The organism is Streptomyces sp. NPDC026515 (assembly GCF_055567595.1).
Genome location: NZ_JBVHQD010000015.1, coordinates 37,084 through 94,754, shown reverse-complemented (window position 1 = coordinate 94,754; position 57,671 = coordinate 37,084). Strand labels below are relative to the sequence as shown.

46 protein-coding genes and 2 tRNA genes (1 of these 48 running past the window's edge) are annotated in these 57,671 nt (G+C 70.6%); 37 read left to right on the top strand and 11 right to left on the bottom strand.

What is annotated here, in order from left to right:
* The 4 genes from ACZ4O3_RS29005 to obgE all read left to right on the top strand — a co-directional run.
* Window positions 1-3,799: the 3' portion of an Rne/Rng family ribonuclease gene (locus tag ACZ4O3_RS29005; RefSeq protein WP_467725010.1), read on the top strand. The gene continues 386 nt to the left of window position 1, outside the view; 3,799 of the gene's 4,185 nt are visible here — the last part of the coding sequence; its start codon lies beyond the left edge, outside the window; its stop codon occupies window positions 3,797-3,799.
* Between the two features lie 268 nt (window positions 3,800-4,067).
* Window positions 4,068-4,388, top strand: coding sequence for a 50S ribosomal protein L21 (rplU, locus tag ACZ4O3_RS29000; protein ID WP_007381993.1), 321 nt, complete (start codon window positions 4,068-4,070; stop codon window positions 4,386-4,388).
* A gap of 14 nt (window positions 4,389-4,402) precedes the next feature.
* Window positions 4,403-4,657, top strand: a complete 255-nt coding sequence (gene rpmA, locus ACZ4O3_RS28995) for a 50S ribosomal protein L27 (RefSeq protein WP_020940020.1) — start codon at window positions 4,403-4,405, stop codon at window positions 4,655-4,657.
* 157 nt (window positions 4,658-4,814) lie between these two features.
* Window positions 4,815-6,257, top strand: a complete 1,443-nt coding sequence (obgE, locus tag ACZ4O3_RS28990) for a GTPase ObgE (RefSeq protein ID WP_362728491.1) — start codon at window positions 4,815-4,817, stop codon at window positions 6,255-6,257.
* 39 nt (window positions 6,258-6,296) lie between these two features.
* Here the strand turns inward: obgE and ACZ4O3_RS28985 are convergent, their stop codons facing one another.
* Together ACZ4O3_RS28985 and ACZ4O3_RS28980 are read right to left on the bottom strand one after the other, a co-directional pair.
* Window positions 6,297-6,518, bottom strand: coding sequence for a hypothetical protein (locus ACZ4O3_RS28985; RefSeq protein WP_362728499.1), 222 nt, complete (start codon window positions 6,516-6,518; stop codon window positions 6,297-6,299).
* 17 nt (window positions 6,519-6,535) lie between these two features.
* A complete protein-coding gene (locus ACZ4O3_RS28980) occupies window positions 6,536-7,099 on the bottom strand; it encodes an NAD(P)H-binding protein (RefSeq protein WP_467725008.1) in 564 nt (187 codons plus the stop codon).
* Between the two features lie 245 nt (window positions 7,100-7,344).
* On the opposite strand from ACZ4O3_RS28980, the gene ACZ4O3_RS28975 reads away from it, so the two are divergent.
* The 6 genes from ACZ4O3_RS28975 (at window position 7,345) to ACZ4O3_RS28950 (ending at window position 17,084) form a co-directional block, all read left to right on the top strand.
* Complete coding sequence (locus ACZ4O3_RS28975; RefSeq protein WP_467725007.1) at window positions 7,345-8,265, top strand: LysR family transcriptional regulator; 921 nt, start codon at window positions 7,345-7,347, stop codon at window positions 8,263-8,265.
* 244 nt (window positions 8,266-8,509) lie between these two features.
* Complete coding sequence (locus ACZ4O3_RS28970; protein WP_467725005.1) at window positions 8,510-10,060, top strand: alkaline phosphatase D family protein; 1,551 nt, start codon at window positions 8,510-8,512, stop codon at window positions 10,058-10,060.
* 217 nt (window positions 10,061-10,277) lie between these two features.
* A complete protein-coding gene (locus tag ACZ4O3_RS28965; protein ID WP_467725003.1) occupies window positions 10,278-11,453 on the top strand; it encodes a hypothetical protein in 1,176 nt (391 codons plus the stop codon).
* A 323-nt stretch (window positions 11,454-11,776) separates the two neighbouring features.
* Entirely contained in the window at window positions 11,777-13,276 is a 1,500-nt protein-coding gene (locus ACZ4O3_RS28960; protein ID WP_362729219.1) for a bifunctional cytidylyltransferase/SDR family oxidoreductase, read from the top strand.
* A 182-nt stretch (window positions 13,277-13,458) separates the two neighbouring features.
* Window positions 13,459-15,543, top strand: coding sequence for a hypothetical protein (locus ACZ4O3_RS28955; protein WP_467725129.1), 2,085 nt, complete (start codon window positions 13,459-13,461; stop codon window positions 15,541-15,543).
* Between the two features lie 380 nt (window positions 15,544-15,923).
* Complete coding sequence (locus ACZ4O3_RS28950; protein ID WP_362732299.1) at window positions 15,924-17,084, top strand: glycosyltransferase family 2 protein; 1,161 nt, start codon at window positions 15,924-15,926, stop codon at window positions 17,082-17,084.
* Window positions 17,085-17,111: 27 nt separating this feature from the next.
* Here ACZ4O3_RS28950 and ACZ4O3_RS28945 read toward each other — a convergent pair whose 3' ends face one another.
* Window positions 17,112-18,509: a polysaccharide pyruvyl transferase family protein gene (locus tag ACZ4O3_RS28945; protein ID WP_467725001.1), complete on the bottom strand. Its 1,398-nt coding sequence runs from the start codon at window positions 18,507-18,509 to the stop codon at window positions 17,112-17,114.
* Between the two features lie 257 nt (window positions 18,510-18,766).
* Between ACZ4O3_RS28945 and proB the strand changes: the two genes are divergently transcribed.
* From proB to ACZ4O3_RS28920, 5 genes are all read left to right on the top strand, one after another.
* The gene (proB, locus tag ACZ4O3_RS28940) at window positions 18,767-19,870 is read left to right on the top strand and encodes a glutamate 5-kinase (RefSeq protein WP_467725128.1); all 1,104 of its coding nucleotides are present in this window, start codon (window positions 18,767-18,769) and stop codon (window positions 19,868-19,870) included.
* 124 nt (window positions 19,871-19,994) lie between these two features.
* On the top strand, window positions 19,995-20,423 hold the full coding sequence (locus ACZ4O3_RS28935; protein ID WP_189261483.1) for a hypothetical protein: 429 nt from the start codon (window positions 19,995-19,997) through the stop codon (window positions 20,421-20,423).
* Window positions 20,424-20,510: 87 nt separating this feature from the next.
* Window positions 20,511-21,797 (top strand): glutamate-5-semialdehyde dehydrogenase, encoded by a 1,287-nt coding sequence (locus ACZ4O3_RS28930; RefSeq protein WP_467725000.1) that lies wholly within the window; start codon window positions 20,511-20,513, stop codon window positions 21,795-21,797.
* 151 nt (window positions 21,798-21,948) lie between these two features.
* The gene (locus ACZ4O3_RS28925) at window positions 21,949-22,524 is read left to right on the top strand and encodes an SCO2584 family spore wall biosynthesis protein (protein ID WP_467724998.1); all 576 of its coding nucleotides are present in this window, start codon (window positions 21,949-21,951) and stop codon (window positions 22,522-22,524) included.
* Between the two features lie 89 nt (window positions 22,525-22,613).
* Window positions 22,614-23,684, top strand: a complete 1,071-nt coding sequence (locus ACZ4O3_RS28920) for an SCO2583 family membrane protein (RefSeq protein WP_362714695.1) — start codon at window positions 22,614-22,616, stop codon at window positions 23,682-23,684.
* Window positions 23,685-23,771: 87 nt separating this feature from the next.
* Here the strand turns inward: ACZ4O3_RS28920 and ACZ4O3_RS28915 are convergent, their stop codons facing one another.
* Window positions 23,772-24,920: a M48 family metallopeptidase gene (locus ACZ4O3_RS28915; protein WP_362714722.1), complete on the bottom strand. Its 1,149-nt coding sequence runs from the start codon at window positions 24,918-24,920 to the stop codon at window positions 23,772-23,774.
* A gap of 101 nt (window positions 24,921-25,021) precedes the next feature.
* On the opposite strand from ACZ4O3_RS28915, the gene ACZ4O3_RS28910 reads away from it, so the two are divergent.
* From ACZ4O3_RS28910 to ACZ4O3_RS28880, 7 genes are all read left to right on the top strand, one after another.
* Window positions 25,022-25,183, top strand: a complete 162-nt coding sequence (locus tag ACZ4O3_RS28910; protein ID WP_362714693.1) for a hypothetical protein — start codon at window positions 25,022-25,024, stop codon at window positions 25,181-25,183.
* 176 nt (window positions 25,184-25,359) lie between these two features.
* The gene (locus ACZ4O3_RS28905; protein ID WP_362714724.1) at window positions 25,360-25,527 is read left to right on the top strand and encodes a hypothetical protein; all 168 of its coding nucleotides are present in this window, start codon (window positions 25,360-25,362) and stop codon (window positions 25,525-25,527) included.
* A 70-nt stretch (window positions 25,528-25,597) separates the two neighbouring features.
* Entirely contained in the window at window positions 25,598-26,290 is a 693-nt protein-coding gene (gene nadD, locus ACZ4O3_RS28900) for a nicotinate-nucleotide adenylyltransferase (RefSeq protein WP_362714691.1), read from the top strand.
* Between the two features lie 16 nt (window positions 26,291-26,306).
* Window positions 26,307-28,031: an LCP family protein gene (locus ACZ4O3_RS28895; protein WP_467724996.1), complete on the top strand. Its 1,725-nt coding sequence runs from the start codon at window positions 26,307-26,309 to the stop codon at window positions 28,029-28,031.
* A gap of 101 nt (window positions 28,032-28,132) precedes the next feature.
* Entirely contained in the window at window positions 28,133-28,576 is a 444-nt protein-coding gene (gene rsfS, locus ACZ4O3_RS28890; RefSeq protein ID WP_362714685.1) for a ribosome silencing factor, read from the top strand.
* On the top strand, window positions 28,576-29,244 hold the full coding sequence (locus ACZ4O3_RS28885) for a histidine phosphatase family protein (protein WP_362714682.1): 669 nt from the start codon (window positions 28,576-28,578) through the stop codon (window positions 29,242-29,244). Before rsfS ends, ACZ4O3_RS28885 begins: the two co-directional genes overlap by 1 nt.
* A 137-nt stretch (window positions 29,245-29,381) precedes the next feature.
* Window positions 29,382-29,454: transfer RNA gene (locus tag ACZ4O3_RS28880), tRNA-Ala, on the top strand.
* Window positions 29,455-29,514: 60 nt separating this feature from the next.
* On the opposite strand, the gene ACZ4O3_RS28875 is transcribed toward ACZ4O3_RS28880, so the two are convergent.
* Window positions 29,515-30,456, bottom strand: a complete 942-nt coding sequence (locus ACZ4O3_RS28875; protein ID WP_362714719.1) for a helix-turn-helix transcriptional regulator — start codon at window positions 30,454-30,456, stop codon at window positions 29,515-29,517.
* A gap of 94 nt (window positions 30,457-30,550) precedes the next feature.
* Between ACZ4O3_RS28875 and ACZ4O3_RS28870 the strand changes: the two genes are divergently transcribed.
* From ACZ4O3_RS28870 to ACZ4O3_RS28860, 3 genes are all read left to right on the top strand, one after another.
* Complete coding sequence (locus ACZ4O3_RS28870; RefSeq protein ID WP_467724994.1) at window positions 30,551-32,020, top strand: MFS transporter; 1,470 nt, start codon at window positions 30,551-30,553, stop codon at window positions 32,018-32,020.
* 68 nt (window positions 32,021-32,088) lie between these two features.
* Window positions 32,089-32,262 (top strand): hypothetical protein, encoded by a 174-nt coding sequence (locus ACZ4O3_RS28865; RefSeq protein ID WP_351319477.1) that lies wholly within the window; start codon window positions 32,089-32,091, stop codon window positions 32,260-32,262.
* 3 nt (window positions 32,263-32,265) lie between these two features.
* Window positions 32,266-32,499 carry a hypothetical protein gene (locus ACZ4O3_RS28860; protein ID WP_362714679.1) on the top strand — a complete coding sequence of 78 codons (234 nt, stop codon included), beginning with the start codon at window positions 32,266-32,268 and terminating at the stop codon, window positions 32,497-32,499.
* On the opposite strand, the gene ACZ4O3_RS28855 is transcribed toward ACZ4O3_RS28860, so the two are convergent.
* Window positions 32,478-33,689, bottom strand: a complete 1,212-nt coding sequence (locus ACZ4O3_RS28855) for a glycosyltransferase 87 family protein (RefSeq protein WP_467724993.1) — start codon at window positions 33,687-33,689, stop codon at window positions 32,478-32,480. The genes ACZ4O3_RS28860 and ACZ4O3_RS28855 overlap by 22 nt on opposite strands.
* A 113-nt stretch (window positions 33,690-33,802) precedes the next feature.
* On the opposite strand from ACZ4O3_RS28855, the gene ACZ4O3_RS28850 reads away from it, so the two are divergent.
* Window positions 33,803-33,875: transfer RNA gene (locus ACZ4O3_RS28850), tRNA-Ala, on the top strand.
* Window positions 33,876-34,034: 159 nt separating this feature from the next.
* Here the strand turns inward: ACZ4O3_RS28850 and ACZ4O3_RS28845 are convergent.
* Both ACZ4O3_RS28845 and ACZ4O3_RS28840 read right to left on the bottom strand, forming a co-directional pair.
* Window positions 34,035-35,645 (bottom strand): NADH-ubiquinone oxidoreductase-F iron-sulfur binding region domain-containing protein, encoded by a 1,611-nt coding sequence (locus ACZ4O3_RS28845; RefSeq protein ID WP_362720836.1) that lies wholly within the window; start codon window positions 35,643-35,645, stop codon window positions 34,035-34,037.
* Complete coding sequence (locus ACZ4O3_RS28840; RefSeq protein ID WP_467724991.1) at window positions 35,642-36,940, bottom strand: cytochrome b/b6 domain-containing protein; 1,299 nt, start codon at window positions 36,938-36,940, stop codon at window positions 35,642-35,644. Before ACZ4O3_RS28840 ends, ACZ4O3_RS28845 begins: the two co-directional genes overlap by 4 nt.
* A 426-nt stretch (window positions 36,941-37,366) precedes the next feature.
* On the opposite strand from ACZ4O3_RS28840, the gene leuS reads away from it, so the two are divergent.
* The 9 genes from leuS (at window position 37,367) to holA (ending at window position 49,256) form a co-directional block, all read left to right on the top strand.
* Window positions 37,367-40,246: a leucine--tRNA ligase gene (gene leuS / locus ACZ4O3_RS28835; RefSeq protein WP_467724990.1), complete on the top strand. Its 2,880-nt coding sequence runs from the start codon at window positions 37,367-37,369 to the stop codon at window positions 40,244-40,246.
* 152 nt (window positions 40,247-40,398) lie between these two features.
* Window positions 40,399-41,127 (top strand): hypothetical protein, encoded by a 729-nt coding sequence (locus ACZ4O3_RS28830; protein ID WP_467724988.1) that lies wholly within the window; start codon window positions 40,399-40,401, stop codon window positions 41,125-41,127.
* 72 nt (window positions 41,128-41,199) lie between these two features.
* Window positions 41,200-42,045 carry a DegV family protein gene (locus ACZ4O3_RS28825; RefSeq protein WP_467724986.1) on the top strand — a complete coding sequence of 282 codons (846 nt, stop codon included), beginning with the start codon at window positions 41,200-41,202 and terminating at the stop codon, window positions 42,043-42,045.
* A gap of 131 nt (window positions 42,046-42,176) precedes the next feature.
* Window positions 42,177-43,277 carry a ComEA family DNA-binding protein gene (locus ACZ4O3_RS28820; RefSeq protein WP_362720822.1) on the top strand — a complete coding sequence of 367 codons (1,101 nt, stop codon included), beginning with the start codon at window positions 42,177-42,179 and terminating at the stop codon, window positions 43,275-43,277.
* Window positions 43,274-45,997, top strand: a complete 2,724-nt coding sequence (locus ACZ4O3_RS28815) for a ComEC/Rec2 family competence protein (protein WP_467724985.1) — start codon at window positions 43,274-43,276, stop codon at window positions 45,995-45,997. Before ACZ4O3_RS28820 ends, ACZ4O3_RS28815 begins: the two co-directional genes overlap by 4 nt.
* A gap of 4 nt (window positions 45,998-46,001) precedes the next feature.
* Window positions 46,002-46,856, top strand: coding sequence for an arylamine N-acetyltransferase family protein (locus ACZ4O3_RS28810; RefSeq protein ID WP_467724983.1), 855 nt, complete (start codon window positions 46,002-46,004; stop codon window positions 46,854-46,856).
* A gap of 174 nt (window positions 46,857-47,030) precedes the next feature.
* On the top strand, window positions 47,031-47,912 hold the full coding sequence (locus ACZ4O3_RS28805) for a YceI family protein (protein ID WP_362716370.1): 882 nt from the start codon (window positions 47,031-47,033) through the stop codon (window positions 47,910-47,912).
* A 61-nt stretch (window positions 47,913-47,973) separates the two neighbouring features.
* Window positions 47,974-48,219, top strand: a complete 246-nt coding sequence (locus ACZ4O3_RS28800) for a hypothetical protein (protein WP_362716367.1) — start codon at window positions 47,974-47,976, stop codon at window positions 48,217-48,219.
* 47 nt (window positions 48,220-48,266) lie between these two features.
* Window positions 48,267-49,256 (top strand): DNA polymerase III subunit delta, encoded by a 990-nt coding sequence (gene holA / locus ACZ4O3_RS28795; RefSeq protein WP_385002921.1) that lies wholly within the window; start codon window positions 48,267-48,269, stop codon window positions 49,254-49,256.
* 202 nt (window positions 49,257-49,458) lie between these two features.
* Here holA and rpsT read toward each other — a convergent pair whose 3' ends face one another.
* Window positions 49,459-49,725: a 30S ribosomal protein S20 gene (gene rpsT / locus ACZ4O3_RS28790; RefSeq protein WP_133041041.1), complete on the bottom strand. Its 267-nt coding sequence runs from the start codon at window positions 49,723-49,725 to the stop codon at window positions 49,459-49,461.
* Between the two features lie 221 nt (window positions 49,726-49,946).
* Here rpsT and lepA point away from each other — a divergent pair, with 221 nt between their 5' ends.
* Both lepA and ACZ4O3_RS28780 read left to right on the top strand, forming a co-directional pair.
* Window positions 49,947-51,821 (top strand): translation elongation factor 4, encoded by a 1,875-nt coding sequence (gene lepA, locus ACZ4O3_RS28785; protein ID WP_385002917.1) that lies wholly within the window; start codon window positions 49,947-49,949, stop codon window positions 51,819-51,821.
* Between the two features lie 274 nt (window positions 51,822-52,095).
* Window positions 52,096-53,970, top strand: a complete 1,875-nt coding sequence (locus ACZ4O3_RS28780; RefSeq protein ID WP_362716357.1) for an AMP-dependent synthetase/ligase — start codon at window positions 52,096-52,098, stop codon at window positions 53,968-53,970.
* A gap of 11 nt (window positions 53,971-53,981) precedes the next feature.
* On the opposite strand, the gene ACZ4O3_RS28775 is transcribed toward ACZ4O3_RS28780, so the two are convergent.
* The gene (locus tag ACZ4O3_RS28775) at window positions 53,982-54,578 is read right to left on the bottom strand and encodes a response regulator (RefSeq protein ID WP_467724981.1); all 597 of its coding nucleotides are present in this window, start codon (window positions 54,576-54,578) and stop codon (window positions 53,982-53,984) included.
* The coding region (locus tag ACZ4O3_RS28770) for a HAMP domain-containing protein (RefSeq protein ID WP_467724979.1) at window positions 54,575-57,671 on the bottom strand (3,097 nt) is incomplete at its 5' end. The genes ACZ4O3_RS28775 and ACZ4O3_RS28770, both read right to left, overlap by 4 nt.

The following is a 57,671-nucleotide window of genomic DNA, read 5'->3' as shown; positions in this document are numbered from 1 at the left end:
CGCCGCGCCCGCGGCCGACGCCGTCGAGACCGCCGTGCAGAGCGACGAGGAGGCCGCGCCGCGCCGGACGCGCCGGCGTGCCACGCGTCGCGTCTCCACGCCCACCGAGGCGGCCGAGAAGGAAACGGCCGCCGAAGCCGTGGAGACAGTCGAGGCTTCCGCGGTTTCCGCGGCGCCTGAGGCCGCGGAGGCCCCCGCGGCCGCCGAGTCCGCCGAGTCCGCCGAGGAGACGGTGCCCGCTCCGCGTGGCCGCCGTCGGGCCTCCCGCCGGGCGTCCGCGCCCGCCGGTGCCCCGGTGACGGACGAGACCGCCACCGAGACCACCGGTACCACCGAGGCCGTCGCGGCCGCCGAGGCTGTCGAGGAGCCCGCGGCCGCCGCCGAGACCACCGGGACCGGCGGGGGCACCCCCGCCCCCGAGGCCGAGCCCACCACGCCGGCGCCCCGCACCCGGCGCCGCGCCACCCGCCGGGTCGCCGCGCCCGCCGGTGCGCCCGAGACCGCCGCCGAGACCCCCGCCGCGGCGCAGCCGCAGGCCGTCGAGGCCCCGGCCGTCACCTCCACCACCGAGACCCCCGCCGTCGAGGAGCCGGAGACCGAGTCCCCGCGGCGCCGGCGCCGGGTCGTACGCCAGGCCGCCATCGGGTTCTCCGAGCCCGCCGCCGCCACGGCCGCCGAGGACGACGCGCAGCGCCGTCCGGCCCGGCCCGCCGTGGCCGTGTTCCAGGCGCCCGTGTTCACCGAGCCGAAGTTCCAGACCCCGGAGCGGGCCGCCGCCGAAGCGGCCGCCGTGGCCGCGGTCGCGGAGGAGCCCGAGGAATCCGAGGAATCCGAGGAGAGCGCCCCGTACCGGCCGGAGCCGGCCGAGCAGGCCGAGCAGGCCGAGCAGGCCGAGACCGGTTCGCGCCGCCGGCGCCGGCGCCGGGGTGCCGCAGAGGAGACCCCGGCCGCCCGGCCCGCCGCCGAGGACGAGACCGAGGAGCCGGAGGAGTCCGCCGAGGAGGCCGAGGACGCCGCCGACGGCGAGGACGAGGCCGAGGAGGCCGGATCCCGCCGCCGTCGCCGCCGCGGAGGCCGCCGCCGCCGTCGTGGCGACGCCGGTGACGGTGAGGGCGGCGACGCCGACGGCGACGAACTCGCCGCCGAGCAGGCCGACGAGGACGCCACGGACACCGCCGACCAGGAGGAAGAGGACGACGAGGAGGCCCACGACGAGGCCGGCGGCTCCTCCTCCAGCAGCCGTCGCCGCCGTCGCCGCCGGCGTCGCGCCGGGGACAGCTCCGGCGACGCCGAGCCCGGCGAGAACGACCCGGAGCGCACGGTCGTCAAGGTCCGCGAGCCCCGCAAGCCGTCCGAGCCGTCCGACGAGGTGCAGTCCATCAAGGGCTCCACGCGTCTGGAGGCCAAGAAGCAGCGCCGCCGCGAAGGCCGCGAGCAGGGCCGCCGACGCGTCCCGATCATCACCGAGGCCGAGTTCCTGGCCCGCCGCGAGGCCGTCGAGCGCGTGATGGTCGTACGCCAGCACGGCGACCGCACCCAGATCGGCGTCCTGGAGGACGGCGTGCTCGTCGAGCACTACGTCAACAAGGAGCAGGCCACCTCGTACGTCGGCAACGTCTACCTGGGCAAGGTCCAGAACGTGCTGCCCTCGATGGAGGCCGCCTTCATCGACATCGGCAAGGGCCGCAACGCCGTCCTGTACGCCGGCGAGGTCAACTTCGAGGCCCTGGGCATGGCCAACGGGCCGCGCCGCATCGAGGCCGCCCTCAAGTCCGGCCAGTCGGTCCTCGTCCAGGTGACGAAGGACCCGATCGGTCACAAGGGCGCCCGCCTGACCAGCCAGGTCTCCCTGCCGGGCCGCTACCTCGTGTACGTGCCCGAGGGCTCGATGACCGGCATCAGCCGCAAGCTGCCCGACACCGAGCGGGCCCGGCTGAAGACCATCCTCAAGAAGATCGTCCCCGAGGACGCGGGCGTCATCGTGCGCACCGCCGCCGAGGGCGCGAGCGAGGACGAGCTGCGCCGTGACGTCGAACGGCTCCAGTCGCAGTGGGAGGAGATCCAGAAGAAGTCGAAGAACGGCAACGCCCCGGCGCTGCTGTACGGCGAGCCCGACATGACCGTCCGGGTCGTCCGCGACATCTTCAACGAGGACTTCTCGAAGGTCGTCGTCAGCGGCGACGACGCCTGGGAGACCGTCCACGGCTACGTCGCGCACGTCGCCCCCGACCTCGCCGGCCGGCTGTCCAGGTGGACCTCCGAGGTCGACGTCTTCGCCACCTACCGGATCGACGAGCAGCTCGCCAAGGCCCTGGACCGCAAGGTCTGGCTGCCCAGCGGCGGTTCGCTCGTCATCGACCGGACCGAGGCGATGGTCGTCGTCGACGTCAACACCGGCAAGTTCACCGGCCAGGGCGGCAACCTCGAGGAGACGGTCACCAGGAACAACCTGGAGGCGGCCGAGGAGATCGTCCGCCAGCTGCGGCTGCGCGACCTCGGCGGCATCATCGTCATCGACTTCATCGACATGGTCCTGGAGTCCAACCGGGACCTGGTGCTGCGCCGCCTGCTCGAATGCCTCGGGCGCGACCGTACGAAGCACCAGGTGGCCGAGGTGACCTCGCTGGGGCTCGTCCAGATGACCCGCAAGCGCGTCGGACAGGGCCTGCTGGAGTCCTTCTCCGAGACCTGCGTGCACTGCAACGGCCGTGGCGTCATCGTCCACATGGAGCAGCCGAGCTCCGGTGGCGGTGGCGGCGGCAAGCGCAAGAAGCGCGGCCGTGGCGGCGACGGGCACGAGCACGACCTGCACGAGACCCACACGGCCGTGGCCGACGGGGCCGTCGAGCACGCCGAGGCCGTCCAGGCGGTCGAGACGGCGGCGGAGGTCGCGGCCGAGGCCGCCGTCCCCGTCGCGCTGCCCGCCCCCGACTTCGCACCGGACGAGGAGCTCTACAGCAGCGTCGCCGAGGCGGAGGCCGCGGCCGGCCGCGGCCGTAGCCGCCGCCGGGCGAGCCGCCGGGCCTCCGCTCCGGCCGGGGCGCCCAGGGAACGCGCGGGCCGCAACCGGGGCACGGAGTCCGAGACGCCGGCCGCCCAGGCCGAGCCCGAGGTGCTGCCGGAGCCCGCCGCCGAGGCGCACGCCGAACCGGTCGCCGTGGAGGATCCGGTAGTCCAGGCCCCCGAGGCGCCGGAGCCCCCGGCCGCCGAGGAGACCGCCCCCCAGGGCCGTACCCGTCGCCGGGCCACCCGGAAGGTGTCGGCGCCCGCCGGCTCCCCGGCAGGGTCCGAGCAGGCCGTGGTGACCGTCGTCGCCGAGACCGCTGCGGCGGCCGAAGCGGTGGCCGAACCGGCGGTGGAGACGGCCGCGGAGCCCGAGGCGGCCGCGCCCGCCGAGAGCGCCGCACCGGCCCGCCCGCGCCGCCGCGCGGTGCGCAAGGCCACCGCGCCGACCGCGTCGGAGGAGACGGCCGTCGTGGTCGTACCGTCGGCGGAGGCCCCCGAGCAGTCGGAGGCACCGGTCGCCCCGGAGGCCGCCGAGGCCGCCGAGGTCGCGGCCGAGGGCGTCGAGGAGGCCGCTCCGGCCAAGAAGACGGCCCGTAAGACGGCTGCCAAGAAGACCGCCGCGAAGAAGACGGCGGCGAAGAAGACGGCCGCCAAGAAGACCGCGGCCAAGAAGACGACGGCCAAGACGACGGCCAAGACGACGGCGAAGAAGGCGGCCAAGACCGCCAAGACCGCCGCCGCCAAGTCGACGGCGAAGAAGACCACCACGGTCGCCGCCTCCGACGAGGCCTGACACCCGGGTACGGGACCGGTCCTGGTGACCGGTCCCGTCCTTCGTGGGGCCGGCTCCGAGTGACCGGCCCCACACCTCTCGGGGCCCGGTTTGACCCCCTCGGCCACCGCCCCGTACTCTTGACCGTCGGCGTGTCCATGGATATGAGGACGTGCCACATCCCCGTAAACCTCTTCCTCCGGAGCACACGGTGTTCCGGAGAGGCCGCCCGCGTGCCGGACGGCTGGACTGCGGGGGTGCCGTTCCCGAGCGAGAGAGTGAGATCCGCGTGTACGCCATCGTGCGCAGCGGTGGTCGCCAGCACAAGGTTGCTGTCGGCGACATCGTTGAGGTTGACAAGATTTCCACCGCCAAGGTTGGCGACACGGTCGAGCTCTCGACCCTGCTCGTTGTCGACGGCGACGCTGTGACCAGCGACCCGTGGGTCCTGGCCGGCATCAAGGTCCAGGCCGAGGTCGTGGACCACCACAAGGGCGTCAAGATCGACATCCTTCGCTACAAGAACAAGACCGGTTACCGCCGTCGTCAGGGCCACCGCCAGCAGTACACGGCGATCAAGGTCACTGAGATCCCCGCGGCTGCGAAGTAAGGGACTGAGGAGAGATGGCACACAAGAAGGGCGCATCGTCCACCCGTAACGGTCGTGACTCCAACGCTCAGCGCCTCGGCGTGAAGCGCTTCGGCGGTCAGGTCGTCAACGCGGGCGAGATCCTGGTCCGTCAGCGCGGCACCCACTTCCACCCCGGCGCGGGCGTCGGCCGTGGCGGCGACGACACGCTGTTCGCGCTGCAGCCCGGCGCGGTGGAGTTCGGTACCCACCGCGGCCGCAAGGTCGTGAACATCGTTCCGGTCGCCTGAGTCCCGGTCTTCTGACCTGACGGCTCCCAGTCCTGCGACTGGACGGCTCAGACCCAACGTATCGCGAGGCGGACCTCACTTCCCGATCGGGAAGGCGGGTCCGCCTTTCGCGTGTTGACATAGGTATCACCCCGTAAGTAACTGGAGGCACACCACCATGACCACCTTCGTGGACCGCGTCGAGCTGCACGTCGCCGCGGGTAACGGAGGCCACGGCTGTGCCTCCGTACACCGGGAGAAGTTCAAGCCGCTCGGCGGCCCCGACGGCGGCAACGGCGGCCGCGGCGGCGACGTCATCCTGACGGTCGACCAGTCCGTGACGACCCTCCTGGACTACCACCACTCCCCGCACCGCAAGGCCACCAACGGCAAGCCCGGCGAGGGCGGCAACCGGGCCGGCAAGGACGGACAGGACCTCGTCCTGCCGGTGCCCGACGGCACCGTGGTGCTGGACCGGGCCGGCAACGTCGTCGCCGACCTCGTCGGCCACGGCACCTCGTACGTCGCCGCCCAGGGCGGCCGCGGCGGCCTCGGCAACGCGGCCCTCGCCAGCGCCCGCCGAAAGGCCCCCGGCTTCGCCCTGCTCGGCGAGCCCGGTGACCTCCAGGACGTCGTCCTGGAGCTGAAGACCGTCGCCGACGTGGCCCTGGTCGGCTACCCCAGCGCCGGCAAGTCCTCGCTGATCTCGGTGCTGTCGGCCGCCAAGCCGAAGATCGCCGACTACCCGTTCACCACACTGGTCCCCAACCTCGGTGTGGTGACGGCCGGTTCGACCGTCTACACCATCGCCGACGTCCCCGGACTCATCCCCGGCGCCAGCCAGGGCAGGGGCCTCGGCCTGGAGTTCCTGCGTCACGTCGAGCGATGCAGCGTCCTCGTCCACGTCCTGGACACCGCCACCCTGGAGTCCGAACGTGACCCCGTCTCCGACCTCGACGTCATCGAGGAGGAGCTCAAGCAGTACGGCGGCCTCGACAACCGGCCCCGGATCGTCGTCCTCAACAAGACCGACGTCCCCGACGGCAAGGACCTCGCCGACATGGTCCGCCCCGACCTGGAGGCCCGCGGCTACCGCGTCTTCGAAGTCTCCGCGGTCGCCCATCTCGGCCTGCGCGAGCTGTCCTTCGCGCTCGGTGACCTGGTCGCCCAGGCCCGTGCCGCCAAGCCCAAGGAGGAGGCGACCCGGATCGTCATCCGGCCCAAGGCCGTGGACGACGCCGGCTTCACCGTCACCCAGGAGGAGGACGGTCTCTTCCGGGTACGCGGCGAGAAGCCCGAACGCTGGGTGAGGCAGACCGACTTCAACAACGACGAGGCCGTCGGCTACCTCGCCGACCGCCTCAACCGCCTCGGTGTGGAGCAGGAGCTGATGAAGGCGGGCGCCCGCAGCGGCGACGGCGTCGCCATCGGTCCCGAGGACAACGCCGTCGTCTTCGACTGGGAGCCGACCATGATGTCCGGCGCCGAGATGCTCGGCCGCCGCGGCGAGGACCACCGCTTCGAGGAGCAGCGCCCCGCCGTGCAGCGCCGCCGCGACCGCCAGGCGGAGCGCGACGAGTCGCTGCGCGAGTACGACGACTTCGACCCGTTCGAGGAGTGACGGGAAGCGGGCGGGGAGGCGCCGGGCGGCCGCGGGTGTTCAGCCCGTCACGGCCGGCTTGAGCACTTCCTCGCACCACTGCCGGAACGTCGTCGGCGTCGTCGACCCGGGGGTGCGCGGCTCGGCGTTGTCCAGGCCCCTGTTCTTCGCCTCGAACATGTCGACCAGTGCCTGTGCCATCCCCTCGCTCCCGAAGCCGGTCATGCGCTCCCTGAACGCCGCGCCGGTGATCTGCCGGTAGCCGACCTCGGTGCCGGGCACCGCGGAGACGGTCCGGGCTATGTCGTCCGGCGACAGGTCCTCGGGACCGAGGCAGGCGACCTCGCCGGACCTCGTCCAGGTGGTGTCGAGCAGCAGCCGTACGGCGGTCGCGGCGATGTCCGGGCGGCCACGGCCGGATCCTTCAGATCCGGGTCGGCCATCATGAAGAACAGGCCCTGCTCCCTGATCGCCCCGACCTGGTCGAGCAGGTTGTGCATGAACGACGGGCAGGCCACCGCCCGGAAGTTCACCCCTGACGCGGCGATCAGGTCGCCCATCGCCCGCGAGGAGGTCGCCGCACCTGCGTGCTCCGCGAGCGGTGTGCCACGGCCCAGCGCCGTGACGGCGACGACCCGCCGGACGCCGTGCCGGGCGAACGCCCGCGCCGCGGGACGGGTGAAGTCGGCATAGGGCGCGTCGGCGGTCGGTGCGTCCGCGTCGTCCGGCGCCGGCCAGAAGACCGCCTCCGCGTCCGCGCAGGCCCGGTCGATCACGGCCTCGTCCCCGTGCGAGCCCTCGACGATCTCGGCCCGCTCCCGACCCCGGGGGCGAGCCGCGAGGCGTCCCGGGTGACCAGACACGGCTTCTCCCCGCGGCCGAGCAGGTCGTCGACGATCAGACGGCCGATGGTGCCGGTGGGTGCGGTGATGACGTACACGTACATGCCTCTCGTCGTGATGGTGCGCGGCGAGCTCGCCCGGGGCCGGTCCGCCGCCCCCGCTCCCGTCGGCGAGCACCACCGTCCGCGGCACACCGCCCCGAGCCATGCAAGGACGAGCAGCAAATCATTGCCGCATGCGCAAAGACGCAGCTCAGGAGGGCGACCTTGATCGATCTCAATCTGCTGCGGGTCCCGGGCGCCCTGCTTGAGGAGAACAGCGTGACGCGGGCCGCCGAGCGCCTCGGCACCTCGCCCGCGGCGGTCAGCCGCACCCTCGCCCGGCTGCGCCGGGCCGTCGGCGACCCGCTGCTGGTGCGTGCAGGGCAGGGCCTGGTCCCCACCCCGCGCGCCCTCCAACCCTGCGCCCAGGCCGCCGAGTTGCCGCGCGGCTGCGACGACGTCCTGCGGCCGGGCGCCGGCTTCGGCCCCGTCCGTCTCCGGCGCACCTTCACCGTGCAGACCACCGAACCGCTCCTCGTGGGCCTGGCCGGCACCCTCGCCGACCACGTCCACGCCGAGGCCCCGCACGTGGACGTCGTCTTCGTGCCGGAGGCGCTGGAGGGCGGTGCCGCGCTGCGCCGGGGCCTGGTCGACGTCGAACTGGGCGTCCTCGGCCACCTGGACCCCGAGATCCGCACTCGCCGGCTCACCCGCAAGACCCTGGTCGGCGTCGCCCGCGCCGGACACCCGCTTCTCCAGGGGCGGATCACCGTCCGCCGGTTCGCCGCCGCCGGTCACATCGGCATCTCCCGGCACGGAGGACGCCTCGGCCCCATCGACCGCGCCCTCGACGGACTCGGCCTCCCACGCCGTATCGCCGTCGTCGTCCCCAGTCACATCAGCGCGATGATGCCAGCCCGCACCGCCGACCTCGTCGCGCTCACCGTCGCCGGCTGGCTCGACGACACCATCGAGGCGCTGGGCCTGCGCACCTTCCCGATCCCGCTCGACCTGGATCCCCTCGACTTCGGCATGGCCTGGCACCCGCGCAACTCGACCGACCCGGGCCACCGCTGGTTCCGCGACCGGCTGGCGTCGGCGGTCACGGCCACCGTCCCCACGGAGGCCGTCCCCCGCCACGGCTGACGTGGGGTGGCGGGGCGCCAGGGTCTCGGCCGCGCGGAGCGACGGGGACCGACGTGGGGTGACGCGGCCGAGATGGCGTCAGCTTCGGGGTTCCAGAGGTCTGTTCCTCTGGCAGCGGGGTCGCCCGCTGTCCCCCTAGTTGTCATGCGCACGAATGCTTTCGTTCAGCGCGCGGGACGTCCGCCCGTGGGAGCTTCCGAAGGCCAGACCGTTCACGAGACCACTGTGGCAAGGGAGTCCGCGCATGACCGGAGCACCATCGCCCGACCGTCGCCGCTTTCTGACCGCCGGTGCCGCCGTCCTCACGGCCGCCGCATCCGCCCAGCTCTGGCTGCCCGCCTCGGCACAGGCGGCCGAAACCCCCCTGCCCGACGGCGTGTTCAGCCTGGGTGTCGCCTCCGGCGACCCGCTCCCCGACGGCATCGTGCTCTGGACCCGGCTGGCCCCCGACCCCCTCGACGGCGGCGGCATGCCCGACACCGTCGTCCCCGTCGCCTGGGAGGTCGCCGAGGACGAGCGGTTCCGCCGGGCCGTCCGCCGGGGCACCGCCCACGCCCGGCCCGAGTACGGGCACAGCGTGCACGTGGACGTACGAGGACTGCGCCCCGGCCGCACCTACTGGTACCGCTTCCGCGCCGGCGGCCGGATCTCCCCGGCCGGCCGCACCCGTACCGCACCCCACCCCCACGCCGCCGGGGGCTCCCTGCGCATGGCCCTCGCCTCCTGCCAGAACTGGCAGCACGGCTACTTCACCCCGTACGCCGACATGCTCGCCCAGGACCCCGACGTCGTCATCTTCGTCGGCGACTACATCTACGAGTCCACACCGTCCTCGGCCGGCCCGCGCCGCCACGAGGGGACCGGAGAGCCCTACACCCTGGCGCAGTACCGCAACCGCTACGCCCAGTACCGCAGCGATCCCGACCTCGCCGCGATGCACGCGAACGCGCCCTGGGTGGTCACCTTCGACGACCACGAGGTCGACAACGACTGGGCCGGCCAGGTCCCGCAGGACCCCGACAAGCAGTCCCACGACGCGTTCGTCGCCCGGCTGACCGCCGCCTTCCGGGCCTACTACGAACACATGCCGGTCCGCGCCACCGCGATCCCCGACGGACCGCACATCCAGATGTACCGCCGCCTGGAGTTCGGCCGCCTCGCCCGGCTCAACGTCCTCGACACCCGGCAGTTCCGCAGCGACCAGGTCACCGGCCAGGCGGCCGCCGAGGACCCCTCCCTCACCATGCTCGGCGCCGCGCAGAAGCGGTGGCTCCTGGACGGTCTGCACCGTTCACCGGCCCGCTGGAACCTGATCGCCTCGCAGATCATGATGGCCGAGACCGACATCCTGCCCGGTGACGGAAAACTCTGGTACTACGACGCCTGGGACGGCTACCAGGCCGAGCGCAACGCCCTGCTGGGCGAGTTCGCCTCGATCCGCAATCCCGTCGTGCTCAGCGGCGACCGGCACCTCACGATGATCAGCGACCTGAAGAAGGACTTCGCCGACCCGTCGTCGGACGTGGTCGGCGCCGAGTTCGTCGGCACCTCCGTCTCCAGCAACGGTGACCAGGACCAGGCCGCCTTCCACGCCCAGTTCGACCCGCTGAAGCCCGACAACCCGCACTGGAAGGTCATCGACGCCCACCGCGGCTACCACCTCTTCGACATCCGCCGCGACGGCATCGACGCGCGCGTGCGGGTCGTCGACACCGTCGTCAGGCCGCAGGCCACCGCGAGCACCTTCGCGTCCCTGCGTGTCGAGTCGGACGAGCCGGGCGTACAGGCCGTCTGACGGGCGCGTCCGGCATGCGGTCCCCGTGACGGGCGAACCGGGCGCGCCGACAGTGAAGTCCGTGGAACGGGAGCCTGGGACTCATCTGTGTCCCAGGCTTCTCTCAGGTGAACCCAAGGTGAACCTCTTACCTTTCGTTGACCATGGAGACGGACTGCACGAGAGGCGAAGCCCGGTGAACAACGCCCCCCTAGGCCCCCTAGACCCCCTAGGCTCCGTGAGCCCCACCGGTCCCCTGGTCGCCGTGCCCGCAGGCACCCGCCTGCTGCACATCGGCCCGCACAAGACCGGCACCACGGCCGTCCAGGGCGCCCTGTTCGCCGCGAAAGGCAAGCTGCCCGAGCACGGCGTGGAGTTCCCGGCGACCAGCCGGCACCCCATGGAGGCCGCCCTGGCCGCCTGCGCCCGGCCCGCGATGATGGGCGACATCGCGCCCACCGAGAAGCACTGGACACGACTGATCGGGCAGGTCGAGGCCACCGGCTCCCGGACCTCCGTGATCAGCAGCGAGTTCTTCGCCGACGCCTGCGACGACGAGACCGCCGCCCGCGTCGTCGAGCAGCTCGGCGGCGACCGCGTCCACGTCCTCGTCACCCTGCGCCCGATCGCCCGGATCATGCCCTCGCAGTGGCAGCAGTACGTGCAGAACGGGCTGCGCATGGGGTACGAGGACTGGCTGGACCACATGCTGCGCAAGGCCCCCTGCGAGAAGCCCACCCCCAGCTTCTGGCGCCGGCACCGGCACGACCGGCTCGTCGAACGCTGGATCCGGGCGGTCGGCGCCGACCGGCTCACCGTCGTCGTGGTCGACGACCGCGACCGTGACGGCCTGATGCGCACCTTCGAGGCGCTGCTCGGCCTGCCCGAAAACCTCCTCCGGCCCGTCCCGGACACGGCGAACCGCTCCCTGACCCTCGCCGAGACGGAAATGCTGCGAAAGCTCAACGTGGAATTCCGTGGCAATGGGCTGCCGGACGAGCTCTATTCCAAGCTCGTCCGCAACGGTGCCGTCATGCATATGAAGAACACGTGCAGTCCCACCGCCGAGGACGTGAAGATCTCCACCCCCGACTGGGCCGCCGAGGCCGCCGGCCGCATCGGCGCGGAGATGGTGGAACGCATCAGCGCCACGGGCGTCCGCGTCGTCGGCGACCCGTCCCTGCTCTCCGCCGATCCCCGGCAGCGCACAGGGGTCGCCGGCCCGGCCGTCGCGGAGGCCCGCATCGCGCCGGAGGTCGCCGCCCAGGCCCTGTACGGCGCACTCGCCGCGGCGGCCGCGGCCCCGGTGCGCCACACCGCAGAGGCGAAATCCCGCACGGTGCACCAGACGTCGTCGAAGGAACTCATACGGGTGCTGGGGCACCGATGTCTGAAGAAGCTGCGACGGGGCTGAGCCGGTCCCGTGTGCGGACAGCCTGGTTGCGGCAAAGGGTCCCGAGCGGGTCGAGTCAGCTGTGCTAAGGCGTGCACACTGCACGTCTTAGCACAGCTGTGACGTGCCACGCATCACTCACAGCAATCGGAATGACTTGTGCAGTTACTCACAGCAAATTCACGGAACTTTCTTGTATGCCTGAGGGGCGACGCCCATCACCAGCGCCGCAAGGTGAATGAAAGGTTGCGGGCACATATGCACCGGACGGCGCTCACCTTGCACACCGGTAACCGGAAGTGGGACCATTTCCAGGTTCCCTGATGCCCCAAGGTAGGTCACCTGTGTCACAGCACATAGCCAAGCCCCGAACCACCGCAGTGATCCTGGCCGGTGGCACCGGCCAGCGGGTGGGTCTGTCGATCCCCAAGCAGTTGCTGAAGATCGCCGGCAAGGCAGTCATCGAGCACACCCTGACCACCTTCGAGAAGGCCGACTCGATCGACGACATCATCGTGCTGATGGCGCCGGGCTACGTCCCCGACGTCGAGAAGATCGTCGCCAAGGCCGGGTTCACGAAGATCAAGAAGATCATCGAGGGCGGCAACACGCGGAACGAGACCACCGAGCGCGCCATCGCGGCCCTCGGCGAGGGCCTGGCCGAGGGTGACGACCTCAACGTCCTCTTCCACGACGCCGTACGCCCCCTGCTGTCGCAGCGCGTCATCGACGACTGCGTGGCCGCACTGGAGCGCTACCAGGCCGTGGACGTCGCCATCCCGTCCGCCGACACCATCATCGTCACGCGGACGCACGGCCAGGACGGCGAGTTCATCACCGAGATCCCGGACCGCTCCCGGCTGCGCCGCGGCCAGACTCCGCAGGCGTTCAAGCTGTCCACGATCAAGCGGGCCTACCAGGTCGCCGACGGCGACCCGAACTTCCAGGCCACCGACGACTGCTCCGTCGTCCTCAAGTACCTGCCGGACGTGCCGATCCACGTCGTCGCGGGCGACGAGTACAACATGAAGGTCACTCAGCCCGTCGACGTCTTCATCGCCGACAAGCTCTTCCAGCTCGCCTCCACGGCCGCGCCCGAGCAGAACGGCGAGGACGACTACCGCGCGCTGCTCACCAACAAGACCATGGTGATCTTCGGCGGTTCGTACGGCATCGGCAAGGACATCGGTGAACTCGCCGAGTCCTACGGCGCGAACGTCTACGCCCTGGGCCGCTCCACCACCGGCACCCACGTGGAGAACCCGGAGGAGGTCGACGACGCGCTCTCCAAGGCGTACGCCGAGACCGGCCGGATCGACTACGTCGTCAACACGGCGGGCGTGCTGCGCATCGGCAAGCTCGCCGAGACCGACAACGCCACCATCGAGGAGGCGCTGAAGGTCAACTACCTGGCCCCGGTGCAGATCGCCCGCTCCAGCTACAAGTACCTCGCCGAGACCAAGGGCCAGCTGCTGCTCTACACCTCCAGCAGCTACACCCGCGGCCGCGCCGAGTACAGCCTCTACTCCTCGACCAAGGCCGCCATGGTGAACCTCACCCAGGCGCTGTCCGACGAGTGGGCCGGCGACGCCATCCGCGTCAACTGCATCAACCCCGAGCGCACCGCCACCCCGATGCGCACCAAGGCGTTCGGCCAGGAGCCGTCGGGCTCGCTGCTCTCCTCCGAGGCCGTCGCCCGCACCTCCCTCGACGTGCTGCTGTCCGAACTCACCGGCCATGTCATCGACGTCCGCCAGCAGGATCCGACGGCCGCCGCCGGTCAGGCCTCCGGGTTCGAGCAGGCGCTGGCCAGTGTCCTGGACCGACAGGACGGCGTGGCATAATCGACGTCCCTTAGTCATCTGTAATTCAGGCCTCTGTGGCTGCGCGTTCGCGGAGCAATCACAGGGGCCTGAACCGTAAGAATCCCCGATCGACAACCATCCAGATTGCCCGCAAGGTCAATTCCGGCCTTTTTGTCAGCAAAAGGTTCTCCGTGATATCCACCGCTATTCGCGTCGCCCGGGTGGGCAGCGCGGCCGAGCTGGCCGCGGCGGCACTCATGATGCTGGGCTTCCCCGTCCTCATGGTCGCCGCGCTCGTCCCGAGCGTCTACGCCTTCGCGGCCGCGGCCGCCGTCACGTACCTGGCGGACCACTACCTGCACCGCAAGGGCAGCTACCTCATCAACCGCCTGAGCAAGGTCCGGGCCGGTCTGTCGATCCGGTTCCTGATCCGGCAGCTGCTGCTGATCCTGCTGCTGGCCCGGATGGCCCTGTCGAACGACCTGATCTTCTACGGCGCGATCGCCTGCTTCATCGCCTTCTACGGCCTGCAGGCCCCGCACGGCGCGCTCGTCCAGCTGATCCGCAACCGCCGCCGGATGCCGGTCGCCACCCGCAACGTCGACCTGAAGTCCCGCATCCGGATCCCGGACGCCCCGCCGCAGGGACTGCTGGACCGCTCCGCGGAGAAGATGCTCCACCTCGACCTCGCGGCCGTCGTCGGCCTGCTCGTGTCGGCGATCACGGACAACGCGATCGCCGGTTTCGTCGGCATCGGCCTCACCCTCGCCCTGGGCTGCCTGTACGTCCTGGTACTGATGCCTTACGTGCGCGGCCGCAAGACCCCGCCGGACGCGGACGCGGTGCTCGCGGCCGTCGACGACTGGATGAGCCAGTACAAGCCCGAGACCGTGCTGTACTTCTCCGGCTCCAAGGACGCCGCCTACCAGGTCAACATGTGGCTGGAGACCATGGAACAGCTGGACTCCCGCCCACTGGTCCTGCTGCGCGAGCGGGTCATCCTGCAGAACCTCGCCCCGACCACGGTCCCCGTCATCTGCGTGCCCGGCGGTGTACACCTGATGAACCTGGACCTCGCCACGGTCCGTGTCGCCCTCTACGCGGCCAACGTCGGCAAGAACATCCACCTGCTGCGCGTGCCCACCATGAAGCACGTCTTCATCGGCCACGGCGACAGCGACAAGCTGGCCAGCGTCAACCCGTTCAGCAAGGTCTACGACGAGGTGTGGACCGCGGGCCGCGCGGGCCGCGACCGCTACGCCATCGCCGACGTCGGTGTCCGCGACGACGACATCGTCGAGGTCGGCCGCCCGCAGCTGGCCCCCATCCAGAGCCGTCCGGCCGCCGCCGCCGAGGACCGCTGCCCCACCATCCTCTACGCGCCCACCTGGGAGGGCTGGGACGGCAACCCCGGCAACACCTCCCTGGTTCTCGCCGGCGAGAACATCGTGAAGAAGCTGGTCAAGGCGGACCCGCCGGTCCGCGTCCTCTACAAGCCGCACCCCTTCACCGGCACCGTCAGCGCCAAGGCCGGCGCCGCCCACCGGCGCGTCACCGCCCTCCTGGAGAAGGCCGCCGCCAAGCGCGCCACCGACCCCCGCTTCACCGCCGACACGGCCGCCCAGACGGCGGCACAGGCCGACCTGACGCGGATCGAGGCCCGCCTGGCCGAGCTGGCCGGCGTCGGCGGCGAGAAGCGCGACGAGGCCGAGGCCAGCCGGGACGACGTCGTCGACCTGCAGAAGCACGAGGAGATCGCGCGGCTTCGGGCCGAGTGGAACGACGCCCACTGGCGTTCCTTCCCCGACCACCAGCACCGGGTCGTCACCGGCGCCGAACCGCGCCTGTACGACTGCTTCAACGTCTCCGACGCGATGGTCTCCGACATCTCCAGCGTCGTCTCCGACTTCATCGCCAGCGGCAAGCCGTACGCCGTCACCGACTCCGCCGAAGTCGGCGAGGAGGAGTTCAAGCGGGCGAACACCGCCGTGCGCGCCGCCGTGATCCTCTCCAACAGCGCCAGGGAACTGGACGCCCTGCTGGACGCCGTACGCGACCCGTCGGCCGATCCCCTGGCACTGGAACGGGACGAACTCAAGCAGTACCTGCTGGGACCGGACGAGCCGACCTCCATCGAACAGTTCAACGCCGCGGTCGCCGCGCTCGCCCGCAAGGCCGAGACCCGCAACCTGGGCCAGGAAGCCCGGATCGCGGCCGGTGACCCCGAGGCGGCCGAACTCGCCGAGGTGCTGCCCGGCGACCCGGTGAAGGCCGCCGGAGAGGCCGAGGGCACGCCGACCGGCTGACCGCTCGCACCACGCCGCCGACGGGCTCGGTCCCGGGAGGAATCCCGGGACCGAGCCCGTCGGCATTTCTCCGGGCGTCACGTCTTACCTCTGCTTGGTCATGGGCGCCGTTCTTCTTACCCATGCTTCGCAGTCTTCGGTGAGCAGCTCTTACCGGGCGTCCGTACTGTCCGACGTAACCCGCTGTACACCGCACGGCTTGCTGCTCGTCATGTGACGTGTATCACTGGAGGGGCGCCCCAAGGCAACCGGTTGCGCCGGTCGGTCATCTGACACGTTGCGATCGAGATGACGCAGGGGGAACGCATCATTGACTAGGGGGAAATGTGACCGTCGCTACGCAGCCTGATGTGACTGTGATCATCGGGGCGTACGAAGCGATGCCGTATCTCGTCGAATGCCTGGCCTCCGTCGAGCGCCAGACCCTCGACCCGGCACGCATGGAGGTCATCGCGGTCGACGACGGCTCGACCGACGGCACGGGGGAGTACCTGGAGGAGTTCGCGGCCCGCGCGGCCATGCCGGTGACCGTGATCCGACAGGAGAACTCCGGCGGCCCCAGCGGTCCCCGCAACGTCGGCCTCGGCAAGGCGGCCGGCCGGTACGTGTTCTTCCTGGACGCCGACGACCGGCTCGGCCCCGAGGCCCTCGCGCGCATGGTCGCCATGGCCGACAAGAACAGCACGGACGTCGTCCTCGGCAAGGTCGAGGGGATCAACCGCAAACCCCCGCGGTCCATGTGGGGCAAGACGCTCGACCGTACCGACGTCTTCTCCTCCAACGTCAAGTTCACGCTCAGTGCGCAGAAGCTGTTCCGCCGCGCGCTTCTCGAACAGCACGGCATGCGTTTCGACGAGTCCCTGTGGACCGGCGAGGACGCGCTGTTCACCATGGAGGCCTACCTGCGCGCCGACGGCGTCTCCGTGGTCGCCGACTACCCCTGCTACTACCTGGTCGGCCGCGAGGACGGCAAACACGTCACCAAGAGCGGCAGCTACACCCTCCGCTTCGACTCGGCACGCGCCTTGATGAACCTGATCGCCGACATGGTCCCCGCCGGACCGCGTCGTGACGCACTCATGGTCCGGCCCTTCCTGGTCACCCTGCTCCCGCAGTTCGGCCCCAGGTTCCTCAAGGACAGCGACGAAGTGCGCGGCAGGAAAATGGAGCTGGCCAAGCCGCTGATGGACGCCCACTGGAATCCGGAGATCGCCCGCCGGCTCAGGGTCCACGAACGGCTGCGGCTCCACCTGGTCGCCGTACAGCGCCCCGACCTCCTCCTGGACGTCGTCGAGTTCGTACGCGCCAAGAAGCAGGCCGGGGCCCTCGTGGAGAAGCGCGGCACCCGCGTCTACTTCGCCTACCCGCACTTCCGCGCCAGGGCGGCGGGCGTTCCCGACTGGATCTACCTCGCCGAGCCCCGCGAGGCCCGCACCGTCGCGGGCTACCGCGAGGACGCGGCCAACACCTTCCTGCGGCGCGCCCTGCGCAGGCTCCGCAGATCGCTGCCGACCCGGGAGGTCAAAGCGGCGGCGGCCTGACCGAGCGCCGGGCGTCCGGCCCGGCGCCTACTGGCCCGACCCCAGCGCCCGCCGTATCGGCCTGCCCACGGCCCGCCGGGCCCGCCGGTAGACCGAGGCCTGCGGCGGCACGGCGGCCGCCTTGGCACGGGCTCCCGAGCGCGCCAGTTCCTTCTGCAGCCGGGCGTTGTCCAGCGACAGTTCGTCGATACGGCTGTGCAGCCAGCCGAACCGCCCGCTCAGCGAGGCGATGTCCGCCTCGTTCCAGGGGCGGATGCCCGCCGGGAACGCCAGCGCGCGCATCCGCTCGTCGAAGGCGGCGCCGCCGTCGCCGTGCGTGAAGGTGTTCTGCAGACCGTTGCGGTCGAGGAACCCGGTGAACCGCTCGAAGCGCTCCCGGTGGCCGCCGACCAGCCCGCCGAAGTCCGCCTCCGCGTACAGCTTCGCCGGGTCCGCCGAATCGAGGTCCTTGACCGCCTGGTCCAGCCGTCGGTGCGGAATCTCGAAGTAACGGCACAGCTCCAGCGTCCGCGAGTCACCGCACAGCACGGTGGCCGGCGTGCCGGCGAGCAGCGCCGCGATGTTGCCGTGGATGCGCGAACCGAAGGAGAAGTCGAAGGAACGCAGGTCGTCGATCCAGGTGAGGGGATCGACGTAGACCCGCACCTTGTCCTCGCGGAACATCGGGTGGTCCGGATGCGTCGGCATCGCGGTCACCGCGGCGTTCGGGTCCGACAGGTCCCGCCAGTGCAACTGCCGCGCGTCACTGAGGTTCTGGCCCACGAACCGCAGGTGCGGGTAGCGCTCGTGGGTGCGTGTGATGATCCGGTCCAGGCCCTGCGCGCGTACCGCGCTGTGCGAGCCGTTGATCGCGATCCGCGACTCCGGCGTCAACTCCAGCGCCTTCTTGTGCACCTGAAGCTGGTCGCCGTACAGGAACAGGGAAGGACAGCCGATGGTCTCGACGTCCTTGAATCCCATGTCCTTCAGGTACTGCTCGGTGAACTCGCCCCGCACACCGATCGACGCGCTGCGCTCCAGTACCGCCGCGCAGAAGTCCCGCACGGTCGGCTCGATGCGCTTGAGCCGGTCCGGGTTGTAGCCGACTCCGGTCTGCGCGCCCACGCCGAGCACGACCACCGGGATCTTCAGCTTCGAGATCAGCCGGGTCATCCGCTTCAACGCGCTCTCGAAGGACGGGCGGAAGGCGTTGGCCAGCGGGATGACGAAGGCGTCGTACTCCTCGTTGATCCGTCCGGCGGCGGAGACATCGGAGGGCATGCCGTTGGAGACGACCTCGGTGCCCGGAGTCTCGAGAATCTTGTGCGCGGCATCGCTGAAGATCAGGTTGCCCGAGTTGGTGGCTATGACGTCCCGGTGCAGGGCTTCCTCGACGCTGATGGCGTCGTAGGGACTTTTGCCCGACCTGAGCAGAATGCGCTTCACGCTGCGATCTTTAGATGACACAAACTTCAAGTTAACTTTAAGTTCGTTTCAATTTCCATGGACAGTCAACACAACTTTTTTGCCGTGTTCGGTACGTGATCATAGGACTACGCACCGCCGTGGCCGTCGTGGCATCCGGACGGCGTCCGTGCCGTGTCCGGAGGCTGGACGGGGCGGCCGGACGACGGTCCCGTTCGCGTAGATTGCTGCCACGCGCAAGGAAGTGGGTACAGGACGTGGCAACCGCAAGGCAGGCCGTGAGCGAGGCCCGCAGGATCGTCGTCAAAGTGGGCTCCTCCTCGCTGACCACAGCCTCCGGCGGCCTCGACGCCGACCGGGTCGACGCACTCGTCGACGTCCTCGCCAAGAGCCGCGGCGGGGAGAAGGAAGTCGTCCTCGTCTCCTCGGGAGCGATCGCCGCCGGCCTCGCCCCGCTCGGCCTGCGCCGCAGGCCCAGGGACCTGGCCCGTCAGCAGGCCGCCGCCAGCGTCGGCCAGGGACTGCTCGTCGCCCGCTACACCGCCTCCTTCGCCCGCTACGGAGTCCGGGTCGGCCAGGTCCTGCTCACCTCCGACGACATGAGCCGCCGCGCCCACCACCGCAACGCCTCCCGCACCCTCGACAAACTCCTGGCGATGGGCGCCCTCCCGGTCGTCAACGAGAACGACACCGTCGCCACCGACGAGATCCGCTTCGGCGACAACGACCGTCTCGCCGCCCTCGTCGCCCACCTCGTCCACGCCGACCTCCTGGTGCTGCTCTCCGACGTCGACGGCGTCTACGACGGTGACCCGAGCAGGCCCGGCACCTCGCGGATAGCGGAGGTCAGGCGCCCGGAGGACCTCGCGGGCGTCGAGATCGGCAGCGCCGGGAAGGCGGGCGTCGGCACCGGCGGCATGGTCACCAAAGTGGAAGCCGCCCGGATCGCCGCCGCCGCGGGCGTCCCCGTCGTCCTCACCAGCACCGTGCGCGCCGCCGACGCGCTCTGCGGCGGCGACACCGGCACCTACTTCCATCCCACCGGCAAACGGTCCGCAGACCGTCTCCTGTGGCTTCAGCACGCCTCCACCCCGCAGGGCTCCCTCACCCTCGACGACGGCGCCGTCCGTGCCGTCGTCGAAGGCCGGAAGTCACTGCTGCCCGCCGGGATCGCCGCCGTGGAGGGCGAGTTCGCCGCGGGTGACCCGGTCGAACTGCGCGACGCCCGGGGCCGCGCGGTCGCCCGGGGCCTGGTCAGCTTCGACGCCAAGGAGATCCCCCAGCTGATCGGGCGTTCGACCAGGGAGCTGGCGCGCGAACTGGGCCCGGCGTACGAGCGGGAGGTCGTACACAGGGACGACCTGGTGATCCTCCACCCGTAAAAACGGGGCATAACGACGGACCCCGGTGGGGGACGTTCCGTAAAACCGCCACGCGAACTCTTGCGGCCTGCTCAACTTTGTCTCAGGACCACGTTTCGCACGAGCACAGCTGAAGGAGGCCGTCGTGAGACGAGTGCGCCCTGGGGCTGCGGCGTCCCGCGGTGCTCTGACGAGCGTCGCGGCCGGGGACACCTACGAGGAGCCGAAGGACCTGCCCCGTCTGTGGCACGTCACCCTCAGCGTCTGCGGTGCCGAGGTCCCCCTGCCGGAACTGCGCCGCGGCCTCGAGCAACTGGCCCACGACCACCCGTTCCTCCTCACCAGCCGGTACGCGTGCGACCACGCCGAGATCCGCTACTGGGAAGAGGCCCGCGACCTCCACGACGCCGCCGCCGTGGCCCTGCGCCTGTGGGGCGAGCACCGCCAGACCGCCGGACTGCCGGCCTGGGAGATCGTCGGCCTCGAAGTCATCGACCGCACCACCTACCACCAGCGGATCGCCGAGGGCTACGGTCCGCCACCGGCGACACCGGTCGGTATCCACCCGTTCTGACGATGACCGTGAATGCCCCCTTTTGACTCCGTCTCGCGGTGTGGAACAACCCATGAACGGGCCGCCCGCGCGCACTACCCTTCCCCCATGACCACGCTCTCGCCGTACGACGCCATGTCCCCGGTCACCCAGGCCGCCTACCGTGCCAAGGCCGCCGCCGCCGACCTCGCGCCGCTGCCGCGTGCCGGGAAGGACGACGCGCTGCTCGCCATCGCGGACGCGCTGGAGGTCCGTACGAGCGAGATCGTCGAGGCCAATGCCAAGGACATCGCCAAGGCCCGCGAGAACGGCACCAGCGAGTCCGTCGTCGACCGCCTCACCCTCACCCCGGAGCGGGTCCGTGCCATCGCCTCCGACGTCCGTGACGTCGCGAAGCTGCCCGACCCGGTCGGCGAGGTGGTCCGCGGCTCCACCCTCCCCAACGGCATCGACCTGCGCCAGGTCCGCGTCCCGCTCGGCGTCGTCGGCATCATCTACGAGGCCCGCCCGAACGTCACCGTCGACGCGGCGGCACTGTGCCTCAAGTCCGGCAACGCCGTCCTGCTGCGCGGCTCCGCCTCCGCCCACGAGTCGAACGCCGCCCTCGTCCGCGTCCTGCGCGACGCCGTCGGCGGCGCCGGGCTGCCCGCCGACGCCGTCCAGCTGGTGCCCGGAGAGGGACGTGAGTCCGTCCACGAGCTGATGCGCGCCCGCGGCCTGGTCGACGTGCTCATCCCGCGCGGCGGCGCCTCCCTCATCCAGACCGTCGTCATGGAGTCCAAGGTCCCCGTCATCGAGACCGGCACCGGCAACTGCCACGTCTACGTCGACGCGCACGCCGACATCGACATGGCGATCGACATCCTGATCAACTCAAAGGCACAGCGGGTCAGCGTCTGCAACTCCGCCGAGACCCTCCTCGTGCACCAGGACATCGCCGCCGAATTCCTGCCGCGCGCGCTGGAGGCCCTCGCCGCGGCCGGCGTCACCGTGCACGGCGACGAACGCGTCCTCGCCCACGCCAAGGACTCCAAGGCGACCGTGGTCGAGGCCGTCCCGGAGGACTGGGAGACCGAGTACCTGTCGTACGACATCGCCGCCGCCGTCGTCGACTCCCTCGACCGGGCCGTCGAGCACATCCGGCTGTGGACCTCCGGGCACACCGAGGCGATCATCACCACCTCCCAGCAGGCGGCCCGCCGCTTCACACAGCTGGTCGACTCCACCACCGTCGCCGTGAACGCCTCCACCCGTTTCACCGACGGCGGCCAGTTCGGCTTCGGCGCCGAGATCGGCATCTCCACGCAGAAGCTGCACGCCCGCGGCCCCATGGGCCTGCCGGAGCTGACCAGTACCAAGTACATCGTCACCGGCGACGGTCACATCCGCCGCTGACACCCGTACGGCCCAACCGCGCTCGCTCTACGGCGTGCGGGCGCGCGGAGGGGGCGTACGCGGCCCCCCGCGGGCGTGAGGGGTGTCTCACGAGGCCTACGAATTTCCATACCGTCTGCCCAAATTGACCCCCCAGGTCTACTCTGGACCCGTGCCGGAGGACGTGGGGGGCACGCCGTTCCCTGACGGCTGGGAGCCCGACGACGACCATGACCGCGGGATGTCGGACGAAGAGTTCGACGCCGTGGTCTTCGACGAGGCCTTCGTCAAGGCGGCCGTGATCCACGAGCCGACCGCCGTGGAGCGTCTCCTGGCCGCAGCACAGGCCAGAGCCGAGGCCTCCGAGGCCGAGGCCCGCCGTGCCCGGGCCACAGGCGAGCGCTACGGCCCCGACGGCCACGACGTCGGCCACAGCGCCGATCTCGACGACCTGGACGACGGCGACGTACTCGAACACCGCTACGGCGCCCCAGGGGCGTACGGCAAGCACGTCCGCTGGCACCGCCCCGTGGCCTGGGTGCTCGCCGTCGTCATGGGCATCGGCATGGTCGCGCTGGCCTTCGCGGCGGTCTACCGCGGCGCCTCCTCAGGCGGCAGCCGCGACCAGGTGCCCCGGCCCCCCACCACGGGCCTGGAACAGCAAGGCACCGCGGCGGCACCCTCCGCGTCCGCCGAGTACTCCCGTCCGGCCCAGTCGGCGGTCTCCGCGGTCCCGCACACCCCCTGAGCGGCCATTGCCCGTTCTGGTGAGAACCTGTCAGAAGTTGTCGTGTAGCAGGGCGTTTACCTGAGGCTCCCGAGACCTACTCTGAGAGTATGGGCGGGCCTGCGGACCCACCTGAGGGGACACCCGAGGGCGGCCCCGTGGGTGGAGAGGACGAGTACCGATCCGTCGTCTTCGACGAATCGTTCGTCCGCGCTGCCCGCCTCCAGGAGTCCTCCGCGCGCGAACGCATGTCCGACCACGCGCCCGCCGTACGCCGCCGCCCGCCCCTGCGCCGGGGCCTCACACGGCAGGCCCTGATCCTCGTCCTGCTGATCCTCGTCGCCTTCGGTACCGCGGTCTACATGGGTGTCCGCCACCCCTACGGCACCCAGGAGGCCCAGCAGCCCGTCGAGCCGCTGCGGATGACCGTCGTCCCGCTCGCTCCCCAGGGCAAAGTGCCCGGCGCCACCGACGCCGAGACCCTGTTCGCGCACAGCCCCGCCGCGAAGTACGAGGTCGGCGCCGAGGGGATACCGCTGCCGGCCGTCCGCAGCACCTCGCACTTCTCCGACAGCCAGGTCGTCACCGCCCTGACCACGGCCAAGGACTACATCGTCCGCTCCGCGCTCTACCCCGAGGTCCTCGACAGCAGCGAGGTACGGCCCGCCCGTGTCCTGCTCGACCCCGGACAGCTCGACCAGTTCGACCAGAGCCTCGACCACCCCGCGTCCGACGGCCGGCACGCGCCCACCGGATGGCTGGTCCGTTTCGACCCCACCCGTGCCGAACTTGCCGATCCGCGGATCCGCGTGCAGGGAAGCATGCAGGCCGCCGAGACGGACTCGGCCACCCTGGAGGTCACCGCCGACCACACCCTCGTCTACGCGCTGCGGGCCACCGGCGCACCGGCCGGCTCCCAGGTCTCCCTGTTCACCGTCCGCCGCGAGCTGACCTTCCGCTTCGACCGGGACGACCTGCGGCTGCGTCAGGCCCAGCTGGTCGCCTCCTACGTCCAGGCCGGGCCGCTGTCCTGCGCCGAGGACTCCGCCGATCACCTGCGGCCGCTGCTGGCCGGCGAGACGGCCAGGGCGGGCGGCCCGGCGGGCACCGACCCGTACGCCACGGACAGTGCCGCCGCCCTGTGCGGGACGCTGGCGGCCGAAGCCGAACCGACGGTCTGACGAGCCCGCCCTGCTCGTCGTCGGTCGCCGCACCCCGTCCCGCGCCGCACCTCGTCCTGCGCCACTTCCCGTCCCGCGGCGGAGCGTCTACTCCCCGTCCCGCGGCGGAGCGTCCTGCGCGGGACCGTCCTCGTCCCGCGCCGGGGTGTCCCGCGGGGGAGCGTCCTTCGCGGAAGCATCCTTGCGGGGCGCCGGGCTCGTGAACCCGTCGAAGCCGCGCTTTACCCGGCCGCCCAGGCCGCCGGCGCCGCCCGCTATGTCCGAGACCAGCTTCATCAGCGGATCCTTGGAACTCTTCACGTCGCTCGCGTAGCTCGCCGCCGACTCCTTGAAGGAGTCGCCGACCGAGGTGTCCTTGTCCGCGTCCCGCCGCGGATAGTGACCGTCCATGATGCGCTGGTAGTCGCGGGACTCGGCCCACTTCTTCAGCTCGGCCGCGCGGACCGTGGTGAAGGGGTGCGAGCGCGGCAGCACGTTGAGGATCTTCAGCACCGAGTCGCGCAGATCGCCCCCGGCCTCGTACTCCTCGGCCTGCTGCAGGAACGCGTCCACGTTCATCTCGTGCAGATGGTTGCCGCCCGCGATCTTCATCAGCCCGCGCATGGAGGCCTGCAGGTCCTGTCCGGCCAGCAGCCCCGCCCGGTCCGCGGACAGCTCCGACTTGCGGAACCACTCCCGCAGCGCCGTCACGATCGCCATGACCGCGAGATTGCCCAGCGGGATCCAGGCGACGCGCAGCGCCAGGTTCGTCAGGAACAGCAGGACCGTCCGGTACACCGAATGCCCGGACAGGGCGTGTCCCACCTCGTGCCCGACGACCGCCCGCATCTCCTCCTCGTCGAGGAGCTCGACGAGCCCGGTGGTGACGACGATGATCGGCTCGTCCAGGCCGATGCACATGGCGTTGGGCTGCGGATCCTGGTTGACGTACATCGGGGGGACCTTCTCCAGGTCCAGGATGTAACAGGCGTCCCGCAGCATGTCGTTCAGGTGTGCGAACTGCTGGTCCGAGACGCGGACCGAGTCGGACAGGAACAGCAGCCTCAGGCTGCGCTCCGGAAGCAGCCCGCTGAGCGCCTTGAAGACCGTGTCGAATCCGCTCAGCTTGCGCAGCGCCACCAGGGCCGAACGGTCGGCCGGATGCTCGTACGCGCGCGAGGAGATCCCCGGGAACCGCCTGCGCTGCCTGCCCGGCACCCGCTCGTGCCCGTGTCGCTCGTGGCCGTCGTCGGACATGTCATCCCCCATGTGCGTGAGTGTGCCCACCATGCCCCCGAAGCAGGGCCCAGCCTAGGCGGAGATACCGTGGTCGGGCAGTACAGCCGAAGGAGTGCCTCATGGAGCACAACCCCCCAGCCGCCTGGCTCACCCAGGCCGCGAGCGCCGCTCAGCAACAAGGCTCGGGCGACCTGCTGCGGGTCGTCCTGATCGTCATGTTCCTGGGCTGCGTGCTGACCGCCTGGTTCCTGCTGCGCGGGTACAGACAGAAGGACGACTGAGCCGCGGGGATCGTTCCCCGCCCCGTGTGACCGACGGAGCCGCCGCGACCGAAGAGCCGGCACGACGGAGCCGGCGAGTCGGCCCGACGGAGGAGTCGGCGTGATCGTCGCCGGGCTGCCCGCATACGATGGGGCGACGTCTTTATCCCGTCCACACGCGATAGGTCCTGCCGCAGATGATGAATCTTCACAGCGCCGCTGCCCAGTTCGTCACCCTCGCCGCCGAAGGCGAGGAGCACGGCGGCAACCACAACAGCCTCAACCCGCTCGTCACCGGTGGTGGCGCGTTCATCGTCCTGATGCTCCTGCTGTGGATCACCACCCGTTTCAACCGCGACCGCTGAGCCGGCGGCCGAGCCCGGCACCCGTCCTCGGGGGCAGGGCCCACGGACCGGGCCGGTAGGGTCTGCACGCATGGGAGAGCAGGACATGCCTACCGGTCCGGCGAACGACGCGGCCGACGCCGCCGACGACACGGTGACGACCCCGCGGTACACACCGGCGGGCCCCGCGCCGACCGGCAAACGCCGCCTCGGTGTCATGGGCGGGACGTTCGACCCGATCCACCACGGACACCTCGTGGCGGCCAGCGAGGTCGCGGCCCAGTTCCACCTCGACGAGGTGGTGTTCGTGCCCACCGGGCAGCCGTGGCAGAAGACCCACCGCAAGGTCTCACCGGCCGAGGACCGCTATCTGATGACGGTGATCGCGACCGCGGAGAACCCGCAGTTCTCCGTCAGCCGTATCGACATCGACCGCGGCGGCCCCACCTACACCGCCGACACGCTGCGCGACCTGCGCGCCCTCAACCTCGACGCCGACCTTTTCTTCATCACCGGCGCCGACGCCCTCGGTCAGATCCTCACCTGGCGCGACTCGGAGGAACTCTTCTCCCTTGCCCACTTCATCGGCTGCACCCGGCCCGGGCACCAACTGACCGACCGCGGTCTCCCGGAGGGCGGCGTCTCGCTGGTGGAGGTTCCCGCGCTCGCCATCTCCTCCACAGACTGCCGTGCGAGAGTCGCCAAGAGCGACCCCATCTGGTACATGGTGCCGGACGGAGTCGTGCGCTACATCGACAAGCGCGAGCTGTACCGCGGCGAGTGAGCCGAGAGGGGCACCGGTGAACGACCGATACGACGCGGGCTACGGCAGCGACCAGTACGAACTCGTCGGGTACGACGAGTACGGGCAGCCGGTGTACCGCCAGATCCCCGCACAACAACAGCAGACGTACGACCCGTACGCCGGACAGGGCTACGGGTACGACCCGTACGCCGACGGCGGCCGGCAGGGCGCGCCCCCGTACGACCCTGCACGGCAGGGCCCACCGGCGTACGACACCGGGCAGCAGGCCCCCGTGCCCCCCGTCCACGACACCGGGCAGCAACCGGTCACGCCCGCCTACGACCCGTACGGCACCGGCGGCCGGCCCGGCTACGACCCCTACGGGCAGGCCGCCACCAGCGGACGGCAGCCCCGGGTCGCCGAGCAGACCGCGCACATCCCGCAGCAGGCCGGACCCGTCCACGAACCCGCCGACCCCCGGCAAGTACCCGGCGACGAACGGGACTACCACACCGGGCAGTTCGCGTTCGTCGAGGCCCCGGACGGTGACTCCGAGGACGTCATCGACTGGCTGAACTTCACCGAGAACCGCACCGAACGCCGAGAAGAGGCCAAGCGCCGCGCCCGAAGCCGCATGATCGCCCTGGTCGTCGTCCTCGCCCTGGTCGCCGGGGGCGGCGCCGGCTACCTCTGGTACGCCGGAATGCTGCCCGGACTGTCCTCCTCCGCCGCCAAGGGCGGTACGACGACGTCCGCGGCCGCGCAGAAACGCGACGTGGTCGTCGTCCACCTGCACAACACCAGCGGCGGCGGCACCTCGACCGCGCTGCTCGTCGACAACACCACCACCAAGCAGGGCACCACCGTGCTGCTGCCCAACTCGCTCGGGATGACCGACGACGACGGCACCACGACGACCCTCGCCAAGTCCGTCGCCGACGACGGCTCCTCCGGGACCCGCGACCAGCTCGACACCGTCCTCGGGACCAACATCGAGGGCACCTGGCGCCTGGACACCCCCTACCTGCAGAACCTGGTCGAACTCGTCGGCAACATCGACATCGACACCAACGCCGACGTGCCCGACCCGGACGCCGAGAAGAAGGGCCAGGCCCCCCTGGTCCACAAGGGCAAGGACCAGACCCTCAGCGGCAAGGCCGCCGTCGCCTACGCCACCTACCGTGCGTCCGGCGAGGCACAGAACGCCCAGCTGGAACGGTTCGGACAGGTCATGCAGGGCGTGCTGCGCAAGATGTCCTCCGACTCCTCGGCCGCCACGGTCACCGTCCAGACCCTCGCGCAGATCCTCGACCCCTCGCTCACCGACAAGGACCTCGGCACCTTCCTCGCCAAGCTCGCCGACCTCGCCAAGGGCGGCGACTACAAGACCGCACTGCTGCCCGTGCAGAGCGACGGCACCCTCAGCGCCCAGACCAGTGCCAGCGTGGTCAAGGACATCCTCGGCGGCACCGCCAAGAGCCCCTCGGCGGACTCCGCGGTCCGGGTCTCCGTCCAGAACGCCACCGGCGTCAAGGGCAACACCGACAAGGCCCGCGTGGTCCTCGTCAACGGCGGCTACACCTTCCTGGAAGGCGGCACGGCCTCCGGCACCCAGGCGGCCTCCAAGGTGCTGTACTCCGACGCCGCCGACAAGGAGAACGCCACCGAGGTCGCGAAGACCCTCGGCCTCGGCACCGGAGCCGTGACCAAGGGCACGGTCGGCTCGGGCGCCGACGTATCGGTCGTCCTCGGCCAGGACTACAAACCGTCCTCCTCCTGAGCCGGCCCGCCGCACCCCACGTGACGCGGTAATCACGTGGGGTGCGCCCGGCGGTCCGTGAGACCCTTGAGGTCAATCGACCGCCGACGGAAAGCCAAGTAGTGACCGCCACCGACCGTTCCCTCGAGCTCATCACCGCCGCCGCCCAGGCGGCCGCCGACAAGCTCGCCCACGACGTCATCGCCTACGACGTCAGCGACGTCCTGTCGATCACGGACGCCTTCCTGCTGGCCTCCGCGCCCAACGACCGCCAGGTCAAGTCGATCGTCGACGAGATCGAGGAACGCCTCCAGAAGGACCTCGGCGTCAAGCCGGTGCGCCGTGAGGGCGACCGGGAGGCCCGCTGGATCCTGCTCGACTACGTCGACATCGTCGTCCACGTCCAGCACAGCGAGGAGCGGGTCTTCTACGCCCTGGAACGGCTGTGGAAGGACTGCCCCGAGATCGAGCTGCCCGCCGACGCCAAGGCCACCCGAGGCAAGGCCGCCGAGCACGCCGAGCTGCAGGCCGCCGAAACCGACAGCGAGCCGGGCAGGGAGTGGTGATGAGCGCCACGGGCGAGGTGACCGACCGCACGGGACGCGGCCGCCGCATCATCCTGTGGCGGCACGGCCAGACCTCCTGGAACGTGGAGCGCCGCTTCCAGGGATCCACCGACGTCGAGCTCACCGGGACCGGGATCGGCCAGGCCCGCCGCGCGGCCCGGCTGCTCGCCTCCCTGGGACCGGACGCGATCGTCTCCTCCGACCTGCGGCGAGCCTCCGACACGGCCGCCCAGCTCGCCGAGCTCACCGGCCTCGACGTGATCCGCGACGAGGCGCTGCGCGAGACCTACGCGGGCGTGTGGCAGGGCCTCACCCATGAGGAGATCATCGCCCGCCACGGTGACGAGTACGCAGCCTGGAAGCGCGGCGAGCCGGTCCGCCGCGGCGGCGGCGAACTGGAGACCGAGGTCGCCGACCGGGCCGCTCCCGTCGTGCTCCGGCACGCCGAGAAACTCCCCGAGGACGGCACCCTCGTGGTCGTCAGCCACGGCGGCACCATCCGCACCACCATCGGCCGACTGCTCGGCCTGGACTCCCACCACTGGGAGAGCCTCGGCGGTCTCACCAACTGCTGCTGGTCCGTGCTCGGCGAGGGCGCCCGCGGCTGGCGGCTCCTGGAGCACAACGCGGGCACCCTCCCGGAGCCCGTCCTCGGCGACGACGACTGAGAGCCCTTTCCGGCCGCCGGCCGGTGACCGTCCGGCCCGCGCACTCCGTGCCGGGACCCGGATTTCACTTTCCGGCAGGTCGCAGGCTAAAGTTCTTCTTGTTCGGCCCGCCGAGAGGAAAGACGGGAAGAACGCGAGGGGCTATAGCTCAGTTGGTAGAGCGCCTGCATGGCATGCAGGAGGTCAGGAGTTCAATTCTCCTTAGCTCCACAGATCGACACTCCACACACTGTCGAGTTGTCAAAGATCGACGAGAGAATCCCGCCCTCTTCAGGGGGCGGGTTTTTTCGTGTTCCATTCCCGAATGATCTCGGCGGCCTCGTCGTCCGTCACCGGCCACAGCCGCTGTCGGCGCTCCCGCAGCAACGCGATCTGCTCCCGCGTCCGTTCGTTCTCCGGCGTGTAGACCACGATCCGCGACTCCGGCATCCCGTCGATCGACAGCGACTGCGACGTCATCCGCAGCTCGCCCACCGCCTCATGACGGAACGTCTTCACCCGCGGCCCCGGCTGCGCCACCGCGCCGCTCGCCCACAACCGGGCGAAGTACGCACTCGTCCCGGACAACGCCCGTATGAACTCCTCCCAGGCCGGCTCGCCGACATGTCTGCCGTAACTGGAGCGCAGGGTCGCCACCATCACCGGCAGTTCACGCTCCCGGTGCACCACCGGGCAGGCCTCCTCCGACACCGTGAACAACGTCCACAGGACGTTCGGAACCCCGATCCGCATCGTCTCCGGCACCAGGAACAGATCCCGGTAGGCCGGATTGGTGGCCAGCACGTCGTACCGCGACGTGTACACCACCGCGGGCAGCGGATCCAGGGCGTCGATGATGCCCTGCACCTCCGCGCCGACCGACCGGGACAGTCCCTCGGGCGCCGCCGCGTACGGCACCTCCGCCAACCGGTACAGATGCTCCCGCTCCGGCGTGTCCAGCCGCAGCGTGCGTGCCACCGCGTCCAGCACCTGCGGCGAGGCGTTGATCGGCCGGCCCTGCTCCAGCCACGTGTACCAGGTCACCCCCACGCCCGACAGCTGGGCGACCTCCTCCCGGCGCAGCCCCGGAGTACGGCGCCGCAGCCCTGGTGGCATCCCCACGTCGGCCGGTGTCACCCGGGCCCGCCTGCTACGCAGGAAAGCGGCCAGCTCAGGCCTGCGGCGGTGTGCTGTCGTCGTCATCATCACGTCCCCCGTCGTCACGTCCTCCATCGTGGGCGCAGCACCCGCCGCCTGCCAGGTGCTGCCAGTACCAGCATCGGCGGGCTCTCCGCACCCGTACCGGATGCTCGCCACGCTCGACACCATGACGACGACATCCCGGACGGGACCAGGTCCCACACCCGCTCGAACCCCTGCGAAAAGTGAAGCACCCGGCACTGACACCCGGCCCCGGCTGCTCCTCGCGGTCGTCCTCGCGGCCCTGTTCATGGCCGTGCTGGACGTCTTCATCGTGAACGTCGCGGCCCCCACCATCGGTTCAGAACTCCACGCCTCCGGCGCCGACCTGCAACTGGTCGTGGCCGGCTACGCCATCACCTACTCCGTGCTGCTGATCACCGGCGCCCGCCTCGGCGACCGGCTCGGCCACGGCCGCGTCCACCTCGCCGGACTGGTGCTGTTCACGGGGGCCTCGCTCGCCTGCGGCCTGGCCCAGGGCGCCACCGAGCTCATCGTGTTCCGGCTGGTGCAGGGTGCCGGATCGGCGGTGATGATCCCGCAGGTCCTCAGCATCATCCAGCGCACCTTCACCGGCGAGGCCCGCGTCCGCGCGCTCGGCGCCTACTCGGCGGTCCTCGCGGTCGGCGCCGCGGCCGGCCAGATCATCGGGGGCGTCCTGGTCGGCGCGGACCTGTTCGGCACCGGCTGGCGGCCGGTGTTCCTCGTCAACGTGCCGGTCGGTGCGGTACTCCTCGTCCTCGGCAGGCGAGTCCTGCCCCGGGACACCGGATCCGGGCCGGAACGTGCGCGCGGCCTGGACCTGCCCGGCCTGGTCCTGCTCGGGGCCGCTGTGTCGCTGCTCACGATTCCGCTGGTGCTCGGCCAGGAGGAGGACTGGCCGCTGTGGTCGTGGCTGTCCCTGACCGCCGCCGTGCTGGTGTTCGCGCTGTTCTGCGGTTATGAGATGCGGCTCGCCCGGCGGGGCGGTGCCCCGATCGTGGCACCCCGGGTGTTGCGCCACCCCGGCATGGGCCTGGCCGTCTTCCGCATCCTCGCCGTCATGGCCGTCAACGCGGGGCTCCTGTTCACCCTCACTCTGCACGTCCAGAGCGGTCTCGGCTACGGCGCGCAGCGCGCCGGACTCACCTTCGCGCCGACCGCCGTGGTCTTCGGCGCGGTCGCCCTCACCTGGCGCAGGTGGCCCAGGGCCTGGCAGCGGGTGCTGACCCCGGCCGGGTTCGCCCTGACCGCGGTGTCCGTCGCAGGCGTCGGGCTCGTCTTCCACGGCGGCGGCGACGGGGGCGCATGGCTCTATGTGGTGTACGCCGGCGTGGGCGCGGGGCTCGCACTCGCCTTCAGTCCCACCCTCACCGCGGCGCTAGCAACGGTGCGTCCCGAGGACGCGGCGGACGCCAGCGGTCTCCTGGCGACCGTCACCCAGCTAGGCCAGCTCATAGGCGTCGCCGCATTCGGCACACTGTTCTTGAACCGGCTTGAGTCACTTGGGGCACCACGGGCGTATACCTCTGCGGAGGCGCTGTCAGCCTGCGCATGGGCGCTTGCCGCGACGGCGGCCGCGGGCGCCGTGTCCGGACTGGTACTGAGGCGTCGCTGACCGTATTGGTCCGGCCGTGGCAGAATCAAACGGCCGGAAGGGGGCGCGGCCCGACGGGAGGAGTAGCGATGCCTGCGAGCATCCTTGAGGAGGGCGGCCACCTCCTCGGTGCGGCGTTGATACAGGACACGACCACCCGGCTGCTCTGCCCTTCCTGCGGTTCCGTACATGTGGCCCAAGTACTGGGCGACAACGGCGGGATCTCCTACGTGTGCACGGCCTGCGGCCACAGCTGGAGCTGATCGATGGGTGCACACAGGCGGAAGTGCGACTGGTGCGGAAGCGGCACCCCGATCGTCCGCGACATGGAGCCGATCAACCCCGACTACCAGTACTGGTGCGAGGAATGCGCGCGGGCGCTGATCATAAAAGGCGACCCGATCGAGACCTACCGTGAACTGGAGGGCGAGCCGATCTACGGCCGTCTTCTCGAGGACCACTGCACCCTCAAACGGTTCTACTCGTTCGTCACGGCCTGAGCGGCGCCCGGCTTCGGCAACGATGTCCGGGCGAGCGCCAGGAACAGCACCCCGGTGACCGTGTAGAGCGCCGACAGCGTCAAGTCGATCGCGTTCTGGTGCAATTCGGGCCGCCCTTCCTGGTGTGGCACCCACCACAGGGCGTACGAGCAGAAGACCAGCGCGGTGCCGACGGCCGCCGCCCGGTGTCCGCGCGTCCACAGCAGCATGACCGCGGGCACGCACCACACCCAGTGATGCGACCAGGACACCGGACTGATCAGCAGCGCGGTCACCGCACACCCGGTGACCGCCCACCCCCGCCGGCCGCGCAGCTCCGCCGCGACCGCCACCGCGAGCCCCAGAACGGCCGTCAGAGCCGCTGCGGCGGTCCAGAGCGCCCCCGGCTCGGGTGTGTGCAGCAACCGCGCCAGAACACCGCGCAGGGCCTGATTCGCGGTCTCCTCGGCGCGTCCCACCCGCCCCGTCCGGAACACCATCCCCGTCCAGAACCGCCACGAGTCGTACGGCAGGACCGCCGCCGCCAGCAGGGTCGCCCCCGCGAAGGTGACGGCCGCCCCGCGCGCGTGCCGCAGCCACGGCCCGCCGTCCCGGCCCCCGCGGCGCGCCACCAGACCTGTGGCGAGAAGGAACACCGCGAACAGGGCGGGCGTCAGCTTGACCGCGGCCGCGAGCCCGACACCCACCCCCGCCCAGCGTCCCGGACGTTCGGCCGAGGGCCGTGACAGATCCCACAGCACCAGCACGGCCAGCAGCAGATTGACCTGCCCGTAGCGCACGGTCGTCCACACCGGCTCGCACCACACCGCCGCCGCCGCGACCCACAGCACACCCTCCACGCGCGCGTGCCCGGCGAGCCGCAGCGACAGCGTCACGAACACGACCAGGAGAACGAGGTTCCCGGCCGTCGCCAGCGCTCGCATGGTCGTGACGTCCGGCAGCGTCAGCGGGGTGAACAGCAGTGCCGCGAACGGCGGGTAGGTGGACGGCAGATGAGCGGCCGTCGTACGCAGCGCGTAGAGGTCGCCGCCCGCCAGGACGGTCGCGCCCTCCGCCCGGTAGACCATCAGGTCGATCATCGACACGTGCGCGGCCCGCTGAGCCGCCCAGAACGCCGTGAACGACAAGAGGCAGGCCCCCAGGGCAACCGGCATCCGGCGCCGGGTCTCGGAGAACGCGATCACGGTCACGAAGACCGACACTAGCGCCCGTATCCGCACAGAACGGAAACGATTTGGTGGTGCACCCTGTCGACCGTGTAGTGTTGGCGTCGCCGCCAGGGAAGCCGGGCGGAGCGAAACGCGGGGCTATAGCTCAGTTGGTAGAGCGCCTGCATGGCATGCAGGAGGTCAGGAGTTCAATTCTCCTTAGCTCCACAGACGTCGAAGGCGGACCATCCGGACGGATGGTCCGCCTTCGACGTTGTCAGGAAACATTCGGAATCGCTGAACAGGCACCGAAAAGCGCGTGCGACGTGTTGTGCGGGCCACCCGGTCGGGTGGCCCGCACAACACGTGATGCCGGTACCGGTGCGATCAGCGGCCCAGGGCTCGGCGGCCACGCCCCTGCGAGAGGACCGGCAGGTTCTTGGCCGGCGCCTGGGAGCGCGTGTCCTCTTCGAGACGCAGGGCGAGCGCCGGGCAGCGGCGTACCGCACGCAGCGCCTTGGCTTCCGCGAAGCGCGGGACCTTCGCCTGCGCCACCGTCGGGAAGCCGTCCGCGCCCAGCTCGAAGACCTCAGGGAGGATGTCCGCGCACAGGCCGTGGCCCCGGCACAGCGTCCAGTCGACGTAGATCTTCTGACGGCTGCCGCTGCTCTCCTCGGGCTCTGCGCCGCCCGGAATGCCGGTCGGCGTCTTGCCGTCCTCGAAGAGCGGCAGAACGCCCTCCACGGGCCGTCCGCAGCCGTTTCCGAGGACATGCGCGGCCAGGTCGTCGGTGAACGCCTTGATCGTCGATTCCAGGAACATCGCGGAGCCGTCCGGGTGCGAGCACGCCCCGCGCCGCTTCACGTTCTTGGCGACCTGCTTGAGCGCCTCCAGAGCGGCCGGTCCGCCGCCGTTGAGGATGTCCTCCATGCCGCGCGCGGCCGCCGGCAGACCGAGGTAGCAGGGACCGCACTGTCCCGCGCTCTCCTCCGCCAGCCACTGGGCGACCCGCAGCGACTCGCCCAGCGGGCACGTCTCCTGCGTGATCGGCAGGATCGCGCCGGCGCCCAGCGCACCACCCACCGCGTCCAGGGAGTTACGGGAGACGATCGCCTCGTTGACCGTCGCCGCGTCGATCCACTTGCCGTGGTAGCCGCCGGTCAGCACGCCCTGCGGCACCGGCGGGGCGCCGGCCAGTTGCAGGACGTAGCGCAGCGGCACACCCGTGGGCACCTCGATCACCATGGGGCGGGCGACCGCACCGGAGACCGTCAGCATGACGGTGCCCGGCTCGTCGTACAGGCCGGTGTTGCCGTAACGCTCCGGGCCGATCCGGGCGGCGATCGCCAGCTGCGCGAACGTCTCCGCGTTCGACAGCAGCGTGGGCGCGCCGCCGACCCCGTTCTGGGAGGCGCTCGTCTTGCGGCCGGGCGGGATCGCGGGGCCGCCGTCGATCGAACGGACCAGCGACGCGGCGGCACCGGTGACCATACGGACCGGGTTGCGCTGCACGAACGCCTTGAGGGCCGAGCGGCGGCCGGTGCTCAGGCCCCGTTCGGCGAGGGCCTGCTCCATCGAGCGCTGCGTGGACTCCCGGGTGACCCCCACCACGAGCGTGCGGGCACCCAGCGCCTCGGCGCAGAGCAGCGCGCCGTCCAGGATCAGGTGCGGGGCACGGTTGATCAGCACCGTGTCCTTGCGGCAGGCCGGCTCGTCCTCGCTGCCGTTGACGACGACCACCGGCCGGACGCCGCGCTTGATCGCCGCTTCGGCCACCGAGCGCAGCTTTTTGTGGAAGGGGAAGCCCGCGCCGCCGCGGCCCTTCAGGTTGATGCGTTCGGAGAGCTGCGCGAGCTGCTCCCCACCCAAGGGCTCAAGCGGCCCATGCACCTTGAGGTGCATGGGCAGATCGAGTCGTTCGACAAGGTCGAAGCCCGACGTGAGCTGCGGAAGGCCGACCACGCGGACTTCTGGTACGTCGGGCAGGGCCTCGTTCACCTATAGCCTCCGGAAGGCGTGTTCCAAGGTTCGCCCGAGCCCGGTGCGTCGTAGGACGCGCCGGGCGGTGGTTCGTTGGCGGGACCACTGTTGTACGTGTCATTCGAGTTGTACGTGCCATAGCGGGCGTTCGTCTCACCCGTGTCGTACACATCACGTCCGCCCGTTCCGGCCGCGCCCGGATTGCCATAGACCGGGATGCTGTATCCGGTGTCCTGGAGCGGGTCGTACGCCGACGGCGGCGCCTCGCCGACCGGCGGCGGGGACGGGACCGGCCAGGTGCCCGAGGTGCTGCCGGGGCCGTCCATGCGCGGGAAGGCCTCAGTGGGCTGCATGTCGAGCCGCTCCATGCGCGCGGTCTGTCCGGCGGCGAACGGCGACTGGGGCTGGGGCTGCCCGGGCGAGGAGGTGGCCCGGTAGGCGGCAGCGAAGCCGGAGGCGGGGTCGGGGGCGGGCGCTCCGGACGGGAACAGCGGGTTGGACCGCGGGGCCGAGGCGTTGGCCCGGGAGGACCTCGGTTCGCGTTCACGTCCGCCGTCGTAGCCCGGCATCCCGGACTCGCCCACCCGGGCGCGGCTCGCGTCCAGCTCGTCCAGGTCGGGCCGCTCCGAGCTGCCGAGGACGGAGACGAGACGGTCGGCGACCTTGCGCTTGAAGGGGCGCGGGGCGGCGCGCAGCGCGAGCGCGCCCATCACACCGACCAGGCACAGCTCGTACGAGATCATGAAGAAGGGCTTCGCCGCGCGGCCCGCGAACAGGCCGTGGATGAGCGCGGCGCACCAGGCCGGGTAAGCCAGCATGTGCATGGCCCGCCAGCGGGCCGCCACCACGGCGGGCGCGGCGAAGTTGCTGCGCAGGGCGCCGGTGACACCTACGAAGATCATCAGCAGTCCGGCCAGCGAACCGAGCCCGATCAGGCCGGCGCTTCCGGTGATGCCGAGCGAGAACGGGATGATCGCGGCGATCACCACGGTGTGATCGAGAGCGATCTTCGTGACGATGTGCACCAGCAGGAACGCGATCGAGGCGACCGCGGTCGTCCGGTGGACCGCCTGGCCGATGATCCGCTGGCGAGTGTTGAGGAAGATGCGGTCCTGTGCGATCAGGCCCCAGATAACCGAGCAGCTCAGCGAGACGAGCGACAGCACGCCCGCGCCGAAGTTCAAAAACGATTGGAACTGGCTGCCTCCGGTCAGCACGACCACGGGTATGAGCAGCAGAACGACAGCGGACGCCACCCCCCAGGCCGAACGGCCTGGCTTGGGGAGCGAGCTGTTACTACGACGAGGGTTCATGGGGGCAACTCCGAGCAGTTCGGGAAAGCGGTCCCGGTGCCGCAGCCTAAGTGGCGCCATACCGATCAGTACGAGGTTTGAGTTATTGCGTTGTTATCAAAGGGCAATGCGGGTCTTGTGATGTCCCTTAGTGGTTGTTACGCGAAGTAAGTTTTGAACCTGGTTCAACTCTCGTCCCGGTTGTCGCCTTGGACGTACGTGTCAACCGTTGATACGTAAGCGCGTCGCGGCTTGCTCAAGTGCTGCGGTACCCTGACGCCATGCGTGCCGTACGCCTTCTGCTTAGCGGGCCGCGCTGATCAGTCCCGACCGCCGGACCAAACGGCCGGTCGGCATCGGCGCGGCGTCCCCTCCTGTGCGAGGGGATTTTTCGTTTCTAGAAAGTCACAGCCGCAGGCAGAGACGATCGATGGAGCTTTGAGGATCATGAGCGAGACGAACCCCGCTGCCGCCGCCACGTCGGCGGAGGCCGCGCCGCACCGCTACACGGCCGCCCTGGCGGCCGAGATCGAGGCACGCTGGCAGGACTTCTGGGACGCCGACGGCACCTACGCCGCTCCCAACCCCAAGGGCGACCTGGCAGGCGATCCCGAGGTGGTCGCCAGGCCCAAGAAGTTCATCATGGACATGTTCCCGTACCCGTCCGGGGCGGGGCTGCACGTCGGCCACCCCCTGGGCTACATCGCCACCGATGTCTTCGCCCGCTTCCAGCGGATGAACGGCCACAACGTCCTGCACACACTCGGCTTCGACGCCTTCGGCCTGCCCGCCGAGCAGTACGCCGTGCAGACCGGCACGCACCCGCGTGTCTCCACCGAGTCCAACATCGAGAACATGAAGGCGCAGCTGCGCCGCCTGGGCCTGGGCCACGACAAGCGCCGGTCGTTCGCCACGATCGACCCGGACTACTACAAGTGGACCCAGTGGATCTTCCTGCAGATCTTCAACTCCTGGTACGACGAGGAGGCCAACAAGGCCCGCCCGATCTCCGAACTGATCGCCCAGTTCGAGTCCGGTGAGCGTGCCGTACCGGGCCACACGCGCGCGTGGAACGAACTGACCGTGACCGAGCGCGGCGACGTCCTGGGTGAGTTCCGGCTGGCCTACGCCTCCGACGCGCCGGTCAACTGGTGCCCCGGCCTGGGCACCGTGCTGGCCAACGAGGAGGTCACCGCCGACGGACGCTCCGAGCGCGGCAACTTCCCCGTCTTCAAGGCCAAGCTGCGCCAGTGGAACATGCGCATCACCGCCTACGCCGACCGTCTGCTGGACGACCTGGAGGCGCTGGACTGGCCCGAGGCGATCAAGCTGCAGCAGCGCAACTGGATCGGCCGCAGCGAGGGCGCCCGTGTCGACTTCCCGATCGACGGTGAGAAGATCACCGTCTTCACCACGCGCCCCGACACCCTGTTCGGCGCGACCTACATGGTGCTGGCCCCCGAGCACCCGCTGGTCGACACGTTCGTCCCGGCGGCCTGGCCCGAGGGCACCCACGACGTGTGGACCGGCGGCCACGCCACGCCAGCCGAGGCCGTGTCCGCGTACCGCGCGCAGGCCGGCGCCAAGTCCGATGTTGAGCGGCAGGCCGAGGCCAAGGACAAGACGGGCGTCTTCACCGGCGCGTACGCCACCAACCCGGTCAACGGCGCCAAGGTGCCGGTCTTCATCGCCGACTACGTGCTGATGGGCTACGGCACCGGCGCGATCATGGCCGTGCCGGCCGGCGATCAGCGCGACTTCGAGTTCGCGCGCGCCTTCGAGCTGCCGATCGTCTGCATCGTCGAGCCGACCGACGGCCGCGGCACCGACACCTCGACGTGGGAGGACGCCTTCGGCTCCTACGACGCGAAGATCATCAATTCCTCCAACGACGGCATCAAGCTGGACGGCCTGCCGGTCGCCGAGGCCAAGGCCCGCATCACCGAATGGCTGGCCCGCAAGGGCATCGGCGAGGGCACCGTCAACTTCCGGCTGCGTGACTGGCTGTTCAGCCGTCAGCGCTACTGGGGCGAGCCCTTCCCGATCGTCTACGACGAGGACGGCGTCGCCCACGCGCTGCCCGAGTCGATGCTGCCGCTGGAACTGCCGGAGGTGGATGACTACTCGCCGCGTACGTTCGACCCGGAGGACGCGGACACCCAGCCCGAGACGCCGCTGTCGCGCAACGAGGAATGGGTCAACGTCACCCTGGATCTGGGCGACGGGCCGAAGAAGTACCGCCGTGAGACCAACACCATGCCCAACTGGGCGGGTTCCTGCTGGTACGAGCTGCGTTACCTGGACCCGCACAACGACCAGCAGCTGGTCGACCCGGAGATCGAGCGGTACTGGATGGGCCCGCGCCAGGGCATGCCGCACGGAGGCGTCGACCTGTATGTCGGCGGCGCCGAGCACGCGGTGCTGCACCTGCTGTACGCACGTTTCTGGTCGAAGGTCCTGTACGACCTGGGGCACGTCTCGTCCGTCGAGCCGTTCCACAAGCTGTTCAACCAGGGCATGATCCAGGCCTACGTCTACCGCGACGGCCGCGGTTTCCCGGTGCCCGCCGCCGAAGTCGAGGAGCTGGGCGGCGAGTACTACCACCAGGGTGAGAAGGTCACCCGGCTGCTGGGCAAGATGGGCAAGTCCCTGAAGAACGCGGTGACTCCGGACGAGATCTGCGCCGAGTACGGTGCCGACACACTGCGCCTGTACGAGATGGCGATGGGCCCGCTGGACGTCTCCCGGCCGTGGGACACGCGCGCGGTGGTCGGCCAGTTCCGGCTGCTGCAGCGGCTGTGGCGCGTCATCGTCGACGAGGCGACCGGCGAGGCCACCGTCACCGACGCCGCTGCCGGCGAGGAGACGCTGCGCGCCCTGCACAAGGCGATCGACGGCGTCCGCCAGGACCTGGAGGGCCTGCGTTTCAACACCGCCATCGCCAAGGTCACCGAGCTGAACAACCACCTGACCAAGGCGGGCGGCGCGGTGCCTCGTACGGTCGCCGAGTCGCTGGTGCTGATGATCGCTCCACTGGCCCCCCACATCGCCGAGGAGCTGTGGCGCAAGCTGGGCCACACCGACTCGGTCGTGCACCGGGACTTCCCGGTCGCCGACCCGGCCTACGTCGTCGACGAGACCGTGACCTGCGTCGTGCAGATCAAGGGCAAGGTCAAGGCTCGCCTGGAGGTGGCGCCGGACATCTCCGAGGAGGAACTGGAGAAGGTGGCGCTCGCCGACGAGAAGGTCGTCGCGGCACTGGACGGTGTGGGTATCCGCAAGGTGATCGTCCGGGCGCCGAAGCTGGTGAACATCGTCACGGCGTAACGGCCGCAGGCCGCCTCCGGGCGGTCCCCTACGGGCAGGTTCGGGGTTTTTCTGGAACTCCGGGCCTGCCCTTTGCGTTTACCGTTGAAGAGGGCGGCCGCCCCTGCCGTGCTCGGAAGTGGTCGGGAGACCGGGAGCCGAGGAGGAGCACCGTGGAAACAGTGATCGCCGTATTCGCCTTGCTCTTCCTGCTTTTCGTCGCGGGCGGGGCCTACGTCACGTTCAAGGCGGTCGGCGCCGCCAAGCGCGGTGTGGACCGTACGATCACACAGGCCCGGCGGACGGTCGAGGACCACACGCTGCGCGCCAGGTCCATGGTCCAGATCGGCCCGGCGGCCGAGATCGCCCAGCTGCGGCTCAGTCTGCGCACCTCGATGCGTGCCACCCAGGACGCGCTGGACGCAGGCGTCGCCGACGACGAGTCGCTGAAGGAGTCTCTCGGCCTCTTCCAGCGGCTCAGCACGCACGGCCAGGAACTGGACGGCGACCTCAGGCGCCTGGAGACCGAGCCGGACCGGGCCACGCTCGCCGCGCGGCTGCCCGAGTTGCGCCGGCGCACCACACGCATCACCGAGTCCGCGGACGCGCTGCGGTGGGCGGTGCGTGACCGCGCCCACCGGTTCGCCGACGACGATCTGGACACCCTGAGCAAGCAGATCGGTGTCGAGGCGGACGCCCTGCGGCACTGGACCCGTCCCGCCGCCGCGCCCGGAACCCCGCCGTGGCCCGAGGCCGCCGCCGGCCAGGGCGACCGCCAGACCTGGCCCGAGGCGCCCCGGTCCGCCCCTGCCGCAGACCCGGCACAGCCCGCGATCACGCCGTCGGGGCGGCGTCCGGCCCACCCCTGGCAGAAGAAGCCCCGGCCGGAGAGCACCACTTGACAGGGCCGGTCCCGGTCACGGCGAGCGGGGGCGGGCTGCCGCCCCTGGGCTACGCCAGGTAACCTCCAGCTCATGTCCCGCCATGTCGCGATCGTCACCGATTCAACGGCCTACCTGCCGCCGCGGACGATGGAGCGCCACGGCATCACCGCGGTTCCCCTCACCGTGGTCCTCGGCGACCGGGCGCTCGAAGAGGGCACCGAGATCTCGACCCGTTCCTTGGCCCAGGCGCTGCAGAAGCGGCGCTCCGTCACCACATCCCGGCCCAGCCCCGAGGTGTTCGCCGAAACGTACCGCAAGGTCGCCGAGTCCGGTGCCGACGGCATCGTCTCGCTCCACCTGTCCGCCGAGCTGTCGGGCACCTATGACGCGGCGGTCGTCGCGGCCCGTGAGGCACCCGTCCCCGTGCGGGTGGTGGACACCGGGATGGTGGCGATGGCACTCGGTTTCTGCGCGCTCGCGGCGGCCGAGGCCGCCGAGGCGGGCGGCACGGCCGACGAGGCCGTCATGGCTGCGGAGAAGCGCGCTGCCGGCACCTCGGCGTACTTCTACGTCGACACCCTCGACTATCTGCGCCGCGGCGGCCGTATCGGCACGGCCCAGGCGCTGCTGGGCTCCGCGCTCGCCGTGAAGCCCCTGCTCCAGCTGGACGGCGGCCGGATCGAACTCCTGGAGAAGGTGCGAACGGCGTCCCGGGCCATCGCCCGTCTCGAGGAGCTCGCCGCCGAGCGGGCGGGCAGCGCCGAGGTGGACATCGCCGTCCACCATCTCGCCGCTCCCGACCGGGCCTCGGCCCTCGCCGACCGGCTGCGGGCGCGGGTGCCGGGGCTGGCCGAGCTGCACGTGAGCGAGGTCGGTGCGGTGATCGGCGCACACACCGGACCCGGGCTGCTCGGGGCGGTCGTCTCCTTGCGGTGACCTGTGGGCCAGAGGGCGGAAGCCTCATGGTTCTCACTCGTGCGGGTGGTGAAGTTATCCACAACCGGCCAGTTGTCCACGGAACTTGGCCAAGATCATCGCGCATCGGCGGCTACCGCCATTCTCGTCGCATGGCACTTCGATCACGCTCACGCGAGACACATGCGACCAGTGGCCCGGGCCGGGGCCCCACCTCCGACGGCCGTACCCGGAACCGCCGGCCCGCGGTCCGGGCCCGTACCCGGCGCCGCCCGGCTCCCGCGGAGGAACTGCGCCACCGGGCCCAGCTCCTCTTCGGCGAACGGGGAGTCACCCGGCCGAAGCCGGGGCACGGGCCCCCGCACACGGAGACGGTGACCGGTACCGGTGCCGCGGCCGGACTGACCGCCGCCACCTCCGGGGTGCGCGCGGCCGCGTCCGGCGTGCGAACCGCCGCGGCCGTACTGTCCACGGCGGCGGCCGTGATGTCCTCGGCCCGCGCGCTCGCCGACGAGAGCACGGCCCTGCGCCGACCCGCGCTCCCCGGGCTCCGAGCCCGGGTCGGGGTCGCCGTGCGGGAGCGGATGCCGGTGTGGCTGCAGACCCGCTGCGGGCTGGAGCGCCGGGGAGCGGTCGCCCTCGGGGTGGTACTCGTCGTGGCCGGGGCCCTGGCCGTGCACCACTTCTGGACGGGCCGGACCGAGTCGGTGAGCGCGCCGGAGGTGGTGCGCGAGGCGCCTTACGAGAAGAGTGAGGAGAAGGTTCCGGCCGCGGGCACCACTGCCGTCGCCGCGCCCGGCGGCCCGGCGGGGCCCGGCGGCGAGGTCGTCGTGGACGTCGCGGGGAAGGTCCGTGAGCCGGGGGTTCACTCCCTGCCAGCCGGGTCCCGGGTGACCGACGCGCTGCGTGCGGCGGGCGGAGTACGGCCCGGTACGGACACCGGCGGACTCAACCGTGCCCGATTCCTCGTGGACGGCGAACAGATCGTCGTCGGGGGACCCGCCCCGCCGGCCGCTCCGGGGCAATGGGCAGGTGGTGCTGCGACGGGAACGGGCCCGTCCGCCCCGGTCTCCCTGAACACGGCGACCGTGGAGCAGCTCGACGCCCTGCCCGGCGTCGGCCCGGTGCTGGCCCAGCACATCGTCGACTACCGGACCGAGCACGTCGGTTTCCGCTCGGTCGACGAACTCCGCGAGGTGAAGGGCATCGGCGACCGCCGCTTCTCCGACCTGCGGGATCTGGTACGGCCATGAGCCCCGTGACCGACGGAGCGCCGCCGGGGTCCGGGACCGTGCGCCGGGCCGGGCACGCCGGCTCGGGCAGGCGGCTCGGGATCGCGCACCCCCGGCAGGACTCGGCGGCGGACCTGCGGCTGGTGGCGCCCGCGTTGGCCGCCTGGGCGACGGCCGCGCTGACCCTGGACGCTCCGGCGGCGTGGACGGCCGGGACCGTCGTCACCAGCCTGGTCGCCGGACTCGTCCTGCTGTGGCGGAGCCGCGCGAGCCGTCGGCCCCTCTCTGTGACCGGCAGCCCTTCGGTTGTAGGGCCCGGCACCCTGACCGGCAGCCCTCCCGGCCTCGGATCCGGCTGGGTGGCCGGTAACCGGAGGGCCCTCGGGTCCGGCTCGGCGGCCGGTAACCTTCCGGATCTCCGGCCCGGCCGGGTGTCCGGCAACAGCAACCCGTCGACCCTCCGGCCGACCTGGCGGAACGCCTCCGCCGGTGCTGTGCTCCTCTGTGTCGCCGGGGCCGCCGCCTCCGCGGGCCTGCACGGGGCGGATGTGCGCCGGGGGCCGGTGCCCGAGCTGGCCCGGGCCTACGCGACCGTGACCGCGGAGGTGGAGCTCACGGGCGACCCGTGGGTCAGCAGGCCGCGTGTGCGAGGGGACCACGCCACTCCGGTCGCCGTGCTGGTGCGCGGGGAGGTACGGCGGGTGGAGAGCGCGGATGGGACGGCGGTGACGACGCGGTCACCGGTGCTGATGGCTGTCGACCCCGGGGTGCGGGCGCCCGGTGGCGGTGGCCGCGCGCAGTGGCTCGGCCTGCTGCCCTCCACGCGGCTGCGGGTGAGCGGGCGCCTGGCACCGGCGACGGCCGGAGGGGACCGTACCGCGGCGATGCTGCGGGTGCGGGAACACCCCGCGCCGGTGGTGGTGGGCGAGCCCAGCGGACCGCAGCAGCTGGCCGGGCGGTTGCGGGCCGGACTGCGGGAGGCGACCGACGGGCTGCCCGAAGACCCGCGGGCACTCTTGCCCGGACTGGTCGTCGGGGACACCTCGCGGATCACGCCCGAACTGGACGAGGCCTTCGAGGAGACCGATCTCGCGCACACCCTCGCGGTCTCGGGCAGCAACCTCACCATCCTGCTCGCCCTGCTCATCGGTCCGCCGGGACTGGCCCAGCGGGTGGAGCGGCGCGGCCTGGCCCCACGACTGGGGCTGTCGTTGCGATCCACCGCGCTGTCCGCGTCGGCACTCACCCTCGGATTCGTGGTGGTGTGCCGCCCGGACCCCAGCGTGCTGCGGGCCGCGGTCTGCGGAGCCGTCGCCCTGCTCGCCCTGGCGACCGGCCGCCGCAGGTCCCTGATCCCGGCGCTGGCGACGGCGGTTCTGCTGCTGGTGCTGTACGACCCGTGGCTGGCCCGCAGTTACGGATTCCTGCTGTCCGTCCTGGCCACCGGCGCGCTGCTGGTACTGGCGCCCGGCTGGAGCGAGGCGCTGCGGCGGCGCGGGGTGCCGAAGCGGCTGGCCGAGGGACTGGGTGCGGCTGCCGCCGCGCAGGCGGTGTGTGCGCCGGTGGTCGTGGTGCTGTCGGCGCGGGTGAGTCTGGTGGCGGTACCGTGCAATCTGCTGGCCGAGATCGCGGTCGCGCCGGCCACGGTGCTGGGGTTCGGGGCGCTGGTGGCGGCCCCGGTGGCGATGCCCTTGGCCAAGGCGCTGGCGTGGTGCGCTGGTTGGCCCGCCGGGTGGATCGCGGGGATCGCCCGGACCGGGGCCGCGTTGCCGGGTGCGGGCGTGGACTGGCCGGGGAGCTGGACGGGGGCGCTGCTGCTGGCCGGGGCCACGGTGGTCGTCGTACCGCTGGGACGGCGGTTGCTGCGGCATCCGTGGTGGTGCGGTGCGTTCGGGCTGTTGCTCGTGCTGTTGGTGGTACGGCCGGTTCCCCTGACCCGGGTGATCACGGGCTGGCCACCGCCCGGCTGGCGGCTCGCGATGTGCGACGTCGGACAGGGCGACGCGACGGTGCTCGCGGCGGGCGCCGGTACGGGCGTGGTGGTGGACGCCGGGCCCGATCCGGCGCTGGTCGATCGCTGTCTGCGTGAGCTCGGCATCACCCGTGTCCCGCTGGTCCTTCTGACCCACTTCCATGCCGATCACGTCGGCGGGCTGCCCGGGGTGCTGCGCGGACGGACGGTGGCGCAGATCGAGACGACCGGGTTCGAGGAGCCGGCGGAGCAGGCCGAGTTCGTACGCAGGGAGGCGGCCGAGCACCGGATCCCCGTCACGCGCGCGGTCGCCGGGGAGCGGCGCAGCACCGGTGGGCTGGACTGGCAGGTGCTCTGGCCACCCCCCGACCCGGCACCGCTGCCCGACGGTCCGAATGACGCCAGTGTCACCCTGCTGGTCCGTTCGGCCGGGCTGCGGATGCTCCTGCTCGGAGACCTCGAACCCCCGGCCCAGCAGGAGCTGCTGAGATCACCGGCGGCCGCCGAACTTGGGCGGGTGGATGTCCTGAAGGTGGCTCATCACGGGTCCGCGTATCAGGATCCGCAGCTGCTGCGGCTGGTGGCGCCCCGGGTGGCGCTCATCTCGTGCGGGGAGGACAACCCGTACGGCCATCCGGCGCCGGACACGGTGACGCGGCTCCGGGACGCGGGCGCGGTGGTGCTGCGGACCGACCGGGACGGGGCGCTCGCCGTGACCGGCGGCCGTACCGGGCGGGAGGCGGGGAAGCTGGCGGTGGCGCGAGACTGAGGGCATGAACTCGCTGAACCGCAGGCAGGTCGACGCCTACCTCCACCGGCTCGGGGCCGCCCGCCCCGCCCGGCCCACCGCCGAGGCCCTGCGTGACCTGCATCTGAGACATCTGCAGACCATCCCCTTCGAGAACCTGTCCATCCACCTGGGCGAGGAGATCGTGCTGGCGGAGGAACCGCTGCTGGACAAGGTGGCGGGCGCGGGCCGGGGCGGGTTCTGTTACGAACTCAACGGCGCCTTCTCAGTGTTGCTGACCGCGCTCGGTTTCGAGGTGGCACTGCTGGCGGGCCGGGTGTACGGCGACGAGGGGCGGCTCGGCATCCCCTACGACCATCTCGCGTTGCGCGTCAGGGCGGTGGACGGCGGCGAGTGGCTCGCCGATGTCGGATTCGGGGCGCACAGTCACTACCCGCTGGCATTCGCGGAACGGGGTGAGCAGGAGGATCCGGGCGGCAGGTTCCTGATCACCGGGGCCGCGCCGGACGCGGCCGGGGCCGGGGGACAACCGGGTGCGCCGGCCGGGGACCTGGACGTGCTGCGGGACGGGAAGCCGCAGTACCGGCTGGAGGTCCGGCCACGGGTTCTCGGGGACTTCACGGCCGGGGCGTGGTGGCACAGCACCTCGCCGTCGTCCCACTTCACGCAGTCGCTGGTGTGTTCCCGGGTCACCGAGGACGGTGGGCGGATCACGCTCGGCGGCCGGACGCTGACGGTGACGGCGGCTGACGGGGCCCGTGAGGTACGGGAGTTGGAGGGCGACGAGGAGGTGCTGCGGGTCTACCGGGAGCGGTTCGGGATCGAGCTGGACCGGGTGCCCGCCGTGCGAGATCCACGGAACGCCGACCGCAATGGCTAATTCGGACACCTGAGGAGAACACGTCACTACCGGCTCGTAACAGGCTGCTCATGGGTAGTTCCGGCAGATGCGCCGGATTCCCGTGATGTGGTCCGGTGTTGCACCGAAAGCCGCATCAGTGATCGAATGTTTCTTCGGTAACTGATGGTGGCGGAGCGTACAGGGGTGGCGTTGATGTTCGGCGGCTTGAGGGGAAACCGGACGAACCGGGTGCAGCGGACGAGCCCCCTCGCGGCAGTGCAGACTCCACCCGACGCCGGCGTGCTGAGCTGCCGGGTGCTCGACCCGGTCAACGAGCCGGTGACAAAAGCCGAGTTCACGGTCAGTGACACCCTGGGGCGCACGGTGGTGAGCGGGGGTGTGGATCCCTACGGGTCGTTCGTGACCGCCGTGCCGGCCGGGGAGTACCGGCTCGCGGTGTCCGCCGAGGGATTCAGGCCGTACCGGGCCACCGCGCAGGTCGGCGAGAACAGCCTCGCCTCGCTCGGTGACATCACCCTCCAGGTCGCCCGGCCGCCGGAGCTGCCGGCGCCGGGGGAGTGGGAGATCGAACCGACACATTCCTCCATCGCCTTCACTGCCCGGCACATCGGACTGGCACGGATCCACGGGCGGTTCAACTCGTTCGCGGGCGCGGTGCGGATCACCGACCCGGTGGAGCGGTCCGCCCTGCACGTCGTGATCGACGCCGCGACCATCGACACCGGCGTGCGGATGCGGGACGACCACCTGCGCTCGGTGGATTTCCTGGACGTGGTGCGGTTTCCGACGCTGGAGTTCTACGGCGACCGGTTCGCGCACCGGGGCGGGACCAGGTGGGGCGTCACCGGAGCGCTGTCTCTGCACGGCGTGACCCGGACGGTCACCCTCGACACGGAGTACCTCGGGCTCGGCAACGGCATGGAGGGCGAGGTGCGGGCGGCCTGCCGGGCCACGACCGAACTGCACCGGGACGACTTCACCGTGAGCTGGCAGACGATGCTGGCGCGCGGGATCGCGGTGGTCGGACCGAGCATCCGCGTCGACCTCGACGTGCAGATCGTACCCAAGGGCTGAGCCGCCCGCTCCTGCTCCGTCCTGCTCGTTGCGGCCTGCGGCGGTAGCCGAGAATGGTGCCGTGAGCGATGTGAGACATGTGCTGGTGCTGCCGGACCGTGATGCCGCGGAGGAAGCCGCCGAGGCGCTCGGGGAGCGCTTCGGCATCCGTGAGGAGCCGCGGCTGGTGCGGGACGCGCTGGCGGGGGAGGACGACGCCGAGGACGCCCAGTGGCTGGTGCTGCTGAGGGATGCCGAGGGGCGACTGGACCCGGCGCAGCTGGACGAGTTCGCCGGCGAGTGGGAGGGGTGGCGGGAGGAGCCGTAGTGGGTACGCGCGGCCCGTTGTCAGTGGGCCGTGGGATGCTGGGCGAGATGGCAAAGAAGACTGCTGATGACGATCCGCTCGCCCCGTTGACGCTCGCCGTGGGGCAGGAGGAGCTGCTGCTCGACCGTGCCGTGCAGCAGGTGGTGGCCGCTGCCCGGGCCTCCGACGCCGACACGGACGTACGGGACCTGACCCCGGACCAGTTGCAGCCCGGCACGCTCGCGGAGCTGACCAGCCCGTCGCTCTTCGCGGAGCGCAAGGTCGTCGTCGTACGCAACGCGCAGGACCTGTCCGCCGACACGGTCAAGGACGTGAAGGCATACCTCGGGGCGCCCGCCGAGGAGATCACGCTGGTGCTGCTGCACGCGGGCGGGGCCAAGGGCAAGGGGCTGCTGGACGCGGCACGCAAGGCCGGGGCGCGGGAGGTCGCCTGCCCGAAGATGACCAAGCCGGCGGACCGGCTCGCGTTCACCCGGAGCGAGTTCCGCGCGCTGGGACGCTCCGCCACGCCCGAGGCCTGCCAGGCGCTCGTCGACGCCATCGGCAGCGATCTGCGGGAGCTGGCCTCCGCCGTGACCCAGCTCGCCGCCGACGTCGAGGGCACCATCGACGAGGCCGTCGTCGGGCGGTACTACACCGGACGGGCCGAGGCGTCGAGCTTCACCGTCGCCGACCGGGCCGTTGAGGGGCGCACGGCTGAGGCGCTGGAGGCGTTGCGCTGGTCGCTGGCGACCGGGGTCGCCCCGGTGCTGATCACGAGTGCGCTCGCGCAGGGGGTGCGGGCGATCGGGAAGCTCTCGGGTGCGCGGGGCGGGCGGCCCGCCGATCTCGCGCGGGAGCTCGGTATGCCGCCGTGGAAGATCGACCGGGTACGGCAGCAGATGCGGGGCTGGACACCCGACGGGGTGGCGGTGGCGCTGCGGGCCGTCGCCGAGGCCGATGCGGGCGTCAAGGGCGGCGGGGACGATCCCGAGTACGCCCTGGAGAAGGCCGTGGTGACCATCGCGCGGGCGGCGCGGTCGCGAGGCCGGGGATAACGGACCGGGCCTGCCGCAGGAGGCTCGGAAATGCCGGAAGCCCCGGCGTCCGCCCTGGGGAAGGGCGGAATGCCGGGGCATCGGTTCAAGCTTTTCGAGCCCGTTCCCGCGTGGCGAACGCAGGCCGCGAACAGGCTCTGGGGGCCGGTCGGGGGCGGATGAGAGAGGGCCCGCCCGGGTCCTTCCGGCGTCGTATCAAGTGTCAGCCCTGGAGGGACGCGACCTTGGAAGCGAGCGCCGACTTCTTGTTGGCGGCCTGGTTCTTGTGGATGACGCCCTTGGAGACGGCCTTGTCGAGCTGACGCGCGGCAGCGCGCTGGTACTCGGTGGCCTTCTCGACGTCACCCGCGGCAGCGGCCTCACGGGCCTTGCGGATCGCGGTCTTCAGGGAGGACTTGACGGCCTTGTTGCGCAGCCGAGCCTTCTCGTTGGTCTTGATCCGCTTGATCTGGGACTTGATGTTCGCCACGAAAGAGCCTTTTCAGGTTCTGGTGCGGGACCGTGCAGATCCCGTACCGGTGATTTCTCGAAGACGTGCCTCGTGCTGAGAGGGCATGAGACACAGCTGCCCACACTAGCAGCGGGGCGGGGAACCGCCCAAACCGGTCCCCGGTCCCCCGTCATGGGACCATGGAGGCTACGTATCGATCCGACCCGAGGCATAAGGCGCCTCAAGAGACAGGACCCTGCGTGCCCGCGACCCCTAAGAATGTGCCCGAGCCGAGCCGTACCGACCCGGCTCTGATCCGCAATTTCTGCATCATCGCGCACATCGACCACGGCAAGTCCACGCTCGCCGACCGGATGCTCCAGCTGACCGGTGTGGTCGAGCAGCGGCAGATGCGTGCTCAGTACCTCGACCGGATGGACATCGAGCGCGAGCGCGGCATCACGATCAAGTCCCAGGCGGTGCGTCTGCCCTGGGCCCCGACCGAGGGCCCCGACCAGGGCAGCACGCACATCCTCAACATGATCGACACCCCGGGGCACGTCGACTTCACCTATGAGGTCTCGCGGTCGCTGGCGGCCTGCGAGGGGACCGTCCTCCTCGTCGACGCCGCCCAGGGCATCGAGGCGCAGACCCTTGCCAACCTCTACCTGGCGATGGAGAACGACCTCACGATCATTCCCGTGCTCAACAAGATCGACCTGCCGGCGGCACAGCCGGAGAAGTTCGCCGAGGAACTGGCGAACCTGGTCGGCTGCGAGCCGGACGACGTGCTGCGGGTCTCCGCCAAGACCGGCCTCGGCGTCGACGCCCTGCTGAACAAGGTCGTCAAGGAGATCCCGGCTCCGGTCGGCGTCGCCGACGCGCCCGCCCGCGCGATGATCTTCGACTCGGTCTACGACTCCTACCGCGGTGTCGTCACCTACGTCCGTGTCATCGACGGCCAGCTCAACAAGCGCGAGCGCATCAAGATGATGTCGACCGGCGCCACCCACGAACTGCTGGAGATCGGTACGAACTCGCCCGAGATGCTGGGGGCCGACGGCCTCGGCGTCGGCGAGGTGGGCTACCTGATCACCGGTGTGAAGGACGTCCGGCAGTCCAAGGTCGGTGACACCGTCACCAGCCAGCAAAAGGGAGCCACGGAGGCCCTCGGCGGCTACAAGGACCCGAAGCCGATGGTCTTCTCCGGTCTGTATCCGCTGGACGGCTCCGACTACCCGGAGCTGCGTGAGGCCCTCGACAAGCTGCAGCTCAACGATGCCGCGCTCGTCTACGAGCCGGAGACCTCCGCTGCCCTCGGCTTCGGCTTCCGCGTCGGTTTCCTCGGCCTGCTGCACCTGGACGTGATCCGGGAGCGACTGGAGCGCGAGTTCGGGCTCGACCTGATCGCGACCGCCCCGAACGTGGTCTACCGCGTCGTCATGGAGGACGGCAGCGAGCACACGGTCACCAATCCGAGCGAGTTCCCCGAGGGGAAGATCGGCGAGGTGTACGAGCCGGTCGTGCGCGCCACCATTTTGGCGCCCAGCGAGTTCATCGGCTCGATCATGGAGCTGTGCCAGACCCGGCGCGGCACCCTGCTCGGGATGGACTACCTGTCCGAGGACCGTGTCGAGATCCGGTACACGCTGCCGCTCGCGGAGATCGTCTTCGATTTCTTCGACCAGCTGAAGTCGAAGACGCGCGGTTACGCGTCGCTGGACTACGAGCCCACCGGCGAGCAGACGTCCAGCCTGGTCAAGGTCGACATCCTGCTGCACGGCGACAAGGTGGACGCCTTCTCGGCGATCACGCACAAGGACGCGGCGTACGCGTACGGGGTCCGGCTCGTCGCCAAGCTGCGCGAGCTCATCCCCAGGCAGGCTTTCGAGGTCCCCATCCAGGCGGCCATTGGCTCCCGGGTGATCGCCCGCGAGACCATCCGCGCCATCCGCAAGGACGTCCTCGCCAAGTGCTACGGCGGCGACATCTCCCGCAAGCGCAAGCTGCTGGAGAAGCAGAAGGAAGGCAAGAAGCGGATGAAGATGGTGGGTTCCGTGGAGGTTCCGCAGGAGGCCTTCATCGCCGTCCTGAGCAGTGATGACAGCGCGGGATCGGCCAAGAGCAAGAAGTAACCACCGGTAACAATCGGCCGCGGCCGCAAAACGGGTACAACAGGGGTCCGCCGTACGAAAGTGCGGCGGACCCCTACGCGTGCGTAGCGTCGCTCTGCGTGGAACATGCAGGGAAACAGACAGGCCGGTGCCCCTTACGTACGGGCCGCTCGCGGCTTACTCTGATCCCTGCTCCATAGTTACTCGCGAGTTAAACAAGTAGCGCGAACCGCACCGTGAGTGAACCCAGCCGCACTGAGCCAGCCGCACCGTCGCGGGCCCCCCGGAGGATGTCGTGAGCGACACGCAGACACTGATCGAGAACCGTCCGCCGTCTGTGGCGGCCCTCTTCCTGGAGCGTGTGGCGGCCACACCGGACGCCGAGGCCTACCGGTACCCGGTGCCGGCAGCCTCCGGTCAGGGCCCGGACGACTGGAAGTCGCTGAGCTGGGCCCAGGCGGCCGAGCGTGTCTACGCGATCGCGGCCGGCCTCATCGAACTCGGCATCCAGCCCGAGCAGCGGGTCGCCCTCGCCTCTTCCACCCGCGTCGAGTGGATCCTCGCCGACCTCGGCATCCTGTGCGCGGGCGCGGCCACCACGACCGTCTACCCGCAGACCAACGCCGAGGAGTCGGCGTTCATCCTGTCCGACTCCGGCAGCCGGGTGCTGATCGCGGAGGACGCGGCACAGGTCGCCAAGGCCGGCGAGAAGCGCGCCGAGCTGCCCGAACTCACCAAGGTGGTCGTCATCGACCCGGCCGGCGTGGAGACGGGCGACTGGGTTCTCACCCTCGCCGAGCTGGAGGAGCGCGGTGCCAAGTACCTCGAGAAGCACCCCGAGCTGATCAAGGAACGGGTCGGCGCGATCACCAGGGACCAGCTCGCCACGCTCATCTACACCTCGGGCACCACCGGCCGCCCCAAGGGCGTACGGCTGCCGCAGGACAACTGGTCGTACATGGCGAAGGCGATCGCCGCGACCGGGCTGGTCGGCGCCGACGACGTGCAGTACCTCTGGCTGCCGCTCGCCCATGTCTTCGGCAAGGTGCTCACCTCAGGGCAGATCGAGGTCGGTCACGTCACCGCCGTCGACGGCCGCGTCGACAAGATCATCGAGAACCTTCCGATCGTGCAGCCGACGTACATGGCCGCCGTGCCGCGCATCTTCGAGAAGGTCTACAACGGTGTCGCGGCGAAGGCCCGTGCCGGCGGCGCGGCCAAGTTCAAGATCTTCCAGTGGGCGGCCGAGGTGGCCCGCGAGTACGCCAAGGCCACCCAGGACAACTTCCGCCGCACCGGTTCCGCCACCGCGCCCTTCGGGCTCACCGCCAAGCACAGGGTCGCCGACGGGCTCGTCTACTCCAAGCTGCGGGAGGCCTTCGGCGGGCGGCTGCGTGCCTGTGTCTCCGGGTCCGCCGCACTGGCACCCGAGATCGGCTACTTCTTCGCCGGCGCCGGGGTGCACATTCTCGAGGGCTACGGTCTGACGGAGTCCTCCGCCGCGTCCTTCGTGAACCCCGGCGAGGCCTACCGCACCGGTACGGTCGGCAAGCCGCTGCCCGGCTGCGAGGTACGGATCGCCGACGACGGGGAGATCCTGCTCCGCGGTCCCGGCATCATGCAGGGCTACCACGGGCTGCCGGAGAAGACGGTGGAGGTCCTGGAGGCCGACGGCTGGTTCCACACCGGTGACATCGGTGAGCTGTCCCCCGACGGTTATCTGCGGATCACCGACCGCAAGAAGGACCTCATCAAGACGTCAGGCGGCAAGTACATCGCGCCCGCGGAGGTCGAGGGACAGTTCAAGGCGGTCTGCCCGTACGTCTCCAACATCCTCGTGCACGGCGCCGACCGGAACTTCTGCACGGCCCTGATCGCCCTTGACGAGGTCGCGATCCTGGAATGGGCCAAGGAGAACGGCCTGGACGGCAAGTCCTACGCGGAGGTGGTGGCCGCGCCGGCGACCGTCGAGATGGTCGACGGCTACGTCAAGCAGCTCAACGAGGGGCTGCAGCGCTGGCAGACCATCAAGAAGTTCCGGCTGCTGCCCCGGGACCTCGACGTGGAGCACGGGGAGATCACGCCGAGCCTGAAGGTGAAGAGGCCGGTCGTCGAGCGCGGCTACAAGCACCTCATCGACGAGATGTACGCGGGGACGCGCGAGGCGTAGGGGTCTCGGCGTCAGGTGCCGGCGCGCGGGGGCTGGTCGCGCAGTTCCCCGCGCCCCTGCGGCCGTATCAACTGGCGCAGCTCAGCGACTTCGGCCCGCAGCGCCGGCGTGTCCAGCGGGCCGTCTCCCGACAAGTGGTCCTCCAGGACCTCCAGGCGTTTGCTCAACTCGCCGAAATCCGCCTGTTCCCGCGTCAACAGTGCCTGCAACTGCTGGTTCTTCCTGTGCAGCTCCAAGAACACGTTGACCTTCGCCCGCAGCACCCACGGGTCGAAGGGCTTGGTCGGATAGTCCGCCGCGCCCGTCGCGTAGCCGCGGAAGGCGTATCCGGCGTCCTCCTCCGCTCCCGTCAGGAAGATGATCGGGACGTCCTTGGTCTGGTCGAGGCGTTTGATGTTCGCGGCCGTCTCGAAGCCGTCCATGCCCGGCATGCGGATGTCGAGGAGGACCACGGCGAAACGGCGTCGCAGCAGGGCCTTCATCGCCTCCTCGCCGGAACGCGCCCGCACTATCGGCTCGTTCAGTGATCCCAGCACGGCCTCCAGCGCGATCAGGTTGTCCTCCATGTCGTCGACCAGGAGGATGCCGGCCCGTTCGTCAGTGATCATCGCCCCGTCCGTTCCTTGTCGGCGGTTTCGTCGCCTTCCGCGCTCTCGGGGTCCAGAAGCGCGCAGACGACGGTGAGCAGCCGGTCGATGTCGACGGGTTTGGGTACGTAGTCGTTGGCGCCGCGCGCGATGGACTTCTCCCGGTCGCCGGGCATCGCCTTCGCCGTCAGCGCGACGATCGGCAGGCCGGTCCAGCGGGGGGCGCGGCGGATGGCGGCGATGGTCTCGTATCCGTCCATCTCCGGCATCATGATGTCCATCAGGACCAGTTCGACGTCCGCGTTGCGCTCAAGGGTCTCGATACCCTCCCGGCCGTTCTCCGCATACAGCACGGGCATGCCGACGCGGCCCAGGACGTGGGTGAGCGCGAACACGTTGCGGATGTCGTCGTCGATGATCAGGACGCGGCGGCCGGGCAGGATCTGACCGGCGCGGCCGGACTGCCAGGCCTCCAGTTTGGCCGGGGCCGGCCAGGAGTCGTCAGTGTCGGGGGTGCCGGGCCTGGCGGGGTCGGGGGCCGGCAGGGTGCGGTCCTCGGTGGTGGGGCCCGCCGCCGTGTGGCCGGGGCTGACGACCGGGACGTACAGCGTGAACGTCGAGCCCTTGCCCTGTTCGCTGGCCGCGACGATACGGCCGCCGAGAAGGCCGGCGATCTCGCGGCTGATGGACAGGCCGAGGCCGGTGCCGCCGTACTTGCGGTTCGTGGTGCCGTCGGCCTGCTGGAACGCCTCGAAGATCACCGGGATCTTCTCGGCGGCGATCCCGATGCCGGTGTCCGTCACCTCGAAGGCGATCACCTCGTCGCTGCCGTGGACGTAGTGCTGGTCGGGGTCCTTCACCCGGGCGACGCGTAGTTCCACCCGCCCCTTGGCGGTGAACTTGATCGCGTTGGAGAGCAGGTTGCGCAGGATCTGCTGGAGGCGCTGTTCGTCGGAGTGCATCTCGCGCGGTACGTCGTCGCCGACCGTCACCTCGAAGGCCAGGCCCCGGTCCAGGGTCAGCGGACGGAAGGTGGCGTGGACGTAGTCGAGGAGTTTGATCAGCGGCAGGCGTTTGGGGCGTACGTCCATCCGGCCCGCCTCGATCTTCGACAGGTCCAGGATGTCGTTGATGAGCTGGAGGAGGTCGGAGCCGGAGCGGTGGATCGTCGTCGCGAACTGGACCTCCTGGTCGGACAGACGGCCGTCCGGGTTGTCGGACAGCAGCCGGGCCAGGATCAACAGCGAATTCAGCGGGGTGCGCAGTTCGTGGGACATGTTCGCCAGGAACTCCGACTTGTACTGGGAGGACGTCGCCAGCAGGGCGGCCTTCTCCTCCAGTTCCGCGTTCGAGCGCTGCAGTTCCGCCTGTTGTTTCTGGAGTTCGTCCGAGCGTTCCTGGAGTTGCATCGCCAGGCGTTGCGACTCGCCGAGCAGGGATTCCGTACGGGAGTTGGCGATGATCGTGTTGATGGCGACGCCGATGGTGTTGACGAACTGGTCGAAGAAGGCGAGGTGGACGTCGGAGAAACGGGAGAAGGAGGCCAGTTCGATCACGCCGAGGAGTTTGTCCTCGAAGAGGATCGGGATGATGACGATCGTCGTCGGCGACGCTTCCCCGAGCCCACTGTTGATCTTGATGTAGTCCGGCGGCGCCTCCTCGACGAGGATCCGTGTCTTCTCGTGGGCCGCCTGACGGACCAGTCCGTGCACCGGCAGGCCGCCCGTCTCGACGATCGCGCCCTGTGCCGAGCCGTAGCCGGCGATGAACGCCAGGCCCTTGGCCGGTACGGCCGTCCGCACGGCGGCGCCGTCCTCGTCCGGGTCGGCCAGGAAGAACGCGCCGTACTGGGCGTTCACCAGCGGTGTCAGCTCGCGCAGGATCAGGTCGGCGACCTCCATCAGGTCCCGGTGTCCCTGCATCAGCGCGGCGAGCCGGGCCAGGTTGGACTCCAGCCAGTCCTTCGCGCGGGTCGTCTCGCGCAGGTTGGCCACCATCAGGTTGATGTTGTCCTTCAGTTCGGCGACCTCGCCCTGCGTCTCCACCGTGATCGACCGGGACATGTCGCCCTGGGCCACCGCCGAGGCGACCTCGGCGATCGCGCGGACCTGGGTGGTGAGGTTGAGGGCGAGTTCGTTGACGTTGGTCGTCAGACGCTTCCAGGTGCCGTACACGCCCTCCACGCGCGCCTGACCGCCCAGTTGGCCCTCGGAGCCCACCTCGCGGGCCACACGGGTCACCTCGGACGAGAACGACGACAGGGTGTCGACCATCGTGTTGATCGTCGTCTTCAGTTCGAGGATCTCGCCGCGCGCGTCCACGTCGATCTTCTTCGACAGGTCGCCCTGTGCCACGGCCGTCGCCACCTGGGCGATGTTGCGCACCTGTGAGGTGAGGTTGTCGGCCATGTAGTTGACGTTGTCGGTCAGGTCCCGCCAGACGCCGGAGACGCCGAGCACCTGGGCGCGCCCGCCCAGCCGGCCGTCGGTGCCGACCTCGCGGGCCACGCGGGTCACCTCGTCGGCGAAGGCCCGCAGCTGCTCCACCATCGTGTTGACGGTGTCCTTCAGTTCGAGGATCTCGCCGCGTGCGTCGACGGTGATTTTCTTCGAGAGGTCGCCGTTGGCGACGGCCGTCGTCACCTGGGCGATGTTGCGGACCTGGGACGTCAGGTTCAGCGCCATGAAGTTGACGTTGTCGGTGAGGTCCTTCCAGACTCCGGACACGCCTCTGACCTGGGCCTGGCCGCCGAGGTTTCCTTCGGTGCCGACTTCCCGGGCCACCCGGGTGACTTCGTCGGCGAACGCGGAGAGCTGGTCGACCATCGTGTTGATCGTCGATTTCAGTTCGAGGATCTCGCCCTTCGCCTCCACGGTGATTTTCTTGCCGAGATCGCCCTGGGCGACGGCCGTGGAGACAAGAGCGATGTTGCGGACCTGGGACGTCAGGTTGTCGGCCATGAAGTTGACGTTGTCGGTGAGGTCCTTCCAGACTCCGGACACGCCTCTGACCTGCGCCCGGCCGCCGAGGTTTCCTTCGGTGCCGACTTCCCGGGCCACCCGGGTGACTTCGTCGGCGAACGCGGAGAGCTGGTCGACCATCGTGTTGATCGTC

Bases quoted from the DNA above. Each gene is read 5' to 3' on its own strand.
- rpmA (WP_020940020.1), top strand. From the start codon at position 4,403: ATGGCACACAAGAAGGGCGCATCGTCCACCCGTAACGGTCGTGACTCC.
- obgE (WP_362728491.1), top strand. From the start codon at position 4,815: ATGACCACCTTCGTGGACCGCGTCGAGCTGCACGTCGCCGCGGGTAAC.
- ACZ4O3_RS28970 (WP_467725005.1), top strand. From the start codon at position 8,510: ATGACCGGAGCACCATCGCCCGACCGTCGCCGCTTTCTGACCGCCGGT.
- ACZ4O3_RS28950 (WP_362732299.1), top strand. From the start codon at position 15,924: ATGCCGTATCTCGTCGAATGCCTGGCCTCCGTCGAGCGCCAGACCCTC.
- ACZ4O3_RS28930 (WP_467725000.1), top strand. From the start codon at position 20,511: ATGACCACGCTCTCGCCGTACGACGCCATGTCCCCGGTCACCCAGGCC.
- ACZ4O3_RS28920 (WP_362714695.1), top strand. From the start codon at position 22,614: ATGGGCGGGCCTGCGGACCCACCTGAGGGGACACCCGAGGGCGGCCCC.
- ACZ4O3_RS28915 (WP_362714722.1), bottom strand. From the start codon at position 24,920: ATGTCCGACGACGGCCACGAGCGACACGGGCACGAGCGGGTGCCGGGC.
- ACZ4O3_RS28910 (WP_362714693.1), top strand. From the start codon at position 25,022: ATGGAGCACAACCCCCCAGCCGCCTGGCTCACCCAGGCCGCGAGCGCC.
- ACZ4O3_RS28905 (WP_362714724.1), top strand. From the start codon at position 25,360: ATGATGAATCTTCACAGCGCCGCTGCCCAGTTCGTCACCCTCGCCGCC.
- nadD (WP_362714691.1), top strand. From the start codon at position 25,598: ATGGGAGAGCAGGACATGCCTACCGGTCCGGCGAACGACGCGGCCGAC.
- ACZ4O3_RS28885 (WP_362714682.1), top strand. From the start codon at position 28,576: ATGAGCGCCACGGGCGAGGTGACCGACCGCACGGGACGCGGCCGCCGC.
- ACZ4O3_RS28875 (WP_362714719.1), bottom strand. From the start codon at position 30,456: ATGGAGGACGTGACGACGGGGGACGTGATGATGACGACGACAGCACAC.
- ACZ4O3_RS28870 (WP_467724994.1), top strand. From the start codon at position 30,551: ATGACGACGACATCCCGGACGGGACCAGGTCCCACACCCGCTCGAACC.
- ACZ4O3_RS28865 (WP_351319477.1), top strand. From the start codon at position 32,089: ATGCCTGCGAGCATCCTTGAGGAGGGCGGCCACCTCCTCGGTGCGGCG.
- ACZ4O3_RS28860 (WP_362714679.1), top strand. From the start codon at position 32,266: ATGGGTGCACACAGGCGGAAGTGCGACTGGTGCGGAAGCGGCACCCCG.
- ACZ4O3_RS28840 (WP_467724991.1), bottom strand. From the start codon at position 36,940: ATGAACCCTCGTCGTAGTAACAGCTCGCTCCCCAAGCCAGGCCGTTCG.
- leuS (WP_467724990.1), top strand. From the start codon at position 37,367: ATGAGCGAGACGAACCCCGCTGCCGCCGCCACGTCGGCGGAGGCCGCG.
- ACZ4O3_RS28825 (WP_467724986.1), top strand. From the start codon at position 41,200: ATGTCCCGCCATGTCGCGATCGTCACCGATTCAACGGCCTACCTGCCG.
- ACZ4O3_RS28820 (WP_362720822.1), top strand. From the start codon at position 42,177: ATGGCACTTCGATCACGCTCACGCGAGACACATGCGACCAGTGGCCCG.
- ACZ4O3_RS28815 (WP_467724985.1), top strand. From the start codon at position 43,274: ATGAGCCCCGTGACCGACGGAGCGCCGCCGGGGTCCGGGACCGTGCGC.
- ACZ4O3_RS28810 (WP_467724983.1), top strand. From the start codon at position 46,002: ATGAACTCGCTGAACCGCAGGCAGGTCGACGCCTACCTCCACCGGCTC.
- ACZ4O3_RS28805 (WP_362716370.1), top strand. From the start codon at position 47,031: ATGTTCGGCGGCTTGAGGGGAAACCGGACGAACCGGGTGCAGCGGACG.
- holA (WP_385002921.1), top strand. From the start codon at position 48,267: ATGGCAAAGAAGACTGCTGATGACGATCCGCTCGCCCCGTTGACGCTC.
- ACZ4O3_RS28775 (WP_467724981.1), bottom strand. From the start codon at position 54,578: ATGATCACTGACGAACGGGCCGGCATCCTCCTGGTCGACGACATGGAG.